The following is a 57671-nucleotide window of genomic DNA, read 5'->3' as shown; positions in this document are numbered from 1 at the left end:
AGTACCGCTAGCAATTACAATTGCATCAGCGACATTGCTAATAGAACTTACATCAAGTTCTAAAATATCTTTGGCTTTTACATCAGTGAGGGCTTCATGTACCACTTTTAAGCAAGCGTGTACATCTTTGTTTGATGTTGTGATTTTTAGGTCGTGAGAATTAGAAGCGCTGGGCGATGGTTCTAAATTCATAGAGGGTATATTTTCCTGACAATTGCTCATCCTCAAATATACCGTTTTTAACAAAAAAACTCAAATTTTAGCCGTAACAGTTTATGTATTCACATCATTGGAAAAATACTTCTGTTTCCATGCAAATGATTGATCTGAATGCTCTTTTGGTCTGTATTCAGCCGCAATTATTCCTTGATAATCACTTTGTAATAACCAGTCAAAGATTTGTTTATAGGGGATATTTCCAGTATCAGGCTCATGACGACTCGGACAATCCGCAAATTGGATGTGTCCAATTTGATGAATATTTTCTTGTAACCCCGCCAACACATCTTCGCCCATCATTGCCATGTGGTAACAATCATATTGCATTTTTAACGCTGGGTGATTCACTGCTTCTAGCATTTCTTGACCTTGAGCAATGTTCTGGATTAAAAAACGTGGCATATCTGTGCCATTAATCATTTCAAAGACAGGCTCAATATGATGTTCAGTCAACATGTGGCAAGCTAGTTTTAAGTTGCTTGCAAGTGTATTTAAGCATGGCAATAAATCTGCATCCAAAGGTTGTTTGCCAGCCAAGATGTTGATACGCGGAACATTTAATGCGGTTGCATAACTGATTGCAAGCTCTAGTGCTTGGTGAAATGTCGTTTCTAAACCAGGCACACCTGCTAAGCCATTACCTCCTTGCATTAGATCACCCGCAGGTGCATTGATCAGGCAAAGTGATAGGTTGTATTGGTTAAGTTGTGCTTGTATATCAAATATTTCAAGCTCATATGGGAATTGGATTTCGACATGTTGAAATCCGTGTGCGTGTGCCAATGCAAAACGTTCGATGAGTGGCACTTCTGTAAAAATCATCGATAAATTGACTGCAAGATGGCTCATATCAAACTCCATGAAGCATTAATTATTATTCTATAAGTTTGATGATAGTGGCTAAATCCTTCTCAGCAAAGCCATTTTGTTGGTGCGCTTGTAACTGTGCTAAGGCTTTTTGTGCAACAGGTATCTTTAGGTTAAAACTTTGCGCGAGTTGTAACGCATTGTTTAAGTCTTTAGATAATGTTTGGACTTTCCATTGCACAGGTTCAAACACATGTGTTGCCATACGCGGTGCAAGAATCTGAAAAGGTTTGGAATCAGCAAACCCCCCTGCAAGCGCAGGGGCGAGCAAACGGGTATCTACACCTGCTTGCTCTGCAAGTGCAACTGCTTCCGCAATCAGCGTACTGTTGGCTGCAACAATCAACTGATTGCAAATCTTCGTGGCTTGCCCTGTACCAGATTCGCCCATTCGGGTAACACGCTGGGAGAGTACTGAGTAGATTGGTTCGAGCTGCTGAATTGTTTTGGCATCGCCACCTGCAAAAATTACTAAAGTACCTTGCTCTGCACCTGTGGTTCCACCAGATACTGGGGAGTCAATCCATATAACGTGTTGTTGTTGTGCTGTAGTTGCAAGGTGGTGTGTTGCTGCAACAGATAAACTCGAAAAGTCGACAATGATTTGTTGAGCTTTTAGGTGAGGCTGGAACTGGTTAAAAACGCTTTGAACGGCTTGATCATCCGCTAAACAGGTCAAAATGACAGGGTAGTTGCCAATTTCTTCTAAAGTTAAGGCGGTTGCACCTTGTTGAATCAATGCTTCACATGCAAGTGGGTTACGATTCCAAACAGCAACTGAGTAGCCTGCTTGAAGCAGTCGGGCTGCCATACGCGTGCCCATTAAACCCATACCTAAGAAAGCGATGGGATTTCTTTGATCAAGTATCATGTTTATAGCCTGTGCTGTTTTTGAGTCTATTTGCGGGAGCGTGCCGAATGCCCCCACTTATAAGCTTCTCAACGTCTATTTATATTGTCTAGGTAAGAACTCAATTTCAGGGTTCTTATCTTTCTTACGCGCAAGCGTACTGTTTTTGCCTAATAGTAGTTTGAGTTGCCAAAGTTTTTCTAAACGTAGAGCCTTTTCTGGTTGATGCTCCATCGCGTCTAAAACACGTTTTGCTGCCATCAATGCATCTGGTGAGCGTTGCAACATCTCTTGAGCGATGACATTGGCTTTGGCGAGAGGATCTGTATCCAAGTGCGTCACTAAGCCGATTTCTTTGGCATATTCAGCATCAAAAATCCGAGCAGTGAGAGTAAGCTCTTTGGCTAAGTCAACCCCAATAAGCCCTTTGAGTGAACGTGTTAAGCCCATGTCGGGCACAAGTCCCCAACGGCTTTCCATAATCGACATTTGTGTTGTTGGTGTTGCGATCCGGATGTCTGCCGCAAGTGCAAGTTGCATGCCTGCACCGAAGCAATATCCTTCAATTGCTGCAATAACAGGGATAGGTAGGTTTTGCCAAATCAGAAAAGCTTTTTGGAATAGGCTTTGTCCAGGTTTGATCAGTTCCCATGCCGCAAATGCGGTGTTTTTAGGGTTGTTTAGGTCTGATAAATCGATACCTGCACTGAAGACCTGTGCTTCACCTGTTAAAATGACGCAGCGAATAGAGCGATCCTTTTCAATTTTTTTAGCTGTTGAGACCAATTCTTTTAGTAATGCAAAACTCATTGCATTGCGTTTGTCTGGACGATTTAACGAAACTGTTGCGATTCCATTGTTTTTTTCAACGCGTAAAAGTGCCATTGGTCATACTCTTATTGTGTTTGATGATTGGCAGCATAGCATGAGTTTTTGTCATGAAACATGACACGACAGTCATCTTAGTTGTCGTGTCCGTTCAAGACGAGATTTGCTGCTTGCCTAACTTGTTCAATAGCGGCATTAAGCTCATTAAAGCGATGATTGGTTTCCCGAATAAACACATCATCTGCCTTGCGTCGTTCTTTGCGTAAGGTAGAAACAAATTGTTCAAACTCACCTGCAATTCTTTGCAAGGTTGGCGTGCCTACATAACGCGTCGCGCCATAGAGACGATGTAAAACATGCTCAAGTTGAGGGAAATCCTCGACCTCAATCAGCTGTTGCATTTCATTTAGCTCGGTATCAAAACTATCCACTAACATACCTAATAAATCTTGCGCTAAATCTTCTTTGTTAGCAGCGAGTTGAATACTTTGTTGCCAATTTAAGATTTGAGGATCAATTGACTCGATTGGGCGTTTTGTTTCGGTGGTGGTTGGCTGTGAACTAAAATTATTCTTGGTCCATTGGGTGAGGATCTGAATGATTTGTTCCATTTGAATTGGTTTGGTCACATAATCATTCATGCCGACTTTAAGCAACTTTTGTTTCTCATCTGCCAAGGCGTGTGCAGTTAAGGCAATGATTGGAAGTTGCATGCCCGTATCCAGCGTTGATTCGAGTGAGCGAATGGCCCGCGTGGTATCAATGCCTGACATCACAGGCATTTGAATATCCATAAATACTAGATCAAATGGGGGAGACTTCTGTTCAATTCGCTCTTGAATCAGATCAATCGCTTTTTGCCCGCTCAATGCTTTGGTGGTGGTTACATTGAGTTCGCCTAGTAATGCTTCTAAGACAATCAAATTTGGTAAATGATCATCGACAGCTAAGACATGCAACCCTTGACCATTGAAGTCTTCAGGCTCTTGTTCGAAAATTGGCTGATTTGCTAAGAGCTGAATAAGCTCGCGACGGCTTAATGGTTGATAGATTGGGCGAGCACGATATTCATTGAGCATGTTTGGATCAAGGCTCATTTGATAACCATAAACCGCTAAATTGCCATGATAACGTTGGCGAATCTCTTTCAATAAAGCTTCTGTATCGCCACTGTGATCTACAATCAACCATGTATTTTCTTGCTGATTCAAATGGTTGAGGCGACTGAATAAATCTAAAATTGACTGTGTCTCAATATGCGCCACATGATAATTTTCAAGATAGAGGCGCAGTACGCTTGCCGTCGCTGGATGCGCTAAATAAGATACCACTTGTAGATGATCAAAACGAGGATGTTCAACGAAAGCATCTTCTTCTTCAACTTTAAATGCTGCGGTGAACCAGAAAGTCGAACCTTTTTCGGTAGGCGCACGTTCTTGGTTGTCTTCAAAGCCGATTTGACCACGCATTAGATGTACTAATTGTTTGGAGATCGCTAAACCAAGTCCAGTGCCACCAAATTGACGCGTAACAGAGGCATCGCCTTGTGAGAAAGATTCAAATAATTTCTTGCGATCGGTACCACTTAAGCCAATTCCACTATCTTGTACGCTGAAATGCAATAAACACTGACCAATGTCATCATCTTCCATACGAACACGCACAATAATCTCACCGTCAGGAGTGAACTTGATTGCGTTGGAAATCAGATTGGTCAGGATTTGTTTAAAGCGTAATGCATCACCCACCACGTGCTGCGGGATATTTTCTGCATAGTAGAATGCCATATTAATGTGTTTTTGTGCTGCCAAAGGTGACAACATATCCATCACATCGAAAATGGCTTCTTCGAGATCAAAGGGTGCGGTCTCGAGCTCAAGTTTACCGGCATCAATTTTAGAAAAATCGAGTACATCATTAATTAACGCCAATAAATGAGCAGAAGATTTCCGAATCGTTTGCAGGTAGAGGTTCTGTTCGTTACTTAAATTTTGTTGGCGTAATAATAAATGGATAAAACCATCGATACTGTTGAGCGGTGTGCGTAATTCATGGCTGATATTTGCCAAGAAAACGGATTTAGATTGGTTAGATGAAATGGCTTGGTCGCGTGCTTGGCGATAAGTAATATTCTGAACTTCTAAAGTATCCAATGTACGACGTAGATCTTCTTCAGTCTGTTCAGTATGTTCTTTAAGCTCTAAAAAACTAAAATGAAGTCGTTTGACGACATTGGCGATATCACGTTGCAGTAAGCGCAATTCACCTGTGCTATTAACCACAATATGTTGATCTAAAGTGTCTGCATTTAGGCGCTGCATTTGCATACGAATTTCGTATAGCGGCGCTAGCCAGCGACGAGAAAAAACATTTAGACAAAATAACAGTATTAATAAGGTGATCAATCCGGTTGCGACGAGTGATAATAAGATTTTATAACGCGCAAGTTCGAGTGGATGATTATTTAATTCAATCATCAACCAAACAGAATTTGGATTTTCACTATCCAGCTTAGAGCCATAAATACTATTGTGATTGTGGGAAATAGGGCCAAAAAAATCACTGTTTTTCGGAAAGTTAGGCCAGTAACGATTATTCTGATAACCAATGGTTAAATAAGTCTGTCCTTTATTGTCAATTAAAACCGCACGTTGTAGGTTTTTTTCATCAAACATTTTTTGAAACAGGTTTTGCGCACGGTCATATTGATCGGGTTGTTCTTCGACCAAGTGAAGTAGTTCATTTGCTGTTTGATGATAACGCGCCAAAATCGCAGATGCTTCTGCATTTTGCTGTTGTTTCGCGGCATTGGTTGTTTCAGATAAAACCCACAAAATGCCTACGCCTGTCAAAATCGCAATCGGAACCAGAATCAGCGCGATCAGCTGTCCATAGGCATGATTGAGCCGTAAACGTTTAGAAAGAGTTTTATTGAAATTTGACATAGTTGGGTCAGACTTATCATTCTGCAAAATATCTTAGCATGCTTTAAACAGGCTAGCATTTATCTCACTATAAAAAGCAGTGGGAAAAGATGCAGTCTTGTGTTTTTTTTCATACAATAGACGCCACCTTGATATCGGTGTCGATCATGACCAATACGCAACCAGATTTTTTAGCAGATGAATTTTTACTAGATGAATATGTGGGTAAAACACCATTGGTGCGTTTACAGCGTTTAGCAAGTCATACTCAAGCCACGGTATTAGCAAAATTAGAAGGCAATAACCCAGCAGGTTCTGTGAAAGATCGACCTGCCTATAACATGATTATTCAGGCAGAAAAACGCGGTCAAATTAAACCGGGTGATACCTTGATTGAAGCAACCAGCGGTAATACAGGAATTGCTTTGGCGATGGTTTCAGCCATGCGTGGTTATAAAATGAAACTGATCATGCCGAATAACATGAGCCAAGAGCGTAAAGATGCTATGTCAGCTTATGGTGCAGAGTTAATCGAAGTTACTCAGCAACAAGGCATGGAAGGAGCTCGAGATTTGGCTTTGCAAATGCAGGCTGACGGTCAGGGTTATGTTTTAAATCAGTTTGGTAATCCAGATAATGTGGAAGCACATTATCTGACTACGGGGCCTGAGATTTGGAAACAAACGGGCGGGAAAATTACCCATTTTGTCAGCTCAATGGGAACCACGGGCACCATCATGGGGGTGTCTAAATATTTAAAAGAACAAAATCCTGAGATTCAAATTGTGGGCTTACAGCCTTCAGATGGTTCAAGTATTGCAGGGATTCGTCGTTGGCCAGAGGCATATTTACCAACGATTTTTGATCGTAGTCGAGTCGATCGTATTATTGATATTCCACAAATTGAAGCAGAGCGTACCATGCGTAAACTGGCTCGTAGCGAAGGGATTAGTGCAGGGACATCGTCTGGTGGTGCGGTCTGGGCATCTATTAAAATTGCTGAAGAAAATCCAGATGCTGTGATTGTCTGCATTATTTGTGATCGTGGAGATCGTTATTTATCAACGGGTTTATTCTCAGTAAAAGATGATGAATAAAATTACGCCCAAGCTCTCTATTAAAAAGAGAGAATTCTTCAGTTCTCTGAGGAAGTTTTGAAAATGAGCTTACGTTTTCCGATTTTAGTGTTTGATATTGAAACGCTCACTGATTTAAAAGCTGGCGCTCATTTATATCATCTTGATTTACCTGAGTCTGATGTCGAGCAGGCCTTGACCAAGATTCGCCGTCAAGAATCAGGGATGGATTTTCAACGGTTACCTTTGCACGAAATTGTATGCATTTCTGGTTTGTGGATCGATGAAAAAGGCTTTCGTTTATTTTCATTTAGCCAAGAGCAAAATACTGAAGCTGAGATGCTGGCAAAATTCTTATCGATTTTTGATAAAAAACAGCCAACTCTTGTGAGTTGGAACGGTTCTCAGTTTGATTTGCCTGTCATTTTATTTCGAGCGATGTATCACGGACTATCTGCCCCAAGTTTGTTTGATCAAGGCGAAATCGACAATCAGAAGCGGTTTAATAACTATCAAAACCGATATCATCATCGACATGTCGACTTGATGGATGTGATGGCCATGTTTAATGGTCGAAATTTCCAGAAATTAGATGATATTGCTTGCTTGCTCGGTTTTCCTGGAAAGCGTGGTGAGTCTGGTTATCGTGTGCCAGAATATGTACGTAACAATAATTGGTTAAAACTAACCAGTTATTGTGAGGGTGATGTACTGAATACTTGGTTGGTTTATTTGCGTTGGCTTTTACTAAAAGGTCAGTTAAATCAACTAGATCATCAGCAGTTTATTCAGTCAACCATTGATTATTTACAAACGCAAACGCAACAATCAGATTTTTTACAAGTATGGCGCCAAACATCGCAATATACTGTATTTACCGCACCGACGTTTGCGCCCAAAAATTAGGTTCATCTTTTGAAACATAAAGCGAAACAGCGCCCGGCACATCAGCCAATTTATACCTTCAAAGTGGAAGCTTTTTCGCATGAAGGTCGTGGTATTGCGCACTATGGAACTCACCCTGACCATCCTAAAGAAAAACAGGGTAAGAAAGTTTTTATTCGCAATGCCTTGGTGGGTGAAACGGTTCAAGCGAAAATTACCCACCAAACCACGCGTCTAGAAGAAGCAGAAATGCTGAAACTAGAAGGTGAGGCCGCTACTGGGCGGGTAGAACCAATTTGCCCGCATTTTGGGATATGTGGTGGCTGTAGCTTGCAACATATTCATCCTGACGAACAAATTTTGTTGAAGCAAAATGTATTGCAATCGCATTTACAGCATTTTGCTGGTCTACAACCTGAACAATGGTTAACACCAATTCGTTCTAGCAAAATAGATTACCGTCGTCGTGCCCGAATTGGTGTGCGGTATATTCCGCGACAAGATCGTTTGGTCATGGGGTTTAGAGAGCATCACAGTAATCATTTAACCACCATTCACCAGTGCAAGGTATTGGATCAGACTTTATCTGATGCGATACCTGAGTTGAGAAAGTGTCTTGAAGGCTTGATGGCCAAAGCACACATTGGTCATGTTGAATTGGCGATGGGGGATCACGAAGTTGCGTTATTAATTCGCCACTTGGAAGAATTAAATGTGTCGGATGTCAACCATTTGCGTCAATTTGCGTTACAAAGACAGTGGCAGTTGTATTTACAACCCAGAGGCGCTGATAGTTTACATCGGGTCGACGATGTGCAAGCACCAATGCGGTTACACTATCATTTAGATGATTTCGATATTCGTTTTGCATTTTCACCATTGGATTTTACCCAAGTGAATAGTGCGGTAAATGCACGAATGATTCAGTTGGCATGTGAATTGCTACAGTTAAAGGAAGGGGAACGTGTGCTTGATCTATTTTGTGGATTAGGCAACTTTTCTCTACCTTTAGCACGATGTGTAGGAGATACTGGTCAGGTGATAGGTGTTGAGGCAAGTGATGAAATGGTATTGCGTGCAACTGAAAATGCGAAAGCAAATTCGTTGAACCAAGCTATCTTTTTTTCACAAGATTTAACAAAAGACTTTTCACATCATCCTTGGGCGAAACAAGGATTTGATGCATTATTAATTGATCCTCCGCGATCGGGTGCTTTTGAGGTGATGCAATATGTACCGAGCTTCGGAGCAAATAGAATCGTTTATGTTTCATGTAATCCTTCAACACTGGCAAGGGATGCAGGTGTACTGGCACAACATGGTTATCAGCTTAAAAAAGCTGCGGTAATGGATATGTTTACCCATACTGAACATGTTGAATCTATTGCCTTATTTGAAAAAAATGAGTCTGATAAAATTTAAGAGATAAACGATTAGAACATGAGTTACATATCCAGAGGAGAATGGTATGGTCACAGTACGTGAACAGTTACCTGGACGACTCCATGAGTTGTCTGAGGAAGCGACTGTAGAACATGCCGCTGAAGCGCAAAGTAGTCTAGTATCTTGGCTAGATCGAGTGCGTGATATCTTGGATGGGGCTGAGCTGAAGCAGCTACAACGGGTTGCAGAGCTTACCTTACAAAAAGAGTTTGAAAGCACGGTTAATCATCATACCAACACCTTCAGTATCGGTATTGGTATGGCGGATATTTTGGCGCATTTACATGTAGATGAAGATACGTTGTCAGCGGCAGTATTATATCGAAGTGTACGTGAAGGACTGATCACCTTAGAGGATATTCAGCGTGAGTTTGGCGAGCAAGTTCTGGGCCTAGTAAAAGGCACGCTTGCAATGGGTAAGCTATCGGAGCTGATTGAAAAAAATAAGCGTCTAGAAGATCATTTTAATAATAATCAACGTGAACATCTAAACGGCATTTATAAAATGCTGATTTCTGTGACAGAAGATGTACGTGTGGTGCTGATTAAACTGGCAGAGCGAACTTATGCTTTACGTGAGTTGGCAACTGCAAGCAAAGAGCGTCAAGAACGTGTTGCACGTGAAATTTTAACGATTTATTCTCCACTTGCACATCGTTTAGGAATCGCCCAACTAAAATGGGAACTAGAAGATCTCGCTTTTCGCTATTTAGCGCCAGAACGATACAAAGAAATTGCTTCTTTGCTCAATGAAAAACGTTTAGAGCGTGAACAGTATATTCAGTTTGTGATTGATAAGCTTAAAACCGAACTGGATGCTTATGATATTCATGCTGAAATCACGGGGCGAGTGAAGCACATTTATTCGATTTATCGAAAAATGAAAAGCAAAAATCTTAGCTTTGACCAGCTTTACGATATTCGTGCAGTGCGGGTGTTATTAAAAACGGTACCAGATTGTTACCATGCTTTAGGGATCGTACATCAGTTATGGCGACACATTCCCAACCAGTTTGATGATTATGTGACTAACCCGAAAGCCAATGGCTATCGGTCTTTGCATACGGCAGTGATTGCTGAAAATAAATCACTCGAAGTTCAAATTCGTACTTTTGAGATGCATGAAGAAGCTGAATTGGGAGTTTGTTCTCATTTCAACTACAAAGAAGGTGCGAAAAATACGGATCATTCTTTTAATGATCGATTGCATTCACTTCGCGCTGTACTTGAGCATTATCAGGAGCGAACGGAAACGACACCGCATGCTGAAGATGATGAGTCGAATGGTATCGATCAAATTCAAGATTTTGAAAATTTTGAAAAGATTTATGTGTTTAGTCGTGATGGGGACATTAAAGAGTTACCGCGCGGCTCGACTGTGCTTGACTTTGCTTATCACGTCCATACTGAAGTTGGAAACAAATGCTATGCAGCACGTGTAAACCAGCGTTATGTGCCACTGACTTATACTTTAAAAACAGGTGAGCAAGTTGAGATCTTAACCAAAAAAGACCGTGAGCCAAATCGAGATTGGTTGGTTAACTCTTTAGGTTATATCAAAACAGCTCGTGCGCGAGATAAATTGCGTCATTGGTTTAGACAGCAAGATCGCAGCAAGAACGTCGAAGTGGGACGTGAGTTGCTCAATAAAGAGCTCGCTCGTCTGGCTATTCATCCAAAAAGTATTGATTTAAACGATTACTCATCTCATTTTAACCTGAAGTCAGGTGATGATATTTTGGTGGCATTGGTGAGTGGTGACATTAGTCTGCATGCATTGATGAACCAAGTAAATCGTCAAATGCATTTAGATCAAGATGAACCAGAGCTGGTGTTAAAACCAGCATTAAATCCACGTGCAAGCCATACATTATCGGCACATGGTATCTTGATTGATGGTTTGGACAATGTGGAATTGCATATAGCACAGTGTTGTCAGCCCGTGCATGGTGAATCGATTGGTGGTTATATCACTTTAAATCGAGGGGTGAGCATCCATAAAGTCGCATGTCCAGATTATGTGCGTATGACGACACATGAACCAGAGCGTGCAGTTGAAGCCGATTGGGAAATGCAACCAACACGCGGACAAAGCGTTCAGATTGTGGTTGAGGCCTATGATCGCCGTGGTTTACTCAAAGATCTCACTCAAGTGATTTTCTCTGATCAAATCAATATTCGTCAGGTCAATACGATTTCTGAGGCGGATGGGATTGCTAATATGAAGTTGCTGATTGAAGTGAAAGGTTTAGCACAGCTCTCTCGTTTGTTGGCTCGTTTAGAGCAACAACCCGGCATCATTAGTGCGAGACGTTTAGTACAAGGTAGTTAATTATATTTAGAATAAAACCCGCTTTTTTGAACTGACTGCTTTCATGGGGGATCGTTCAATAGGCGGGTTTTATTATTTTAAGCACACGGCATCATCATAAAATCAAAATGGGTTTGATTGTGATTTTTAGATTTTGCATTTTTTGCTTTTTTGGAATGTTGCAATATTTTCAATATTTGCTTGGGCTTTCGCTTTAATTGACTCTTGAACAGTCAAATTATTTACGTCAGATGTATCTTCTTCGCCCGCAAGATTATTTGCAATTTGACTGGCTTTGGCAGTTTTTTCAGAGTTGCCACCGAAAGCAGTTAATGCGCCACTTGCAAGACCAGCCCATTTGCTTACTGCCTTGTTTGGTGATTGAGCATTTGCATTAATATTCGCAATATTTTTCTCTGCGCTTGCTAACTCACGTTTTGCATTTGATTGCTCAACAGAAAGTGTTGCGCAATCCATTGCCTTTAATTCAGCAGTTGAAAATGGTTTACCCTCGGTCGCTGCAAAAGTAGAGAAAGAAAACGTTGCAGCAGCAGTTAAAACTAATAATTTTTTCATATTATAAACACTTTAAAAGATTTTAGATTAAGTTGCTATTTTTGTAGCAGGCGGATTCTATTTAAAATAAATTTTAAAGTCACTATTTTTTTTAAATATTTTAAAGACTTGTCTGTCTATTGTTTTTGTGGTATTTGATCAGGTTTTATTTGTAATCTTGTTTTTTATTTAATTTAATGATTTATAATATTTTTTTACTTTCAGTTTTACTGTTTTGTGCGCTATTTTTAATTTTTATTGATTAATGTGATGGTTTTATTTTTAATGATTTTTATATTTGTGTGAAAAGTGAATTAATATGTAGGGTTGTTAGGCTTTATATTGTTTAAAATATAAAGCACTTTTCTTTTTTTATGCTTGCTTGGATAATAATATATTGGTGATTCGGTTTAAAAACTGTGGGCTAATACGTGATAATTGATACATCAGTTTGGTTTTAATGCCAATAGGAGTGTGGGTAGGAATAAGGAAGTGATTTTTTTGTTGTGTTAAAGCGAAAACCTGTTGTGCAACATCTGCTGGAGTTAAATCCACACCAATATTTTGAATACTCCCAGCATCCATATTTTTTACCATACTGGTTTGCACAAATAATGGCATAACATCGAGCACACGAATATTATATTTTTGCCATTCCACATCTAGAGCTTCAGTTAAACCACGCACGGCAAATTTACTGGCAGAGTATGAGGCTAGATCGGCTTGTCCATAAATAGCTGAAGCAGAAGAGAGGTTGATGACCCGAGCAAAACTCGCTTTTTGTAAATAATTTAAAGCTGCATGGCAACCATTAAGAACACCTTTTACATTGATATCAATTGTGCGGTGATGAGAGGGGATGGTTGTATTTTCAAAAGCACCAGAATATAAGATTCCAGCATTGTTAATTAGAATATTGAGTTCGCCTGCCCAGTTTTGAAATTCCTGTAATGCGATTTGCCATTGTGGATAATCGCTAACATCTAAATAACCCGCTTTCGTATTTGCACCCAGTTCCGTAGCTAAAGCTTGCGCTTGTTCTAAGTTGATATCGTAGATGCCTACTTTATAGCCTTTTTGATGAAACAGACGGGCAATTTCGGCACCTATGCCTTGAGCTGCACCACTAATAAAAACACTATGTTGCATTGCTTTTCCTTACTTTATATTGATACTTTTCGGACCAGCGTATATTAGACAGAAGCTGGTTAAAACTGCAACAGCGTAAGGGGTGAGGAGATAATCATGGAAAAGCTATTAGAAATCATGCGTGAGCTAAGACAAAAATGTCCATGGGATCAACAACAAACACCTGAGAGCTTAACGCGTTATGCGATTGAAGAGGCTTATGAAGTCGAAGCTGCGATTCGTGTTGGTGATTTGGATGAAATTCGTCAAGAGCTTGGAGATCTATTGTTGCAAGTGGTTTTTCAATCACAAATGTTCAGTGAGCAAGGGGCTTTTGATTTTCATGATGTGGTTGATGCAATTAGTGAGAAACTGATTCGACGTCATCCGCATGTATTTCAAGCTGAAAAGTTTCAGAACTTGAACCCTGAACAGGTAAGCGAGCTATGGAAACAAATTAAGCAGCAAGAGAAACAGGGTAAGCCAAGATCTCGATTAGATGAGGTGAAGCATGCACCTGCTTTAGTTCAAGCGGATGAAATCCAAAAAAAAGCAGCACAACTTGGTTTTGATTTTGAAACGGTAGAGGATGCTTACGGAAAATTAGACGAAGAGCTAGCAGAATTACAACAAGCGCTTAAAACGGGAAAAACCGATGAAATACAAGAAGAATTTGGAGATTGTCTATTTTCTTTGATCAATGTAGGTCGTAAACTTGGGCTGTCGAGTGAAACGGCATTACTGGCGACAATTCATAAATTTAGAAGTCGCTTTGCCTATATCGAACAACAAGCACATCGACAACAGAAAGACTTGCAAGAAATGAGTTTGGCGGAAATGGACCAGCTATGGGAGCAAGCAAAAAGACATTTAAAATTTGAGGGGAGCTCTGATGAAATTGCCGCAGTTACGCAGCAAAATTAATTTTTTATTATTGATTATTCTAGGGTTCGGGGTTATCTCTCACCTGAATGCAAAACAATTTGATCAGTCTTATATACAGTGGAAAGCACAGCAACAAAAACATGATCAGCAATTGGCTAGACAAGATGACCAATATTATTTATCTAGACCGACCCAGCAACAAAATGTGAAACCTGTTTCATCTTCTGTAAATATTTCAGGCGATAAAATTAGCTTAAATCAAGCGAACTTACAGCAGTTGCAAAGTTTAAGTGGTGTAGGTGAGAAAAAAGCCCAAGCGATTATTGAATATCGACAAAAACATGGTGCATTTAAAGCATTAGATGAACTCATGAATGTCAAAGGAATTGGGCCGAAACTGCTTGAAAAGAATAGGTCGAGACTTATTTTATAGGTTGGTTAAAGTGTTGGTGGTAAAAAAATGCGTACCGATATCTTGAAACTTCAGCAGAATAAATTGCCCTTTGTGTGTGTTAGAGCTATGATTAGCGACAAATTGTTATTTACGTCCTGACGTAGGAGACAGTGTCTTTTGCAAACTTTGCGTGCGTCAAAATGTGGTTTGTCCACAACTCAACTCCCTTCCTCAATATTAGATGTGATCGATAGTCTGACTAAAGCAGGTTATGAGGCATATATTGTAGGTGGTGGTGTTCGCGATATGATGTTAGGTCTTAATCCAAAGGATTTTGACGCGGTAACCAATGCTACTCCAGCCCAAGTAAAAGAAGTGTTTGGGCGGCGTTGTCGTATTATTGGGCGACGTTTTGAGTTAGCTCATGTGTATTCTGGTCGTGAACTGATCGAAGTCGCGACCTTCCGTGCCCCTCCGAAAAAAGCAGTCACCAGTGCTTCTGGTATGATTCTTCGTGATAATAATTGGGGAACAATTGAGCAGGATTTTGCTCGTCGAGATTTTTCGATCAATACGCTTTATTATCAACCTCGTAAGGGAGTTGTGCTGGACTTCTGCCAAGGTGTTGAAGATATCAAAACCCGTACTTTACGGTTTTTGGGTGAGCCAGCTCAGCGTTTTGAGGAAGATCCTGTACGCATGTTGCGTGCATTGCGTTTTGCGGCGAAACTGAACTTTCAAATCGATCAATCCATTCTTGACGTTTTTGATGTTGAGATGACGCAATTATTGCGTGATGTTTCACCACATCGACTTTATGATGAGTCACAAAAGCTCTTTACTATGGGGCATCTCACTCAGGTTTTGCCGATGTTGATTGAGTTTGGTGTTTGGAAACAATTGTTTGCTGAAATTCCGCCAAACATCACCTCATTTATCGAGCGTGCAGCCAAGAATACTGATCAGCGAATTCAAATCGGTAAAACCATCAATCCTGCTTTTTTCTATGCGGTCTTGTTATGGAAACCCTTTTTAGAGCGCTGTGATTTTTATCTCAATAAAGGCGTCGTTCCAGCTGAAGCGCGTGCTCAAGCAGGCCTTGATGTGCTTAAGCGTCAAGCAACTCGTACGATTATTCCTCGTTTTGCTGAAACTTTTATTCGTGAAGTTTGGGAAATGCAAAGTCGATTGCTCAATCCAAAACCTCAACAAATAGAAGCATTAGCTGGGCATGCGCGTTTCCGTGCAGGATTCGATTTCTTGTTGCTACGTGAGAAATCAGGTGATGCCAGCACTGAAGGTATGGGCGTTTGGTGGGAAAATTACCAAGAAATGACCACTGACCAAAAAGAAGCCGCTATTCGTCAGTATAACCGTCAACGTACGAAGACCCGACGTAAAGCTGCTGACACCGAAGAGTTGAAGCATACTGAAATTGAACCATTGGTTGATGTTCCAGAACCAAGAAATCGTCGTGCGAAAAAAGAGCGTGTGCGGGCTGGTGATTCAGCAAATCGTTTTCTTGAAAAGGCGGCAGATACAGGTCAAATCAATTCAGATCATCCAATTTTAAAGCGAAAACGTGTGCAACGTGATTTAAAGCAAGTCGTTTTTGGACCGACTCAATGACGATTCGTACTTATATCGGTTTAGGTAGTAACTTAGGTGATTCGCAACAAATTCTTCGTGAAGCTGTTGCGAAATTATCAATGTTGGGTGAAGTTCAGGTTTCTCGTCTTTACCAAAGTCCACCGATGGGACCTCAAGATCAACCACATTATTTAAATGCTGTTGTTCAACTGGACACGACATTGACACCACTTGACTTGTTAGACCAATTGCAACAGTTAGAACAAGATGCGGGGCGTGTTCGTTTGCGACGTTGGGGAGAGCGAACCCTAGATCTTGATCTGTTAATCTATGGTCAAGAACAAATTCAAAATGAACGTTTAACTGTGCCCCATATTGGTATTTTACAACGTGATTTTGTAATTCTTCCCTTATTAGATTTAGATGCTCATTTACAATTAAATGGTCATTCATTAAAAGACTTAGAACTGGTACAGCAAGCAAACTTGACTGTAATAGCCGATCAATCTTGGGCGGCTGCTTAAGATTGTTTCGTTCTGAAAACGCCTGTAGAGGACATCATCATGATTAGTCTAAGTGACTTAAGAAAGTTTAAAGCTGACGGACGCAAGTTTTCTTGCCTGACTTGCTATGATGCAAGTATGGCGAAAGCAATGGAATTGGCTCAAATTGATACGATTTTAATCGGTGATTCTCTGGGGATGGCGATTCAAGGAAGAGATTCAACGCTTCCTGTTACAGTTGAAGATATGGCTTATCATACTGCGGCAGTCCGCCGTGGAAATACACATGCCTTAATCATGACTGATTTGCCATTTATGAGTTATGCAACACTTGAAGATGGCTTAAAAAGTGCTAAAGCCGTGATGCAAGTTGGTGCTCAAATGGTCAAAATTGAAGGTGGTGCTTGGCTCAGTGAGTTAGTTACAGTGTTGACTCGCAATGGTATTCCCGTCTGTGTCCATTTAGGTTTGACGCCGCAATCAGTACATGTGTTTGGCGGTTATAAATTGCAGGCAAGAACACGCGAAGCGGCCGATCAATTAATTGCAGATTGTCAAGCTGTGGTTGACGCAGGTGCGTCAGTATTACTGCTAGAATGCGTTCCTGCTCAGTTGGGTAAAGAGATCGCTGAGTTATTTCCAAATACGCCTGTGATTGGAATCGGTGCAGGTAATGAAACAGATGGGCAGGTATTGGTTGCACAAGACATGTTGGGGCTTACTTTTGGTCGAGTTGCACGTTTTGTCCGTAATTTTATGAAAGAACAGGCGGGTGAAACAGCAATTTTAGATGCATTTAAAGCCTATCATGCTGCTGTTCAAGACCAATCTTTCCCAGCTAAAGAACATACTTTCCAAGTTGAGCTTTAATTCATGAAAACTGAAACAACGATACAAGGCTTAACTGCGTCACTTGCAACAGCACGCAGCAACAAAAAAATGATTGGTTTTGTCCCGACGATGGGAAATTTGCATGAAGGTCATTTGACCTTGGTTCGTGCTGCTAAAAAGATTTGTGATGTGGTTGTGGTGAGCATCTTTGTCAACCCAATTCAATTCGGTGCGGGTGAAGATTTTGATAACTATCCACGTACTTTAGAGCAAGATAGTCGTTTGTTGGCGGATGTGGGTTGCGATATTATTTTTGCGCCTTCTGTTGAGCAAATGTATGGAACACAACCACGCTTGACCAATATTAGTGTTGGGCAAATTACCGATGATTTGTGTGGAAAGTCTCGCCCTGGTCATTTTGATGGCGTGGCGGTTGTTGTTACCAAATTATTTAATATGGTACAGCCGGACTATGCTTTCTTTGGTCAAAAGGATTATCAGCAACTCGCGGTGATTCGTCAGTTGGTACAAGATTTAAATATGCCTTTGGAAGTGATTGGTGTGCCCATCGTGCGTGCTGAGGATGGCTTGGCTTTAAGTTCTCGCAATGGTTATTTATCTCAAGAGCAACGTGAAATTGCCCCTAAAATTTACCAGTTGTTAAAGAAAGCGGAACAGCAATTGCATGATGGTCAAGTGTTGGAGCAAGTGTTAGCAAATATCTCAACTGAATTGACACAAGCAGGTTTTGTTGTGGATTATGTGGAAGCTCGTCAAACCAATTTACAGCCGATTACGCAATTTGATCAAGATTTGGTTTTATTCGTTGCGGCAAAATTAGGTACGACGCGTTTAATCGATAATTTACAAGTAAATTTTAAAACTTAGAACTTCAGAATAAAAAGGGCAACATGCCATGAAGCGTATTCTTATCGTCACAGGACAATCTGGTTCAGGAAAATCTTCAGCGTTACAAGTGCTTGAAGATTTAGGCTACTATTGTATAGATAACTTACCTTTGGCACTGTTGCCTGAAATAGTGGCGAAACTTGATCATGAAAATAATCTGGAGCAATTGGCGTTAGGTGTTGATATTCGAAGCACACGTGCTGATATGCAAGAGTTTGATCATGTGTTTGAGCAATTAAAAAGACATGGTTCAGTTGATGTCATTTATTTGACTACCCAAGATCAAGATTTGATTGCTCGTTTTAGTGCATCTAGACGCCCGCATCCTTTAGCGAGCCGTTTTAATAGTTTATTGCAGTGTATACAAGAAGAAAAGCAACTGCTGATTCCGATACAATTTCGCTCTACAGTGCATATTGATACGACAGATAAAAGTGTTCATGATTTAAAACATATTTTACTGTCCAAACTAGGGCAGTCTGATAACTTAATTGTTATTTTGCAATCGTTTGGTTATAAGCATGGCATCCCTTTAGATGCTGATTATGTATTTGATGTCCGTCATTTGCCTAACCCACATTGGGATTTAGATTTACGTCGTTTATCTGGTTTAGATGAACCTGTACGTCGATTTTTAGAGAGCAGTCAGCAAACCAATGAAATGTTTGCTGATATTTATGCTTTCTTGGAAAAGTGGCTACCTGCTTTTGCAGAGGGGCATCGCCATTATATGACCATTTCTGTGGGTTGCACGGGTGGACAACATCGTTCAGTTTATATCGTGGATAGACTCAAGCAAGCCCTTGAGGCAAAATGGGCTGTCCAAATCTTACATAGAGAAATGAAGCACTGGTCATGATAGACACAACAATTGATGTAATTAATAAACTTGGCTTACATGCACGCGCATCAGGTAAACTGATTGAGGTGACGACCAAATTTCGCTCTTCTATTCAAATTGGTAAGGGTGATAAGCTGGTAGATGCAAAAAATATTATGTCATTGTTGATGTTGGGTGCGGGTAAGGGCACGACATTAAGGTTAGTGATTGATGGTGCTGATGAAGACAAAGCACTGGAAGAAATTCAAACGCTGTTCGCAGCAAAATTTTATGAGGCAGAGTAATAGTGGCACGTGGTACCCAACGTTATACCGATGAAGATTTTGAGTCATTAGAAGGGCGTGCGAGTAGAACAGAGCAAAAGAAAGCTGTACAACGTATGGCTGCTTTAGGTGAGCAATTGGCTCAATTGAATGTAAAACAAATTCAAAAACTTCCTGTGGATGAACGTCTGATAGATGCGTTGCTTGAAGTTCAAAAAATTAGTTCATTTGAAGCACGTCGTCGTCAGTTTCAGCGAATTGGCAAATTGTTGCGTAATGAAGATGAAAGCATAATTTTGTCTTATCTCACACCGCAACAAGGTGCAAAGAAACAAATGCAATTGATGCGTTGGGTTGATCGTATGATTGAGCAAGGTGATCCGATCATTAATGAATTCAGCAAAGTATTTAATGCATCAGAACGCCATACTTTACGTCAGCATGTTCTTCGTATTCATCGTGACATCAAACAACAGGTGAGTGAGGAAGAGCTCGAAGCTTCTAAACGTAAGTTTGTAAACTACGTACAACAAGTCGCGCTGTTATCTGATCAAGGTTAACTTGAAAAAAAGAAGTTTCTAAGGAAACTTCTTTTGCATTTAGGCAATTAATTTCCAAACTCACTTGTAGCTCGTTCTTTTGCCCATTCTCTTAAAATAAATTTTTGTAATTTCCCAGTTGATGTTTTAGGGATCTCAGTAATTACCACGTCTTTAGGAACTTTAAAGCGTGCAAGTTCTTTTTGACAGTGCAGAATAATTTCTTCTGGTGAAGTTGTGCTACCTTGTTTTAATTCAATAAAAGCACAAGGCACCTCTTGCCAACGTGGATCAGGCTTTGCGACTACGGCTGCAGTCATGACTGCTGGGTGTCGATACAAAACATCTTCGACTTCTAATGAAGAAATATTTTCCCCACCTGAAATAATAATGTCTTTGGAGCGGTCCGTGATTTTGGCATAGCCATCGGGATGGCATACGGCTAAATCCCCGGTATGGAACCAACCCCCTTGAAATGCTTCTTCAGTGGCCTGTGGGTTTTTGAGATAGCCTTTCATGACGATATTGCCACGGAACATGATTTCGCCCATGGTTTCGCCATCATTTGGCACAGGTTGCATGGTTTCAGGATCAAGTACTCGCATACTGTCTTGTAGAGGGTATGGAACGCCTTGACGTGAATGCAATTGAGCTTGTTCTTGGATAGATAACTCACTCCAACCTGCTTGTGAGGCACATAGCGCTGAAGGACCGTAGGTTTCGGTTAAACCATAGACGTGATTGACATTGATGCCGATATTACGCATCCCTTCAATAATCGCAACTGGCGGTGCAGCACCAGCAACCATCACCTCCACATGATGGTCAAATGCGGTTCTTTGTTCCTGAGGCGTATTGATCAGCATCGATAAAACAATCGGTGCGCCACAGAAATAATCTACTTTGTGTTCGGCAATATATTGAAAGATTAGTGTTGGATCGACGCGACGTAAACAAATATTGGTTCCGCCACTGGCGGCAATAGACCATGCAAAACACCAGCCATTGCAATGAAACAGGGGTAAGGTCCAAAGATACACAGCACGAGGTTTCATGCCACATGCCAAAATATTACTTGCTGCATTGAGGTAAGCACCACGATGATGATAAACCACACCTTTTGGATTTCCTGTTGTTCCCGAGGTGTAATTCAGGCTGATCGCATCCCATTCATCTTGTGGAAGTAACCATTCAAACTCAGGATCGCCTTGAGCTATCCAAGACTCATATTCATATTGACCAAGGGGCAGTTGTTCACCTTCATACTCATTATCAAAAACGTCAATTACAATCATATCTTGATGAATATATGTGAGTGCTTCTTCTGCAATCGCTTTAAACTCTGGGTCAACTAAAAGCACTTTTGCTTCAGCATGTTCTAGCATAAAGGCAATGGTTTTGGCATCTAAGCGCGTATTTAGCGTATTTAGAACGGCACCTGCCATGGGAACGGCAAAATGGGCTTCAATCATCGCTGGAACATTTGGTAAAAGTACAGAAACGGTATCGTTCTTTTGGATACCTAAACGTGTCAGTTGGTGTGCAAATTGACGACAGCGTTGATAGCTTTGTTGCCATGTAATCTGACGTTTACCATGAATAATTGCGGCCTGATTCGGGTAAATATAAGCTGCACGCTCTAAATAGCGTAATGGTGATAACGCAACAAAGTTCGCTGGGTTTTTGGGTAATTCGTCGTATGCACTAACCATGTGTATTGCTCCATGTTTATTTTATGAGGAAATTTGCTGGGGTGTTAAAAATGACCGCAGTCCCCATATATCTATATCACCATAGTACGCTGCTGACACGAAATCACTAAGGCTTTAGTCTGAGATATATTTTTGACTTGGGTTTTTCTCCAATCAAAGGTTTCTTCCTTGTCTAAACCTGTGTAAAATCTCGGGTACTTTTTTATCCGCCGTTTTTTATTTTTTGAGGTCCGCCTCAATACATAATCTCGCGGTGATATGCTCCATTGTGCGGGGCATCACTCCTTAAGGATTTTATTATGCCAATCATTACTTTACCAAATGGTGATCAAAAGCAATTTGATCAACCGATTTCCGTGATGGAACTTGCTCAGAGCATTGGTCCGGGCCTAGCGAAAAATACCGTTGCTGGTCGTATCAATGATCGTTTGGTGGATGCTTGTGATTTAATCACAGAAGATGCAACAGTTCAGATTATTACCCCGAAAGATGAAGAAGGTTTAGAAATCATTCGTCACTCATGTGCGCACTTAGTCGGACATGCGGTTAAGCAATTGTTCCCTGAAGCGAAAATGGTAATCGGTCCAGTGATCGAAGAAGGTTTCTATTACGACATCTGGATGCCACGTCCATTTACTTTGGATGATATGGCTGCGATTGAAGAGCGTATGAAAAAGCTCATCGATCAAGATTATGACGTTATTAAAAAGATGACACCGCGTGATGAAGTGATTGCAGAATTCACAGCACGTGGCGAAGAATATAAATTACGCTTGATTGCAGACATGCCAGAAGAAACTCAAATGGGCTTGTACTACCATCAAGATTATTTGGATATGTGCCGTGGTCCGCACGTACCGAATACTAAATTCTTAAAATCATTCAAGCTCACTAAAATCTCTGGTGCTTACTGGCGTGGTGATGCCAAGAATGAGCAGTTACAGCGTATTTATGGTACAGCTTGGGCAGACAAGAAACAGTTGGCTGCGTATATCAAACGTATTGAAGAAGCTGAAAAACGTGACCATCGTAAAATTGGTAAAGCTTTAGACTTATTCCACATGCAAGAAGAAGCGCCAGGTATGGTGTTCTGGCATGCCAATGGTTGGACGATTTACCAAGTGCTTGAACAATACATGCGTAAAGTTCAGCAGGACAATGGTTACCAAGAAATTAAGACACCACAGATCGTAGACTTTACGCTTTGGGAAAAATCAGGACATGCGGCAAACTATGCTGAAAACATGTTTACGACTCACTCAGAAAGTCGTAATTATGCAGTAAAGCCAATGAACTGCCCTTGTCACGTGCAAGTGTTCAACCAAGGATTAAAATCTTACCGTGATTTACCAATCCGTTTAGCGGAGTTCGGTTCTTGTCACCGTAATGAACCATCAGGTTCTTTACACGGTATCATGCGTGTACGTGGCTTTACTCAAGATGATGCGCATATCTTCTGTACCAAAGAACAAATTGGTCAAGAAGTTGCAGACTTTATTAAACTGACTTTAGATGTTTATAAAGACTTCGGCTTTGAAGAAGTACAAATGAAGCTTTCAACACGTCCTGAAAAGCGTGTGGGTGACGATGCACTTTGGGATATTGCTGAAAAATCTTTGGCTGATGCTTTAAATGATGCAGGCTTAGCATGGGATCTACAACCTGGTGAAGGTGCATTCTATGGTCCGAAGATTGAATTTTCATTGAAAGACTGCTTAGGTCGTGTATGGCAGTGCGGTACAATCCAGTGTGACTTCAACTTGCCAATCCGTTTAGATGCTTCGTACGTGACTGAAGACAATGAGCGTGATCAACCAGTTATGTTGCATCGTGCAATTCTTGGCAGTTTTGAGCGTTTTATTGGTATACTAATTGAACATTACGCTGGTTTCATGCCACCTTGGCTTGCACCAATTCAAGCTTGTGTGATGAATATTACCGATTCACAAGCAGATGCGTGTGAGCAAGTGGTTGCAAAACTCAAAGAAAGTGGTCTTCGTGCTATTTCTGACTTGAGAAATGAAAAAATCGGATTTAAGATTCGTGAGCGTACCCTAGAGCGTATTCCTTATCTTTTGGTTCTCGGTGATCGAGAAGTTGAAGAGGGCACCGTAAATGTGCGTACACGCTCAGGAAAAAATTTAGGTACTATGTCAATTGATGCATTCATTGATTTAGTGAAATCTGCCGTTGCCGAACGCGGCCGGTACATTGTGGAGTAATAAAGATTAAACAGCCTGATCGTAACCAACAACAAGGTGCTAAAAGTAACCGTCCAGCCATTAATGATGAGATTCGTGCGAAAGAAGTACGTCTCGTTGCTGCTGATGGGGAACAGAAAGGTGTCGTTTCATTAAATGAAGCATTACGTGCTGCTGAAGAAGCTGATCTTGACCTTGTTGAGATCGTTGCTAATGCAGAACCTCCTGTTTGTAAAATCATGGACTACAACAAGCACTTATTTGACTTAAAGCAAAAGCAAAAAGATGCGAAGAAAAAACAGCATCAAGTGCAAGTGAAAGAAATCAAGTTACGTCCAGCGACGGACGTAGGTGATTACCAAGTAAAATTGCGTGCAATTTTACGTTTCCTTGAAGAAGGAAATAAGGTGAAAATTACTTTACGTTTCCGTGGTCGTGAAATGGCACACCAACAGCTTGGTCTTGCTCAATTACAAAAAATTGAAGCTGATGTGGCTGAGTTTGGCGTTGTTGAGCAACCTCCAAAAATGGAAGGTCGCCAAATGGGTATGCTGCTTGGTCCGAAAAAGAAAAAGTAATTTTTTCTTAATAAAAAAAACACCGCTATTGCGGTGTTTTTTTGTTTATACAAATGTGGAAACAAGGCTTAATTTTTGAGCAGATTTATGTTAATTTTAGTTGAAAAGTAAAGTATATTATCATTGGAGAATCAAAAGATGACTATCGTTAATGGTACACATGAGTTGTCTGAAATAAATCAAAAAGTGGTGCAAGAGGGTGAGGTGTTGCCTCAAGTTCGCTTAAAAGACGGTAGTCAGGTACAAACAGGCACTGTAGCAACCATGTTGCATAATATTAATTTATATAATGCAGGTACAAGAGGTGAGGTGGAGGCTGAATTAGAGTGTGCTATCCCAACCTTAGTCAAAGTAGGTTTATTTGATCTGTTTTCGGTTGATGAGTGGATCAAGGGGGATAACGCTGGTCGTCGATTTGTAGGGGAAAAGGCGAAAGAGTTTTTGGCGAATCGATAAAAATCAAATACACCTTTTAATATGCTCTGTGCAAACATAATTTTATTGTTTCTTTTTCGTGCTGCTGTGCTGATCAAATTCTGAAAAATGTGATATAACGCAACAACAGTCAAGATAAAGATGAATAGGATAACTAAATGATTGACTTATATTATTGGGGTACCCCCAATGGCCATAAAATAACGATTGCTTTAGAAGAAATGGGGCTTGAATATCAAATTTTCCCGATTAATATTTTAGAAAATGATCAGTTTCAGCCAGACTTTTTAAGGATTTCTCCAAACAATAAAATTCCAGCAATCGTTGATCAAAATGGTCCACGTGGTGAACCAATTTCTGTATTTGAATCTGGCGCAATCTTGCAATATTTAGGTCGCAAAACTGGATTGTTCTATCCCCTTGATGAGCAAGAGCGAGTTGAGGTAGAGCAATGGTTGATGTGGCAAATGGGTGGTTTTGGTCCGATGCTTGGGCAAAACCATCATTTCAACAAGTTTGCACCTGAGCGTATTCCTTATGCGACGGAGCGCTATATCAATGAAACCAAACGGCTGTATGGTGTTTTGAATAAACAGCTGGTTGGTCAGAAGTTTGTAGCTGGTGAATACTCGATCGCAGATATGGCGATTTTACCTTGGGCATTACGCTATGAGTGGCAAAGTATTCAACTCGAAGATTATCCTTATGTGAAAGATTATATCGATCGCTTAACTGCACGTCCTGCCATACAAAGAGCTTTATCGATCAAAGTAGGATAATACGTGTTGTGAAACAACAACTTTATCTGAGACATTGGGCGATTGCGATGGGATTGTTGGTACTTACAGCAATCGTCTGCGCTCTGCTACACAATCGCTATTCCGAAGATCATTTGGGGATTTTGGTCTTTGCTTTGATCGGTGTATTGGGGCTTTTATTTTCTACGTTATTTGCTTGGCTGCAGGTGGAAACTAGAAACTCATATGGTAGCACTTGGCTTTTCGTGAGCTTTTTAAGCCTGTCGTTGTTGTTAAGCACTTATCTTTATCATACGGTATCCATGGACTGGGCGGCAGTTTCAGATGATGGTATCCAACTTAGTTTATATCAACGAGTTGTAACGTCAGACCTTACATTTTGGGTCGCATTTGCTTTTCCATTCATTTTTTCCGTCGTGAATTTTTCTGTGCGATCTAAGGTCGCCAAAATGAAGAAATAATCTGTGTTAAAACCATGCATTTAGCCCTATCAGCGTGACTATTTTATAGTTGTGTAATTTTTAGACTTAAAGCTCGATGATCGGTATAGGATAATGTAATTTTAAAACAAGTATAAAGCGTTATGAACTCTACAATCGCGACAGACTATTTAAAAAAACTTGATTTTCAAGGGCACTGTTTACCTACGCTAGAGAACTTAAAGACTCTGCTAAGTTACCATGTTGAGCACATTCCTTTTGGTAATCTATCCTCTTTTCTTGGGGAGGAAGTCTCATTAGTACCTGAACAACTTGCTCAAAAATTATTATATGAAAATCGGGAAGGATATTGCTTGGAGCACAGCACTCTGAGCAGAATTGCATTAACTGAGTTGGGATATGACGCTTATAATGTATTAGGTCGTGTCTATTATCAAAGTGCACATACCACAGCACCTATCCGTACTCATTTAGTCACGTTGGTGCGAATCGATCAGCAATTATTTTTATATGATCCCGGCTTTGGGGGGATGACACCAACAACAATTCTATCTTTAGATTGTATCGGAGAGGCGCAGTCAACACCTTTGGAACAGTTTCGATTTGTGGATGTTGCACAGTGTGGATTGGACATGGCTGTGCTGACAGATGTGAAGTATATGCTTCAGGTTTTTTTACATAATGAATGGGTCAATGTGTATGCAATTAATCCTGATCAACAGATCGCGATGGCGGATGCGGAAATTGCCAATTGGTATATATCAACGTCACCTGAATCATTATTTACTCAACATTTAATGTTATTTACAGCGACCACGGAAGCCAGAATGACATTGAAAGATCAGGTATTGAGAATTCATGGTAAAGAAAAATCTGATAAAAAGGTTTTATCAACCCCGCATGAGTTTGGGGAAATAATACAAGCGGTTTTTAAGATACAAATGAACCCACAGAAACTTAGACAAGCATGGGATAAACTTACTTTGATTGAATCAGTTTAAGTGATATTGTCTGGGCATTGCTTTGATCTCTATGTAAGTGCTTTCACACCCTGATGTCCTATTTTCTATTATTTCTCTCTGCTTTTGGTGCTGCAACATTACTACCTTTACAGTCTGAAGCTGTGCTTATGACTTTATTGGTGCAGGGGATGTCCAATCCATTTTATTTGTTGCTTGTTGCGACAGTTGGAAATGTTTTGGGCTCTTGTGTTAACTGGTGGTTGGGATTGAAAATAGAGCATTATAAAGATAAAAAGTGGTTTCCTGTCTCAGAACCACGTTTGCAGCAAGCACAACAGATCTATCATAAATATGGTTTTTACTCGTTATTGTTGAGTTGGGTGCCGATCATAGGTGATCCGATTACGTTGATTGCTGGATTGATGAAAGAGCATTTTGGGCGGTTCTTATTGATTGTCACAATTGCTAAAGCAGGACGCTATTTGTTTATGTATGGCTTATATCTCGGATTATTTTCTTAATTTACTTTCTGTTTATGTTGTAGATTCTCGTTAGCTCCAGGTAAGTTCGACATTGTTGATGTGGCTCAAATCGATTGTATTTTGTGATCAGAAATTTTGCTTTAAATTTAAACGAAGATGCTATATGATACTGCCTTCCTTACCTGCAGGTCGATTTGCAATAGTGCAAACGAGCCGAACAGGTGACTAAAAGAGGTTACTATGGCTAAGTTAAAAACTCGCCGTGGTGCAGCTAAACGCTTTAAAGCGACTGCAAACGGTTTCAAGCGCAAACAAGCATTCAAGCGCCACATTTTGACCAAAAAATCTGCTAAGCGTATCCGTCAATTGCGCGGTTGTGTAATGGTTCACGTAAGTGACGTTGCATCAGTTCGTGCTATGTGCCCATACATCTAAGGAGATTATAAATGGCTCGTGTAAAACGTGGTGTAGTGGCTCATCGCCGTCACAAAAAAATTCTTGCTCGCGCTAAAGGTTACTATGGTGCTCGTTCACGTGTTTATCGCGTAGCGTTCCAAGCGGTAATCAAAGCTGGTCAATACGCTTACCGTGACCGCCGTCAAAAGAAACGTCAATTCCGTGCTTTATGGATTGCGCGTATCAATGCTGGTGCTCGTCAAAACGGTTTGTCTTACAGCCGCATGATCGATGGCTTGAAAAAAGCTCAAGTGATCATCGACCGTCGCGTATTAGCTGACATCGCTATGCATGATGCAGTAGCATTTGCTGCTTTAGCTGAAAAAGCTAAAGGCGCATTAGCTGCATAAGCTTAGAGATTCAAAGAAGGCCGCTTTTTAGCGGTCTTTTTTATGCTTTATTCTTTACTTTCTGGACCATATCATTAGAAAAATAATCACACCAAAGGTAATCACCATGAATTTGGCGAATTCATAATGGTTAACTAACCAGAACACCCCGTAGAGTAGCCCAATGACAACCGCTAAAAAGAAGATAAGATAAAGTGTCGAAGCTGTAACAGAAGTTGGTTTTTCTTCTGTAGAGCTATCACTGTTCAGTTCATTATTCGTTTCACTATTAATCTGGGATGTATGTTGTAGTGCGTGTGGAGGAATATAGGAAAAATCTTCATTCACATATGCTTTCTCATAGCTATTTGCACTATGTGAAACTAAGCTGATGAATGCATTGTTTAGATCCTCTTGGAAAAGATCTATTTTTATAGAATTCTGATCAATAATATCAGCATGAAATGATCTTGAGGCTAGCGCCATTGCCACTTCAGTTCCAATTTGGTCTTGTAAGTCACCGAGTTTATTTATCCAAGAAAATGCCAGATTGAATTCAGGGCTCGGCTCATCAAGAAGAGGATAATCGCTTATTTCATTTTTTAAAAATAGGTTATTGGTTAATAGTAGACTTTTATCTTGTTTAAAATTAAATGGGCTATCTAAAAATCTACTTTGAAAATCCTCATGTAAGTTTTTCCAATTCAGATTTTTGTTGAACGCATCAATAATCTGGAGTTGTTTTTGATCTAATCTGATGAGAGTAAACAATAGATATTTATTATAGCTTTGAGAGGATGCAAAACCATGAAATTCACGAGGATCTGTAGACGTCGAGAACTTCTTTACTTTTTCTGCATGTACTTTAACTAAAGCAAAATTTTGATCTCTTCCCAAGAAGACGGCTACAGGATAATTGCTTGTATCAAAAATGAATTGTTTAAAATGCCGGGTAAACTCAGGCAATAGTAGGTCTGAGGGAGTGAGCTGGCAATGCTGAATCTGTTGGTCTCTGAGATCGGCAATTAAGTGTGAAATGGAATCATAGAGTAATTCATTTGTTTCTAAATCACGTACCAGAAACAGATCATGAGTTATATCACACCATTTATGTTCGATCTTATATTCAGCAATTTTATGGTCAAAATAGAGTTGAGCATTATGTTGCAAACCTAATATAAACTTCCAGTAATTATCGGTCATCGTTTTATATATGCTGTTATTGGTGGGAAGCTAGGCTCATTATCATATCTGAAATTAATGATGGATTAAAACATGCGCAGACAATATCACTTTAGACAAGTGGGGGACGATACTTGTATTTGGGATGTTCATCGCTTAGTAGAACTGACCCAAAATTTCATTGTCAAAAAAGTTGCACTGAATGATATTCAAGAACTCAACGAGGCCTATTGGTTTACAGATGAATATCCAACAACTCAGCAAATCATTGAGCATATTCAATTGATTCAGGATGCAGACCTCAATTACCCAATTATTCTTTGTGCGCAGGGTCGAGTGATGGACGGTATGCATCGTGTGGCAAAGGCAAGTTTACTCAAGCATTCCGATATTCTTGCAGTGCAATTTGAGCAAACACCTGAGCCTGATTTTATGAATATTGATGAAGATGAGCTTGATTACACGGATATTTATAATCCGAAATAATAAGCCAATCCACAAATGATGATCGTGATGAAGACTAATTTTATCACACTGATATGATTCATTTTATGTTGGGCTGCTGCCTGAGTTGGCGTTTTCGCTACATCCATAGTACGGTCATAGGGTTCCATCGGCATTTCAAAATCAATATTTTTATAGTGGTTAGCAATTCTTGAAATCAGTTTCGCAAATAAGTCATCTGTTTTTTGTCCGAAGTTGCGTAAGACAATTTGTTGTTCAGGACTTAACATTTCTCCATCGGTGTTATAAGGATGGCGACGTTGATTCTCGATAAAATCTGTCAATGCTGACATACGATACATGAGTTGATGAGCTGAATCTGCTTGATAGGTGGTTGGAATAATAGCCAAGTCAGCATGATCTAAATGGCTGTGTTCTAGTTCATAACCATAAAAAGGTAGCTCTACTTGTTCTGGTTCTAAGAAGTTTTCTGCGCATTTATGGCTAAAAAGCTCTTGGTTAATAAACTTTTCAATTTCGTGCCAGTCATTATTTTTTAATTCTTGGGTCACTTTTTTAGCAATTGAGTCTGGAAGTGGGTAACGCCAAAATACATCCTGTCTTAGTGAAATTTGTTGTGAGGTGGGTGCTTCGAAAGGATTGTCATGTTGATACCACTCAGCAAGTTCATGCCCACAAATCCATGCAGTTTTATTTTTACCTTCATGGCTCACGATGAAGTGAGCATAGGGAAGTAATTCAACATTGGCGTTAGGGTTTTGGTGATCTTGTAAGAGCTGTGCATTGTGCAAGCTTAATCGATCAACGCCTTGACGTTTTAAACCTTCCAACCAAACTTGAAAGTGTTGTGCTAAAAGATGTTGTGACTGGAGGTCACGGAACTCGAAATGATGTTGAGCAAAGATGGGGTGATCAACCCAGACACTGAAGGGAAGATTTTGTTGTAAAAACTCATTGCCATAGCTGACAAGCGTCAATTGAACTTTCCAAATTTGATCGAGCGCCATTGTTTTTACTCTTTGACTTTTAGCGATAAGAAAGATTTTAGCAAATTGTTGCGACATATGTTTTTTCAATAGGCTTAATCTTCAAAAAATAGGTAAAAAGCTGATAAACTATAGCGTTTTATTATATTTCTATAATTTGTTGCTTTGAGAGTTACTATGTCACTGGAAGCCCTGACCACTGAAGCGCTTGCTGCCATTGCAGCGGCTCAAGACCTTGCTGCACTCGATCAAGTACGTGTGCAATTTACAGGGAAAAAAAGCCAGCTTGCAGAGCAATCGAAAGCACTTGGAAAAATGGATCCTGAAGAGCGTAAAGTACAAGGTGCTGCTATTCATGCTGTTCGTGAAGCGATCAACGCTGCATTGACTGAGCGTCAACAAACATTACAACAAGCTGAGCTTGCTAAAAAATTAGCGAGTGAGACCATTGATATTACTTTACCTGGCCGCGGTCAACGTATGGGAAGTATCCACCCGGTGACCCAAGTTCAAGAGCGTATTTGTCAGTTCTTTACCAAAGCAGGTTTCCAAGTGGCACATGGTCCAGAAGTTGAAGATGATTATCACAACTTTGAGGCATTGAATATTCCGGGGCATCACCCAGCACGTGCAATGCACGATACTTTCTATTTTGATGCAACTCATTTACTCCGTACTCATACTTCGGGTGTGCAAATCCGTACGATGGAAACCAATCAGCCACCAATCCGTATTGTGTGTCCTGGCCGTGTTTATCGTTGTGACTCAGATCAAACGCATTCACCGATGTTTCATCAGATCGAAGGTTTGTACGTTGCCGAAAACACCAGTTTTGCAGAATTAAAAGGTCTGTTGATTAATTTGCTCACTGAATTTTTTGAAAAAGATTTAAAAGTACGTTTCCGTCCATCCTATTTCCCATTCACTGAGCCAAGTGCTGAAGTGGATATTATGGATGAGCGTGGTCGTTGGTTAGAAGTTTTGGGCTGTGGCATGGTACATCCAAATGTATTACGTGCTGCAGGTATTGATCCTGATAAGTACAAAGGCTTTGCTTTTGGTTTAGGGGTAGAGCGTTTTGCAATGTTACGTTATGGCATTAATGACTTACGTATGTTCTACCAAAATGATGTGCGTTTCTTACGCCAGTTTGCCTAAACAGTTTTTCAGGATTAAATAAGGTTTATACACATGAAAATTAGTGAAAATTGGTTACGCACGTGGGTTAATCCAGCAATTGATAGCAATACATTGTCTGATCAATTGACCATGCTTGGCTTAGAAGTTGATGAGTTAGCGCCTGTGGCAAAGCCATTTACAGGCGTGGTTGTTGGTGAAGTTCTGACGGTTGAGCAGCATCCAGATGCAGATCGTTTGCGTGTCACGACTGTAAATGTTGGTTCGGGTGAGCCATTACAGATTGTTTGTGGGGCGCCAAATGTTCGTGTGGGGATGAAAGCACCTGTTGCCACCATTGGTGCAGTGTTACCAGGCGATTTCAAAATTAAAAAAGGCAAGCTTCGTGGTATTGAATCACAAGGCATGCTATGTGGTGCTTCTGAAATTGATTTAGAAGACAAGATTGATGGCTTGTTAGAGCTTCCTGCTGATGCACCTGTTGGCATGAATATCCGTGAATATTTAAAACTTGATGACAATGTGATTGACATCAGTATCACGCCAAACCGTGGTGACTGTTTTAGTATTCGTGGTATTGCACGAGAAATCGCAGTAATCAATCAGTTGAAGATGAATGAACCTGATATTCAACCTGTTCCTGCAACCATCACTGATGAAAAAGCAGTCATCATCACGACTGAAGGTACGCCGCGTTATTTAGGTCGTATTATCAAAAATGTGAATGTGAAAGCCCCTACACCAGAGTGGATGGAACAAGCTCTAGCTCACTCAGGTATTCGTACCCATAGTATTTTGGTTGATATTACCAACTATGTGTTACTTGAGTTGGGTCAACCAATGCATGCTTTTGATTTGACGAAGATAAAAGGTTCGATTCAAGTCCGTCAAGCTCAGCCAAAAGAAAAATTGATGCTGCTAAATGATCAAGAAGTTGAATTGCAAGATGACATCATGGTCATTGCGGATGATCAAAAAGCATTGGCGATTGCTGGCATCATGGGAGGCTTAGACTCTTCTGTTACGGATGAAACACAAGATATTTTCTTAGAAAGTGCATTTTTTGCACCTTTAGCAATAGCTGGTCGTGCGCGTCGTTTTGGCTTACATACTGATTCATCACAGCGTTATGAACGTGGCGTTGATTTTGAATTGCCAATCATCGCGATGCATCGTGCATGTGAGTTGATTCAGACATTTGCTGGTGGTGAGTTTGGTCCAATTACGGTTGCTGAACAAGTGGCTTTATTGCCAACGCGTGAAGCGATTCAGTTAAAGCAGGCTCAAGTGGATCAACTACTGGGTTATGAGGTCGCGGGTGATTTTATCGCAGATGCGTTGATGCGTTTAGGTTGTGTGGTTGAAACGACAGCACAAGGTGAGTGGAATGTGATTCCTCCATCGCATCGTTATGATATCGCAATCTATCAAGACTTAGTTGAAGAAGTTGCACGTATTCATGGCTATGACAACATCCAAATCAGTTTGCCAAAGATTGATGTGAAGTTAGAGAAGTATCAAGATCGTTTTGAAATTGCACAACTACGTCAAACCGTAGCAACTTTAGGCTATCAAGAAGCGATTAGTTTTAGTTTTGCTGATGCAAAATTGGAAAAACAACTGAATCCAGCTGTACAGCCCTTGATGTTGGCTAATCCGATTTCAAGTGATCTAGCTGCGATGCGTAGTACGTTACTTTCAAGCTTGATTCCTTGTGTGCAATATAACTTGAATCGTCAACAACATCGTGTCCGCTTCTTTGAGTTAGGCTTACGTTTTGACTATCAAGGTGCAAAAGATATCCATGATCTTAAGCAGATTCCAACGTTGGCATTGATTGCTGTGGGTTCACTTGCACCTGAATCATGGCATGTAAAACCTCAAGCAATGGATTTCTTTGATTTTAAAGGTGAAATTGAAGAAATTTTGGCAGCAGGTCGAGTGAAGGCAGAGTTTGCTCGTACGCAGAGAGCATGGCTACACCCAGGACAATCAGCTGAAATTTTGGTAAATGGACAGTCAATTGGTTACTTGGGGCGTTTGCATCCTTCTTTGGAAAATGATTTAGATTTGGGTACAACATGGGTTGCTGAGCTAGATCAGCAAGCAGTTTTGCAATCTTATGTATCTAATTTTACAGAATTATCACGTTTTCCATCGGTTAGACGTGATATTGCGCTTTTAATCTCTGATAATATTGAAGTGAAAGATATTCAGCGCATGATTGAACAAACAGGTGGTGAGTTACTTGACTCCACATGGTTGTTCGATGTGTATACGGGGCAAGGGGTTGAACAAGGCAAGCGCTCTTTAGCTTTTGCATTGTTGTGGCAACATCCGGCTCGTACGCTTGAAGATGCTGAAATCAAATCTGGTATGGATAACATTATTCAAGTGTTGGAAAACACTTATCAAGCGACATTGAGGGCCTCATGACAGCATTAACAAAAGCAGATATGGCGGACCATTTAAGTGAGCTAACGAGTTTAAATCGTCGTGAAGCAAAACAAATGGTCGAGTTGTTTTTTGACGAAATTAGTCAGGCATTAATTTCTGGCGAACAAGTCAAACTTTCTGGATTCGGTAATTTTGAGCTACGTGATAAGCGTGAGCGTCCTGGACGTAATCCTAAAACGGGTGAGGAGATTCCAATTTCTGCGCGCCGTGTAGTAACGTTCAGAGCAGGTCAAAAATTTAGACAGCGTGTGGGGAACGAGCAGGTCGATTGATCTGCTTTTTCATCTTAACTTTTTGAATCTCAGAAAGTATAGGCGTAAAAAAAGAGAACCAAAGGTTCTCTTTTTTTATAATCTATAAATAGATTATTGAGCAGCAGAAGCTGGAGCAGCTTCAGATGCAGCAACAGCAACTTCAGAAGCAGCAGCAGCAACTTCAGAAGCAGCAGCAGCAACTTCAGTTTGAGCTTCAGAAGCAGCAGCTACAGCTTCAGAAGCAGCAGCAGTTGCGTCAGTAGCAGGTGCTTCTTCTTTCTTAGAGCAACCAACGAAAGCTAAAGTAGTTGCAACAGCAGCAATAACAGCAAATTTTTTGAATAACATGGCATCACTCTCATAAAATTGTGAGATTAAAAAGAACCTGAGTTAGTCTGTTTGTGCTTTTATTTTTCCTAAAATTTTTAGGAAATAACGCAGGGAGCAGCCTAACTAGTCAGTTGCTATCCTATCAAAGCGCATCATGAATTACTACTATTCTGTCTGGCAAAACGTCAAAAATGGACAAAAATTGGTTATTTTTTGATAGAAAATAACTATGGATTAGTGTTTATAAATCGGAGATATTGAACAAAATGCTTTTGAGGGTATATTTATTTATATTTAAATCAATTGGATAGTGACTTTTGATAAAAACAAGGTAAATTGTAACCATTATGTAACCATGTCAACCAAATAACAACAGCCACCATAAAGGTGGCTGCTTTGGGTCGCACAGTAGATTAGTTTGCTGCTTTGCGTTTCATCTGATCAAAAAAGTCATCATTGGTTTTGGTTTCTTTCATGCGATCTAGTAAGAACTCCATTGCTGCTAACTCATCCATTGGGTGAAGCAGTTTACGGAGAATCCATACTTTACGAAGGTTATCTTCGTCCATGAGGCGTTCTTCACGACGTGTTCCTGATTTTTTGATATTCATCGCAGGGAAAACGCGTTTTTCAGCAATACGGCGATCAAGTGTGATCTCTTGGTTACCTGTACCTTTGAATTCCTCATAGATCACATCATCCATTTTACTGCCAGTTTCGATCAAAGCAGTAGAGATGATGGTGAGTGAACCACCTTCTTCGATATTACGGGCTGCACCAAAGAAACGTTTTGGTCGTTCTAATGCGTGTGCATCTACACCACCCGTCAAGACTTTACCTGAAGATGGAATCACGGTGTTGTATGCACGAGCTAGACGTGTAATCGAGTCAAGCAGAATCACGACATCTTTTTTATGCTCGACTAAACGTTTTGCTTTTTCGATGACCATTTCTGCAACTTGTACGTGACGAGCAGGTGCTTCATCAAATGTAGATGCAACCACTTCACCACGGACAGTACGTTCCATTTCTGTTACTTCTTCAGGACGTTCGTCGATTAAAAGTACGATAAGAAAAACTTCTGGATTATTACGGACGATCGATTGAGCGATGTTCTGTAATAACATGGTTTTACCCGCTTTAGGCGGTGCAACAATGATTGAACGTTGACCTTTACCAATCGGCGCAACCAAATCGACAACACGTGCTGTTAAATCTTCAGTTGTACCATTCCCCAACTCCATAACAAGTTGTTCGGTTGGGAATAGAGGTGTTAAGTTTTCGAATAAAATTTTATTACGTGAGTTTTCAGGTGTGTCGTAATTAATTTGGTTGACTTTTAATAAGGCAAAGTAACGCTCACCTTCTTTTGGTGGGCGAATCGTACCAGTGATCGTGTCACCTGTACGTAAGTTAAAACGACGAATTTGGGATGGACTGACATAAATGTCATCTGGTCCAGCTAAATATGAACCAGCAGCGGAGCGTAAAAAACCAAAACCATCAGAAAGGATTTCGAGAACGCCATCACCAAAAATTTCTTCGCCATTCATCGCATGGCGTTTTAAAATAGCAAAAATAATATCTTGTTTGCGGTTACGTGCCATGCCTTCAAGGCCCATAAACTCCGCAATTTTAATGAGTTCGCCAATGGGTTTTTTCTTGAGTTCAGTTAAGTTCATAAGTGGTCAGACAGAATGGAATAAGTGGAGGACTACGTTAAGGGAAGAATAAAAAATCGACCGCGTACATACATGCTGAGGTAATTGTATTTAAACAACCACGATTCAGTAGTCTGGTTCATTGTTTCAGAGAGAAATGTGAAAACAATTGTTATTGCCGAGCGGCGATCTTATGTTTTGTGTCTTGTAAGAAGCGCAATGAAGTAGATTCCATTCAAAGCTTCTTGATCGAGAAATATAGACCTAATTGGCTGTGTTGTCAATGTTTACCGCGGACTACGCTGTTCAATAAAAACGTAGTTCCGCAGATAGACATAAAAACATCTATAAATTAGATGTTTTGATCGATAAATGCTGCAAGTTTAGAACGCGGTGCTGCACCAACTTGTTGAGCAACGACTTCACCGTTTTTAAACATAAGTAATGCTGGGATATTACGGATGTTGTATTTCACAGCTGTTTCTTCGCAAGCAGTAACATCAACTTTGACGATTTTGACTTTGCCTTCGTACTCATTTGATAGATCTTCAAGTACAGGTGCGATTGCTTTACAAGGCGCACACCAGCCAGCCCAAAAATCAACAAGAACGGGAGTTTCAGCATCTAAAACATCTGCTTGGAAGTTTTCATCAGATGTATTAACAATAGTCGCAGACATGGGATTGCTCCAAATTTTTTAAAAAAGTATCAATTCAATTTCAGAGTGAATATTACATTGCTACGTGAGGGTCTGTCGATATTTCATGGATGCATGCGACAGTAGATATTTTTTAGCTGATACAAGGCAGGTTTTGCGAAGTTTAGTGATCTAAATAAGCAAGACATAACACAGTAGCAGCAAAAAATATCCTTGTCCCGAAGGGTTATGGCTAAAACTGCCACTAAAATCGTTATGAAAATTGACAAGGGGACGCCATTGTCTGCATTTCATGCCTCATTAGTGTTGTTTTAGCCTATAACGCAAAGCATACCTGAAGTATCAACAGACCCTATTTATGTAAGGGGTGATTACGATTATTCAAGTTTCGAAGTAAAAAGTCTAATGGTTGCTCACGATGCCGATCATCGACTTATACAATGATTTATGCAAGAAAAGTGAAATACCTGGTTTTTATTGATGAAAATGACTTTAAAATTCTAAGCGTGTGAATTACTCTAATGCGTGAATTGAGCATGGGTTTATATTAATAATGTCTGATTTTCTGATTGATGAGGAATTACTTGCTGCGATTGATATGGGATCAAATAGTTTCCATCTCGCAATAGCTCGTGTTGATCACGGTGAAGTGAAAAAAGTTGCTTCAATGTCAGAAAAAGTACAGTTAGCTGCTGGACTCGATGAAAATAAAAATTTAACTGAAGCTGCACAGCAAAGAGGCTTAGCTTGTTTGGCGCGTTTTGTTGGGCGTTTGAGTTCAGTTCAGCCGAATCGTTTGAGGATCGTAGCAACGAATGCACTTAGACAAGCGAAAAATGGACATGAATTTATCCAGAAGGCTGCTGAAATTTTACCTAAACCCATTGAAATCATTGCAGGTCGTGAAGAAGCGCGTCTGATCTATCTTGGGGTTTCCCATACCATGGCCAATGGTGGACGTCGTTTGGTGGTCGATATTGGTGGTGGTTCAACTGAGTTTATCATCGGTGAGAAATTTGAACCGCTACATACTGAGTCCTTGCAAATGGGCTGTGTGGCATATAGCAAAGCCTACTTCGCTGATGGTGAGATTTCAACCAAAGCTTTTGACAAGGCAGTAGTTGCTGCACGCAAAGAAATGTCAGGTATTGCCAATACTTATAAATCCGTCGGTTGGGATACCGTGGTCGGTTCGAGTGGTACCATTAAAGCTTGTCGTCAGATTTTAGTGCACCTTGGATGGAGTGATGAGCAAGAAAATCTCACCCGAGAAGGACTTTATAAATTAAAAGATCGTTTACTCAAATTTAAGCATACATCTGAAATTGACTTTGAAGGTCTACGCGAAGATCGTCGAGCAGTTTTGCCAGCAGGGGTGGCGATTTTGTATGCAATTTTTGATGTATTAGATATTGATAAACTTGCCTATTCGGATGGTGCATTACGCGAAGGTGTCATGTATGACTTACTGGGTCGTTTCCAACATGAAGATATTCGTGATCGTAGTGTTCAAGCATTGATGGGACGTTACAACGCGGATCCTAAACAAGCAGAACGTGTCGTCAAAACTGCGCAACATTTATTTGATCGTGTTGCTGATGCCTTAAATTTAACGACTGAAGACAGTGACTTACTGCGTCGTGCCGCTTATTTACATGAAATTGGTTTAGCAATTAGTCATGGCGGATATCATCGACATGGAGCATATTTATTGCAACATTCGGATATTCCAGGCTTCTCTCAAATTGATCAAAATCATCTTTCACATCTCGTTTCGCATCATCGACGTAAGTTACGTGCTGATGCAAAAAATGATGTTTTTAAGGTGGGAGGAAAGCATTTAGTCTATCTTTGTCTATTACTTCGCCTAGCTGTTTTACTTAACCATAGTCGTAGCGATCAGATGCTTCCTGCCATTGAACTGAGTGTGGTAAATGATCAACAATGGCAATTGAGCGTATCTGGCGATGCTAAACAATGGCCTTTGTTAGTTGCTGACTTGCATGATGAGCAAGTGCAATTTAAAAATTGGGACATTGAGTTAAATATTCAGTCAGACAAATTTGTTGATTAACATAAGGATTGTTGACCTTTGAGTTAATTATACGCGGCTTATAAAGTGTCAATATACCTTATATCCTTGTTAGGGATTTTCTACGACGTATGAAAAATAAAGCGACTCAGTCCAAGGCTTGGACTACGGTTCAAATTGCACGCCATCCTGAGCGTCCGCAATTTCTTGATTATGTAAGTGAAATTTTTACCGAGTTTGATGCACTACATGGTGATCGTTTATTTGGTGATGATGGTGCAATGATTGGTGGCTTGGCTCGTTTTGACGGTCGTCCAGTCATGGTGGTTGGTCAACATCGTGGACGAAGTACTCGTGAAAAGTTACAGCACAACTTCGGTATGTGTAATCCTGAAGGATACCGTAAATCGCAACGTTTACTGGATATGGCTGAACGGTTTAATTTACCAGTATTTACCTTTGTTGATACTATGGGTGCTTATCCTGGCGTAGGTGCTGAGGAGCGTGGTCAAGCAGAAGCGATCGCGACCAGTTTGGCACAACTTTCTAGTTTAAAAGTTCCTGTAATTGCCACTGTATTGGGTGAAGGTGGTTCGGGTGGTGCGCTTGGTATTGGTGTTGCTGATCGTGTGATTATGTTGTCACATAGTATTTATTCAGTGATTTCTCCTGAAGGTTGTGCATCTATTTTATGGAAAACAGCTGAAAAGGCAGCACAAGCTAGTGAAGCATTGGCATTAACTGCTGATAAATTAAAGGCTTTAGGTATTGTTGAATACGTTGTGGATGAAGGTGAAGGTGCACATTTAAATCCTGAAAAAGTCATGCATGACCTAAAAGATGTGTTAAAACAAGCTTTAGATGAATTGCAACCAATGGATGCACAAGCACGATGCGACGCACGTTATCAACGTTTAATGAAGTTTGGCAGCAGCAATTTAGGCATCGCGTCTTAACTCAAGCACAGCATTTTACAGAAAAAACTCAATTCTTAATTGGGTGTAGCGGCGGCATGGATTCCATGCTGTTGCTGTATCTAATGTCTGAAATTTTCCCCAAGCAAATCCGTGCGATTTATATTGATCATCAGCTACAGCAGATGAGTGCTGAATGGGGAATACTTGTACAACAGCAGTCTGAAGCTTTGAATATCCCTTGTATTATTCAAAAAGTATCTGTTGATGCAGGCAATTTAGAACAACAAGCACGGCATGTCCGTTATCAAGCGTATCAACAACATTTAGATTGCCATGAAATTCTTGTGCTGGCACATCATCAACAGGATCAAGCTGAAACTTTATTACTTCGGTTATTTTCTGGGGCTGGTGTCAATGGGTTGGCTGCAATGCAGCAAATTGACAATCGAAAAGATTTTACCATTTGGCGACCTTTCTTAGATTTAAGCCGAGAACAGATTGAACAATGGTCAAATCAACTCGGCTTTGAATATGTGATTGATCCGACCAATTCGGATATTCATTATGATCGAGCGTGGTGTAGAGAGGAGTTATGGGGCGTCTTAGAAAAGCGCTTCCCTAAAATGCAGTTAGCTGTAGCACGAACAAGTTATTTAATGCAGGATGCTGCTGAAATCTTGGATGATGTGTTAAAGGCAGATTATCAGCAATGTGTTGTCGATCATCAGCTTGATTTAGAGCAGTTAGCTCAGCTTTCCACTGCACGGCAACGCCAATTACTTTCAGCTTGGATTAAAGGTGATGGGCAATATCGTCCAAGTTATGAGATGGTCAAGCGTCTACAAAATGAAGTTATTTTTTCTAAGCCAGACGCACAGGCTAGTTTGCATATTCATCCATATTATTACCTGCGCTATCAGAAAAGATTATATCGTCTTACGCATGATGAGCTTTATGCTGAAAAAGTATCGACGATCCCCAATATATCCCCCCTCTGTTTTTTTGCAGGGCAATCTATACAGGTTGCTGCTGGAAAATTTGAAATTATTTCTCAAACAGTTGGGCTTGCGCCAGAATTACTTGGACGAGAATTAAAGTTGCTCAAGCGACAAGGTGGGGAAAAAATTCATCTCTATGGTCGAGTGGGGCATTGGCCGCTAAAAAAAGCGATACAAGAAGCACAGATTTTGCCTTGGTTACGTCATACAATTCAAATATTAGTCGTAGATAATGTTATGCTTGGGGTTTTTAGCCCAAAGGGTTTTTGGTTGGCGCAATCTGAGTATGTGGTACAGGGCGGTTGGCAACCAAGTTTAATTTCTGACTGTAATGATTTTTCTGATCAGTCTTTTTCATATCACGAGTAGGACATGGCGACTTCATTGAATCAAAATATCTGTTTTATTGGCGGCGGTAACATGGCGCAGGCCTTGATTGGTGGGTTACTTTCACGCGGTTTACCCGTAACACGCATTACAGTTTCAGATCCTGTTGAGCAGATTCGTCAAATATTAGAAGAAAAAGGCGTTCAGACCACCACAGATAATCTCGAAGCGATTAAAAATGCGGATGTGGTTGTTCTGGCAGTTAAACCACAAGTGTTGGCAACGGTATTACAACCATTAAAAGGGCTGTTGTCAGATAAACTTGTGATCTCAATTATTGCTGGCGCAGAGATTCAAACCATTTCAGACTTAATTGGTGGAAGTCAACGAGTTGTTCGGGTGATGCCAAATACACCAGCATTGGTTCAAACGGGTGCGCATGGGATCTATGCTCCAGCGGCAGTAGGGACGCAAGACCGTGAATTAACCAGTCAAATTTTAGCGGCGACTGGTTTGACGATTTGGGTGGATAATGAGGCCCAAATAGATGCAGTGACAGCGGTATCCGGTTCTGGCCCAGCTTACTTTTTCTATTTAATGGAAAGTATGATTCGCGCAGGAAAGAATCTTGGTTTGGATGAAAAAGTAGCAACAGCATTGACTTTGCAGACAGCTTTAGGCGCGGCGCAAATGGCAATAACCAGCTCTAATTCTCCAGCAGAGTTACGTAAAAATGTGACTTCTCCAAATGGTACGACGCAGGCAGCATTAGAGGTGTTTGATCGTGCCCAGATTTCACAGAATATTCAAGCAGCACTTGCAGCGGCTCAAAAGCGTAGCCAAGAGCTAGCGCAAGAGTTGAGTGACAAGACTAAATCGGTTTAAGTAGGATAAGACAATTATGGGTGCTAGTTCTGCGCTAATTTTTGGTGTTTTGATCAATGTTGCAATTTTATTGGTCTTTTTCCGTTTTTTAATGCAATTGGCGGCAGTCAGTCCTTATAATCCTGTGGTGCTTTCCACTGCGAAAGCAACCAAGATTGTAGATATATTTGGTCGTATTTTCCCAACCGTTGGCAAAGGGCGAGTAAATTTAGCAGCATTAATTTTGGTGGTTTTGCTTTATTTCTTGAAAATGTGGGGAGAAAAGCATTTATCGGGTATTGGCACAGGAAGCACCATTTACTTTATCGTTTCGACGATCAAAGAAATGTTATTGTCTTTGGTGACCTTACTTAAATATATGATTTTTGCTTTTATTATTTGTAGCTGGATTATGATGCTTTCACAATTCAGATCGCCATATATTGAGGTTATTCAGGAACTGGTTGAGCCAATTCTTGCGCCATTCCGTAAAGTAATGCCGAATATGGGGATGATTGATTTATCACCGATTCTTGCATTTTTGGTATTGTTTGTTGCTGAAACCATGCTCAGAGCGATTATCTAAGCTTGATTTTAGAATATGAGTCAATAAAAAAGAGATGCTGAGCATCTCTTTTTTATTACAAAGGATTAGTGTGCAGCGTCCCAATTTTGACCTTGGCCCACCTCTACCACGAAAGGAACTGAAATATCTAAGACAGATTGCATCACCTCCGCAATTTGTTTAGATAGCTCATCTGCAATCGTTTCATCTGCTTCAAATACCAATTCATCATGTACTTGAAGTAAAAGTTTTGCTTGGTCTTTTGGTAAAATTTTATCGACTGCGATCATGGCAAGTTTAATGATGTCGGCGGCACTACCTTGCAGTGGTGCATTAATCGCAGCACGTTCAGCAGCTTGTTTGATCATTTTATTGTTTGCCAAAATATCAGGTGTATACAGACGACGACCTAGAATGGTTTCTACAAAGCCTTGTTCACGAGCAATTTGACGGGTGCGTTCCATATAATCCAAAACGCCCGGATAACGCTGGAAATAACGTGCAATATAGCTACGAGATTCTTCCCGTGTAAACCCTAATTGGCGGGTTAAACCAAATTCAGACATCCCATAAAGCAAACCGAAATTGACGGCTTTCGCTTGACGGCGTTGGTCATTGGTAACATCTTCAATATCAATACCAAGCACTTCCGCAGCAGTACGACGATGCACATCCTGACCTTGTTGGAACGCATGGACCAGCGCATCATCTTGAGAAAAATGCGCCATGAGACGAAGTTCAATTTGTGAATAATCGGCTGCCAACAAGACACGACCTTCGGGTGCAATAAAAGCTCTGCGGATTTGACGACCAATCGGTGTACGAATTGGGATATTTTGTAGGTTTGGATCGGTTGAAGATAAGCGTCCAGTCGCTGTCAAAGCTTGATGATAGCTTGTGTGTACACGGTGTGTAGAATCATGCGATTGTTCAACCAAGCGATCTGTATAAGTATTTTTAAGTTTAGCTAAACCACGATGCTCTAAAATTACTTCTGCTAAAGGATGCTCGATTTTTTCTAGAATACTTTCACTGGTGCTGTATTGACCAGTAGCTGTTTTTTTACCACCTTTGAGGCCTAAACGATCAAATAGCACCTCACCAACTTGTTTTGGAGAGGCGATGTTAAATGCTTCGCCTGCTAATTCGGTGGCTTGATTCTCTAAAGTTTGCATAGTTTCAGAGAATTCAACGCTGAGTTGATCTAGGAATGCGTGGTCAAGCTTAATCCCATCTTCTTCCATACCTGTTAGTACGCGTGCAACAGGCATTTCGATGTTATGTAGAATATTTACAAGTTCAGGATGATGTTTAAGTTTAGCGGATAACACTTCATATAGACGGTAGGTTACATGAGCATCTTCAGCAGCATAGTGCGCAGCAACTTCGAGTTCAATTTGGTTAAAGGTTTTTTGTTTCGCACCTTTGCCTGCGATTTGTTCAAAAGTGGTTGTTAAATGGCTGAGATAAACGCGTGCTACATCATCCATACCATGTCGTGTCGCTGCTGCATTCAATACATAAGAAGCGAGCATGGTGTCGAAGTACCAACCTTGGATCGTAATACCATGATTGGCAAAGATATGAGCATCATATTTTAAATGGTGTCCGATTTTCTTTACTTGTTCGTTTTCGAGAATCGGTTTGATCTGTTCCAGAACATGTTCACGATTGAGTTGTTCAGGTGCTCCTTCATAATCATGAGCAACAGGAACATAATAGGCATCATGTGCATCAAATGCGACTGAGAAACCAACAAGTTCAGCAATACGATAATCTAAATTGGTTGTTTCTGTATCAATCGCAAAATGATCTGCTTGTTGCATGCGTTGCAACAATGTCGCCCAATCTGCTTGCGTGAGCACCGTATGATAAGTTGCATCACCTAATTGATCATCTTGACTAGAGAGATTGGCATGATCCTCGGCGATGACTTGCTCAGTTTTCTGTTCTGATTTAACAATACTTTGCGAGGTCTGTTGATATGCAGGCGTATTTGGGTTGTTAGGATGATCCAAAGACTGTAATTGATTACGAAATTCTAATTCAGTATAGAGATCACGTAATTGATTAATATTCGGATTGCTGAGTTTAAGATCATGCCAATCTAAGGCTAAATCAAGATCACAGACTATACTCGCAAGCTGATGGTCAATTTTAATATTGTCCAAATTATCTTTGATATTCTGGCTAATTTTGCCTTTGAGTTGATCTACATTGGCAATGATATTGTCGAGTGAGCCATATTCGGTGAGTAGCTTTGCTGCTGTTTTAGCACCTACGCCAGGAACTCCCATGATGCCATCAGAGGCGTCGCCCATCAACGTAAGATAATCAATAATTTGATGTGGATGTACCCCAAACTTTTCTAAAACACCTGCTTCATCAAGAACACGCTCTTTGAAACTATCCTCTAGCTTTACATGTGGATTGACAAGTTGCGCCATATCTTTATCTCCTGTTGAGATAAGAACATGGTGACCTTCTGAAAGCGCACGTTTGGTTAATGTGCCAATAATGTCATCGGCTTCAGCACCAGGAAGGCTGTAAAGGGGAATGCCTAGTGCTTTGATCAGTGCATGTAAATAAGGAATTTGTTGTGATAACTCCTCAGGCATGCTTGGGCGATCACCTTTATAAATTGGTGATAATTTATGCCTAAAGGTGGGCTCTGGTGTATCAAAAATAACCGCCATGTGCGTCGGTTGAGTGCGACGCATGAGTTTTTGAATCGCAGAACTTGCACCACGTATTGCATTGGTATGTAAGCCAGTAGATGTGGTTAATGGTGGTAATGCGTGAAAAGCACGAAATAAAAAATAAGACCCGTCAACCAAGACAAAAGGTGGCATTGTGCAAATCCTTATTATGAACTGACGGGTATTTTACGTGAAAAAGTCTGGGTTGTCCCTGTTGTGGTGTGATCAGGCGGCGGCTGGTGTCGTTTAAAAATTGCAGAATTTTGTATGTAAAAATAGCTGCTTACCCAGTGATCCAGTAAGATAGATTTAATAAATTTGTCATTATTGATCTAAGCCTATGTATAAAAAAGATAAACAGGGAATTATTATTGTTTTAATTGCATTGACTGTTTTGTTGGGTTTTGCTGTTGCTTTCCAGTGGCAAGCAACAATTGTTGCCGCGGCAATTGGTCTAACTGTCGTTATTGTGCACATTCTTTCTGAGATTCATCAGCGTTTACGCCAATTGGAACAGGCTGCACCCAGTTATTTCGCACAAACGGCGAGTATTACTGTTCAACGAATCGTTATATATAGTACTTCACTGATTGCACTTTTTGCTTATGCCAATACGTGGATGTGGTTAGCGGGTGGGGCATTATTGGTGCTTACTTTGTGTCTGATTCAAACCATGAGTGCATTTCAAACGAGACTTTTACATTTAGAGCAATATCATCAGAGTCTGTCTAAAACTGACAATCTTACGAAGGTGTCCCCACAACTCCAAAATCCAGATTCCTTGACTCAAGCCCCATTACCACAATCGTCATTATCCGCTTCCGGTTCACAATCAGAGCAGCCAGCATGGATGCGTGCTGATCAACCACCTGTGCATGATCAAACCACACAATCCTCTATAGATGAGATGAGTTCAAAACAAATCGAACAACCAACATGGTGGCGACCTGCTGTTGATTGGATGATGCATGGTAATCCTATTTTGCGTGTTGCCGTGGCTGTACTTATGGTTGGGGTTGTCTTATTGCTTCGATTTGCAAGCGAACATTGGCAGTTAAGTTTGAGTGCTAAGCTTGGCTTTATTGCCGCTGCTGGAGGTATAACGACATTTGTAGGATATATATTACAAAAGAAAAATCAGTTATTTGCAGTTGCTTTACAAGGTTTGGGATTGGCAGTTGTTTTTCTGACATTGATCTTCTCACATCATTTTAGTGTGATTGCAAGTCTAACGAGTGCAAGCATTTTATTTGTGATTTTGCTCTCGCTGACTGTTTATCTCAGTCTAAAGCAACAAGCCTTGTATTTGGCATTGTTGGCATTGACCATGGCTTATCTTGCGCCGTTGGTGATTCCGCAACACCATCCAGATGTAATTTTTCTGTTTTCTTATTACTTCCTTATTAACCTAGCCGTTGCTGTTGTTAATTTTATTCAGCCTTGGAAAATTCTGCATCAAATTGCTTTTTTTGCCACGATGTTAATCGGCGGTGCTGTGATTGGCATTTATGCTGATCGTCAACAGTTTAATACGCTGGATATCATCCTCTGGTTGCATATTGCACTATTTATTTGGTTGAGTGTTCGCTATAGCCAGTTGATGTTACGTGCTCAAAAGCAGCATGATGATGTAAAACTAGATATGCCTCGTTTACAGCCGATTTTAGATATCGGGTTGATTTTTAGTGTGCCCGTATTGGGTTTTTCTCTGCATGCTTATCTGATGCATAACTCGACTCAAGCATTGACTTGGGGAGCTGTTGCGCTTGCCTTAATTTATTTAGTTTTAAATATCTGGATTAAGCGCCAATATCCACAGCTTTCGATTTTGGCAAAAAGCTTTTTTATTCTTGCAGTCGTATTTTTGGCACTGATTTTTCCATTGGCCAAAGGTGCACATTGGACTTCAACGGGGTGGGTAATTCAAGGAACTGCTTTAATTGTTTGGGGGGTAACGGAACGTTATCGTCTTAGCCGTTATATTGGGGTTGCCTTAGTGTTGTTAAGCTCAGTGGCATTGATTTTTCAGGTTTGGTCAACTGAGCAATTTCCAATTTTGAGTACTATGATTTATGCATTGGCTCAATTCATTTCAGCATTTTATTTACTACATTATCAGGATGTGGAGAAATATTTCAGTGCACGTATGCTAAGTGGCATATTTGTCATTTTGGGTATGTATGCAGGAGCGATTGCAGGTGTGGAATTCATGCAATGGCAACAACATGGTTTGAGTCCATATTTAGCGATTGCAACTGGATTACTCGTAATTTATAGCTTGCTTGTTGATTACAAAGGCCAAGTCCGTTGGGATCGTATTCAGTTGATCTTGTTGGCGGGTCTGTTATTTTTACTTTATGCAGCAAGTTTTGCAGCAAACGTATATGCAGTATGGCATTGGCCAAGTGCTTTAAGTCAGGCCACTTTTGCGCTGGCGGCAGTGCTTCTCAGTCTGATGCTACTTCGTCTCAAATTTTCTAATTCCAAAGTATATACAGATATTTGGTCAACCTTGTTGTGGTTAAGTCTGGCGATTATTGGTTTAGCTCTATTTCCAGCGATGCCGATTGTCGCACTTGCAATTGTTCCACTTCTCTATGGGGTGTGGTCATTTAGCTCAAAACGAATGCAGTTACTTCAACAATTACCTGTTTGGTGCTTAACCTTGTTCTGGTTGTTGTTGATTAGTTTAGATCCTTATTCTGCTGAGCAATATTACTTTTTCCCACTGTTAAATTTTACTGATATTTTCTCATTGTTGATGTTTGCTGGTCTGATTTGGATTATTTATCACCATGACTTCAGTACTGAACGTTCAATTGAATGGAGCTTCAAAGTCTCGACGATTTTGATGGGATTATTGGTTTTGAGTAGTGTGGTGGTGCGAGCAATGCATCATTATTTCAACACACCACTATGGAGTGTGGAAATTTGGTCGAATGGTGATGTGCAATTAAGCTTAACGTTGCTTTGGGTTATTTTGGCATTTATTTTGATGACTTTTTCTAGTCGCCGCCATCTTCGTCAGATTTGGTTTGTTGGGGCGGCATTATTGGCAATCGTAGTTGCTAAGCTGTTATTACTGGACTTATCTCAAAGTGGTACGTTGACGCGTGTTATTTCATTTATTGGTTCAGGGGCAATTATGTTGGTGATTGCCTATTTAGCGCCATTGCCACCTGCACTTGATCAGACTGAGAAAGAGAGCTGATTAACTCTCTTTCGGTTCTTTTTTGAGTGCTTTCTGGTTTGCGTATTGATCGATTTCATCATTTTCTAATGGTAGAGGTCGGTCAATTAAGCCCATTTTAGGCACTGGGATTTCGATTGAGTTTTCCAAGAATCCATTGCGGACACGTTCTTGCATTTCATCGCGTACTTTCAATGCATTTTCTTGACGACACCACACAGAAAATAAAAGTTCAATGGTTGATTCTCTAAACGCTGTAACAGCGACTGCGGGTTTTGGATCATCCATGACTAGTGGATATTTTGTAGCAACTTCCAATAGAACTTGTCTGACTTTAATAATATCTTCATGGAAATTAATCGCCAATGTGATGGGAATCCTTCGTATCGGATACTTTGATAAATTCATTACTGGAGTTCGAATCAGTTGTTCATTGGGGAGGCGAATATAGACATTATCCAAAGTCAGGAGTTTGACTGATAATAGGTCGATTGAGATGACTTCACCTTCAATAGTCTGACCACGAATGAGTGTGATTTGAATGGTATCACCGACTTCAAATGAGCCTTCACCAATCAAGAATAGACCGCTAATCAAGTTGGTGGCAGAAGTCTGTGAAGCAAAACCCAAAGCTACAGTTAAGATACCCGCTGCACCTAAGAAGACACTAAGTTTAAAGCCTGCTTCTCTCAAGCTGGTCATAATGAATAACAAGAAGATAAAGTAAAAAATACCCCGACGCCACAGTAAGCGTTGGTGTGCATTGAAACGGCTGCCAATCGTGCGGATAAAAGCATTGGATACTAATCGAGCGATCACAAACCCGATAAAACACAAAATAATCGCGACTGCGATTTCACTGAGCCGTTCAAAATTAATATTGGTGAAAATACTGGTGAGGTTGCTAGCAACATCTTTTGGAATATTCGTATCTGGCATAGCAACCTCTTAAAAGAATGAATCAAACATATTTAAAAAAGTACTATTGGGTGAGCGTGGAGGATGAATATAAGTGACTTCACCTGCCTGATGTGGTGTTCGATTTTCAATTCGAATACGAACTAACTCTTCACCATCATAATAAACTTTAATTTTCGAGGTCCATAGTCGTCCAGTGCCTTCACTATAGAATAGCGGCAGTGCAGGAACGGGGACATTCATTCGATCAAAACGTAATTGGTGATGACTGGTGTTGTGAAATTCAATCGGTGTAACGGCTCGAAAGGCACGGGGTGGTAATAAGTTGAGATCAGTTCGACCATCAACAGAAGTGGCGTAACAAACTTCACCTTGTTGAGGACTTTTACCAAACCAAGTGTCTTTAGGTTGAATGACAGGAATGTCGAATAACGGTTCGGTTAAGCCATCCACCAAGCCTGCAATCCATAACGGTGTGCTGATATAGAGCGTACCACGTTGACCTGCGGGGATATAAATCGGATCGACGGGTTTAATTACCACAGATCGATCTGCTAAGCGAGGCATTAAATGAAAGCTATCATTGGTTTTGTGAAACATATAGCGTTCAATTTTTGCAGGGTGTGGCATTGCAAACTCTGTATCCAGCAACGCTTGCCATTGCTGCTCATAGTCATGCTGAGATTGAGGGCGATGATATTCTAGACGCCATTCTTTGATTCCACGGGTAAGGCGGAATAGCAATGAACCGAATTGCCAAGCTTTGGCTTGCTGAATATCGAATTTTTGTTCGCCCCACCACTTCAAACTGTTTGAATGTGGAGTTTCGTATTGATTATTTTGAGACAAGATGCAAAATTCCTTTGTGAGTATGCTAAACAGACTTCACGCTGTAATCTGCTTAGAGTACACTCAATACTTTCTCTTATCATTATTTGTGTGATGCAAATACTTAAACAAATACAAATTCCTTATAGTTTTGCCAAACGTCATGGTGTTTTGTTCCGTTACGAAGGCGATCAAGTTTTTATTGTGCGGCGTAAGGATACTGCGCGAATTGCTTTGCAGGAAGCTCGACGAATTTTGGGGAAGTCGGGACATGATCAATTGTGTACCGATCAAGAGTTTCATGCTTTATTAAGTTCGAGCTATGCCGGGGATACAGGTGAGTCGCAGCAAGTTGCGGCAGGCTTGGAAGATCATCCTGATTTATTGAGTCTCGCTGATCAAGTACCTGAGGCTGAAGATTTAATGGATCAAGAAGATGATGCGCCAATCGTCAGGTTGATCAATGCCTTATTGTCCGAAGCGATTCGAGTAAGCGCATCTGATATTCATATCGAAGCTTTCGAGAAAAAACTTTCAGTACGTTTACGAGTGGATGGTCAGCTTCGAGAAATCGTACAACCACGCCGTGAATTAGCACCGTTATTGGTTTCACGTATCAAAGTCATGGCAAAGTTGGATATTGCTGAAAAGCGTATCCCTCAGGATGGTCGTATTTCATTACGTCTTGCTGGGCGTGAAGTCGATGTGCGTGTTTCAACATTGCCATCATCGCATGGTGAACGTGTGGTAATGCGTTTGTTGGATAAGCAAGCTGGGCGTTTAAATATGACCCATTTAGGCTTAATGCAAAATGATTATGATCGTTTGACTCAGTTGGTGCATCGTCCTCATGGCATTATCTTGGTAACTGGACCAACAGGTTCGGGTAAAACCACTACTTTATATGCCGCCCTCTCTGATCTGAATGACAATACGCGCAATATTCTGACGGCTGAAGACCCAATCGAATATCAATTGGAAGGCATTGGGCAAACGCAAGTGAATACCAAAGTGGATATGACCTTTGCACGTGCACTCAAAGCGATGTTACGTCAAGATCCTGATGTGGTGATGGTGGGGGAGATCCGTGATTTAGAAACTGCGGAAATTGCAGTACAAGCCTCTTTAACGGGTCACTTGGTGTTATCAACGCTACATACCAATACTGCAATTGGTGCGGTGACACGCTTAAAAGATATGGGAATTGAACCCTTCTTGCTGGCAAGCTCATTGATTGGTGTGATTGCACAGCGTCTGGTTCGAACCCTATGTCCGCATTGTGTGACTTGGCGTAAAGCTGATGCTTTTGAGCGGCAAGTCTTTCAACATCTAAAAGTAGATGAGCATATGGAGCTGCCAGAACCTCATGGTTGCGATAAATGTTCACATGTAGGTTTTAGTGGGCGAACCGCGATTTATGAAATTGTTCCTGTCGATGAGTCAATGCGCCGTTTGATTCATGGTAATGCTGCTGAATACGAGTTGGAAAATCATGCACGTCGTCAAGCTGCGTCTATTCGTGATGATGGCTTATTAAAGGTATTGGCAGGTAAGACCACTTTAGAGGAAGTCTTACGAGTTACCAATGAAGCTGCTGAAGAGTAAGCTTTAATTAAGATTATAAAAAAACAGCATGCTAATGCATGCTGTTTTTTATTTGGTTAAGCAGTTACGATATTAAAATTTACGTCGATATTATTGCGTGTCGCATTTGAATAAGGGCAGACGATATGCGCTGCTGCTACAAGTTGTTCAGCTTCAGCCTGTTCCAAGCCAATTAGATACACATTCAATGTGACTTCGATCCCAAAACCATTCGGAATGGGGCCAATCCCAACTTCACCTTCGACATAAGCATCTTGGGTAATTTTCAATTTATCTCGGTTTGCGACAAACTTCATAGCACCTAAGAAACATGCTGAATAACCGGCAGCGAAAAGCTGTTCAGGATTGGTCACTTCACCACCAGCACCGCCCATTTCTTTTGGTACACCTAATTTGACATCCAATACACCATCAGAAGAGGTGGCACGACCATCACGACCACCAGTCGCTTTTGCTTTTGCGCGATAAACAACTTGTTCAAGAGACATAATTCTTATTCCTAATAATACTATTCAATGCCATTTGATCGTACTTGATCTAAATTAAAATACAAGTCAGCAAACGTTGCTATACCCTTAAAATAAAAAAGCATAAGTGCTGAGACTTATGCGAATACTGAAAGAAAGATTACAAGAAAAAATTACCATAAGTCTGCAATTTTTTTCATCAGGCGAGCACGATAGCGTGCTGTTGGATTGTTGGCATTATTCTGGACTTCGTTTTCATAATATTGTTGCCATGCACGAATCATTTCCAGTGTTGTGCCTTTTTGTTTAATAATCACCACATCTTCACGTTGAATATAATCTAGACGCTGTCTCGCACCTTCTGGACCTGTACCCCAGCCAATAACCCACTGACCAAATGCATTTAAAGATAAATTTTGTGGTGTCATTGAATGAGTGGATGTCGGTGTTGACTCGTGTGTATTTTCATCTACTGATGTTGCGTATAGCTGTGTAGTAGCCCCAAGAAGTAAAAATGCTGCAATCAATCTAAACATGAATTAAAGCTTAAAATAAAAATGGTCGTGAGTGGTGATTAAATCAAAGCACAATTTTGCTTTGGTTTTAAGTCATTTAATCATTTGTATTAAATCACGATTTAATCCCAGCATATAGCTGAAAATTGACCAGTTCAGTCAGATTTAAATTTTTCAATTATGCGGATCACAAGTATTTGGGATAAAAATTAATAGTTCAATAATCGACGATGTTGCATCAATGGCATTGAGAGACGAATGGTCTTTTGTTCTGTTAGATCAATTGCACTGGTAATTAAAGCATGACCTTCAGTGTTCACCATTTGCAGGAGCTGTCCACGGCTATCTGTTATAGCTGCATGTCCCCATGTTTGGCGTTGTTGCCCATGCCATCCTTGTTGTGCTGCACCAAGAACATAGCATTGGCTGTCCATCGCACGTGCTTGAAGCAGTAGTTGCCAATGCAACTGACCTGTCGTGTAAGTAAATGCTGCAGGTGCTGTTAAAATATTGGCTCCTTGTTGGCGCAGTGTTAGAGCCAGCTCAGGGAAGCGCAGATCATAGCAGACCATAAGACCAATATTGCCAAAAGGCGTTTTGGCAATAATGGTTTCATCGCCAGGTTCAAAAAACTTTGATTCTTGATAACCGCCTACAGCATCACCGACTTGAACATCAAATAAGTGAATTTTGTCATAACGTGCTTCAGTACCTTCAGGACTAATGCATAAACTTACCGTACGAACCCGACCGTCAGAAATGATTGAACCATTAGGGCGGTATGGACAAGGAAGTGTGCCAGCGATAATCCAGATCTGATGACGATGTGCTAAATCTTCTAAACGTTTTTGAATACTTTCAAATTGTTCTGCAGTCTGACGTTGTTTACCTGCGGCAAAACAAACAAAGTTTTCAGGAAAAACGATTAGCTCAGCAGCTTGATCCTTACTTTGTTGAATCAATGATTCGATAATAGAGAAATTTAATTCAATATCATCTTGGGAGTTCATTTGTACAACGGAAAGTAAGGTCATAAGCTAGCCGAAATATATAATTTAATGATTAAGCATTTTGCTTGTGATCATCATTACTCAAGCAGTCTTGTTCTTTTTGCAACTGTTTAACCAGTGGTTCAAACATATTCTGGTTGTTTTCATTTAAGCGCATCAGCGTTTTGTGCGCATCAAGTACAGTATTTAACATAGCACTATGTGTGACATGTTCTTCTGTAAGCTCTAAAGTACATACATTTGGATCGCCACAATAATTTAAAATCACAAATACTTGCCCTAAGCCCATACTATTGGCCAAGGTTGTAATATCTGGATTCGTTGAAAGCATGACAGCTTGTATGTTGTGAGCTTGCTTAAGCTTTAAACCTAATTTTGCCAGTATGCCTAAAACAGTACTGTCAATAAATGTGGTTTGGGTTAAGTCAACGATTGCACCAACAACATTTTGCTGCTGTTCAATTCGGTTGAGTAGTTTGTCTAGACTTATACAAGAGTGAGCACGCACTTCGCCAATAAGCTTGAAAATATGCGTTCCGTTCAAACTTGCATATTCAACATGACCTGTTGACATATAAATGCCATTTTCAGAGAAAGGATATAAAATTATCCCATAGTGATATTCTAGACACAAGTACTTGGATGGTGTGACTTGGTTAAAATATTGATTTTAAAGTTAATTCAATCGACAGAGACTTAGGATTGCTATATCGTCAGCAACATGTTCAGGAGCTTGGAAAGCATTGTTCTGAAGATGTTCAACTAATTGGTTGAACTGATCATTGAGCCTGCCATCAAAAGGTTCTAATGCGCCATCTGAGCATAAAATAAACCGTGCTTGAGGGTTGAGGATGCAATGATGTTCTTCCACGTCTAGTTCTTCTGTAAGACCTAAAGGAAAACTACTTGTGGTTAAAATTTGTGGTGGTTGGTTTGGTTCGAAAATAATTGGAGGGGGGTAGTGCCCCGCACTAGACCAACGTACTTCATTGGTTTCTAAATTTAGAATAGCAGCAACCATTGTAATATGTTTTTCAATATTTTCTTGCATCAACATGGCATTCAGTTTTTTTATCAATTGACTTGGTGTTTTTGAACGACCATGAAAGGCAGCCATCCATGAAGTCAATAAACTACTCGTCACACCATGCCCAGAAACATCCGCAAGATAAAATAATACTTCTTTATCATTCAAACGCCAATAATCATACCAATCACCTGACAAATAGGCAGAGGGTTGGAAAAAAGATTCAAATTGATAATTTGGCAGTGTGATTGGGTTTGGCAATAAGCGTTTTTGTAGTTCAGCTGCTGAAGGCAAATCTCGACTATCTTGATTGCGTTTGTATTGGGCATCAATTTTAAATAAAGCGTGTTTAGGATTTTTAGGCAAATTGTCCCACATCCAACCAGCTAAAGCTCCCATTTCCCAAGCTTGAGCCAAGGCAGCGCCTTCATGCTCGAAAGCGAGCACAATCGTTGGGAGTTTCCACTGATATTTTAAAAAATCTTGTACATCAGCAATCGCAATAATCGTTTGATCGTATAAATCCAAATCATGAACTTGAATGATTTGTAGAGTCGGTAACTCTGTTAAAGCTTGATCTAAGAAAGGTATTGAGCGCGTAGGTTGGATGAAATACATAGACGAATAGTCAATCCTTTGGGTGATCATTTTTTAATTCATCATAGATGAAAGATGACCTAAAACATAGTGTTACTATAGTCGAAATGACATAGTAACACTGAAGTTTGTAAGACAATATTATTAATCAATTATTCAGTATCACTATCGAGTGAAGTATCGTCATCAAAATCATCTTCTCCATTTACAAAGGAAATATCATTCGCATCACCTCGTTTCTCAGCGATTTGGAATGCTTTACGCTGTAAATAAAAATCACGAATCATGGAATATTTATCGCCTCTAAGCGTTTCTTCAATATCTAGAATTTGTGACCGCGTATCAATGGCTTGTAATACATTAGTTGACCAATAAATGCCGTCTTGATCATCAAGTAGATATTTTTGGGGACGACCAAAACTATCAGCTGCTAGGCCAGCGCCATCACGAAAAGTACTTGGACCAAAAAAAGGCAACATGACATAAGGACCAGAAGGGACACCATAATAGCCTAATGTCACACCAAAACTTTCTTCTTCAGTTTGTAAACCTAAGCGGCGTGCCGGATCGGCAAAGCCTAAAGTTGTTAATGTGTTGATGGTAAAGCGACCTAATGTTTTTGCAGCACGACTAGGTTTGCCTTGAATAATTTGGTTTACAGCATTCCAAGGTTCGCCTAAATTCTTTCTAAATTGGCGATAAGGGCTACGAACAGGTTCTGGAACTTTAGCTGCGTATTGTATAGCGACAGGTTTGAGTAAATTACGATCTAGAGCATCGTTAAAAGTAAAAATTTTTCGATTTAATCCCTGTAAAGGATCTTTTACCTCATCTGGTTGGGCTGCATTTGCATTTACTTTTAGATCATCTTTGGTTAAGTGTTTTAAATCTTTGATTGCTTGAATTGTGGTTATTCTTTGAGTTGTTGGGCTTGCAGTTGCTTCTGTAGCTGGGCTCGTTGCGTTTGCTACTTCATTTTGAGCAAATACGGATGAACATGCTCCAGCAGTTAACAACCCAAGCAAGATAAAATTGGAGTAATGCATATAAATCCTTAATCGCTTTGAGCGAAATACTGTCATAAAGTGATTGCGTCACTCAACGCAATAGCTATGTAAAAGGAATACGATTTAATTATTCACTCTTTATTAAAGCAAATTCACTAACAAAATATAAGAAGAAATGTAAATTTGATCTAAAAACGTTCACTTGATAATAAAAAATAGATGAGGGTGTTGCATTGGGTGGGAAATGCTGTAGAATGCACATCCATCGGCGGTGATGCAGATAAAAACTTGTTGATAAACAAGGATTTGGCTTTAGTGGTTAGATTTTTGGGTTGTTTGATAAGTTTTAAAAATATCTAAATTACCTGTTGACTTTTAAGAGATTGAGAGTAATATAGCCGACCTAGCTTGATGATGACGAATCATCGAGAAGATCATTAAGAGAATAGAAGAACAACTTGTGTGGATTTTTACTGGTTAATCGATCGAAAATATTTCATTGATTGAATGGTAGAAATTACTCGAAGTTTATTTGAGAAATTAATGTCAGAAAATTGATGAGCCAAGATTTGTAGCCATAAGCTACTAATGATTTTAAACTGAAGAGTTTGATCATGGCTCAGATTGAACGCTGGCGGCAGGCTTAACACATGCAAGTCGAGCGGGGAAGGGTAGTTCGCTACCTGACCTAGCGGCGGACGGGTGAGTAATGCTTAGGAATCTGCCTATTAGTGGGGGACAACATTCCGAAAGGAATGCTAATACCGCATACGTCCTACGG

Annotated in this window: 55 protein-coding genes and 1 rRNA gene (1 of these 56 running past the window's edge); 34 read left to right on the top strand and 22 right to left on the bottom strand. The window is 40.4% G+C overall.

What is annotated here, in order from left to right; translation table 11 throughout:
- From rsfS to F927_RS12105, 5 genes are all read right to left on the bottom strand, one after another.
- Positions 1-192: the beginning of a ribosome silencing factor gene (rsfS, locus tag F927_RS12125; RefSeq protein WP_004637939.1), read on the bottom strand. Its footprint begins 207 nt before the window's first position; 192 of the gene's 399 nt are visible here — the first part of the coding sequence; its start codon is at positions 190-192; the stop codon falls past the left edge of the window.
- Positions 193-273: 81 nt separating this feature from the next.
- Positions 274-1068, bottom strand: a complete 795-nt coding sequence (locus F927_RS12120) for a hydroxypyruvate isomerase family protein (RefSeq protein ID WP_005085320.1) — start codon at positions 1066-1068, stop codon at positions 274-276.
- A 25-nt stretch (positions 1069-1093) separates the two neighbouring features.
- The gene (locus F927_RS12115; protein ID WP_005085317.1) at positions 1094-1957 is read right to left on the bottom strand and encodes an NAD(P)-dependent oxidoreductase; all 864 of its coding nucleotides are present in this window, start codon (positions 1955-1957) and stop codon (positions 1094-1096) included.
- Positions 1958-2032: 75 nt separating this feature from the next.
- Positions 2033-2821, bottom strand: a complete 789-nt coding sequence (locus F927_RS12110) for a crotonase/enoyl-CoA hydratase family protein (protein ID WP_004637942.1) — start codon at positions 2819-2821, stop codon at positions 2033-2035.
- Positions 2822-2898: 77 nt separating this feature from the next.
- Positions 2899-5709 carry a GacS-like sensor histidine kinase gene (locus F927_RS12105; RefSeq protein ID WP_005085315.1) on the bottom strand — a complete coding sequence of 937 codons (2811 nt, stop codon included), beginning with the start codon at positions 5707-5709 and terminating at the stop codon, positions 2899-2901.
- Positions 5710-5855: 146 nt separating this feature from the next.
- Here F927_RS12105 and cysM point away from each other — a divergent pair, with 146 nt between their 5' ends.
- The 4 genes from cysM to F927_RS12085 all read left to right on the top strand — a co-directional run bounded on the left by cysM (position 5856) and on the right by F927_RS12085 (position 11424).
- Positions 5856-6785: a cysteine synthase CysM gene (cysM, locus tag F927_RS12100; protein ID WP_005085313.1), complete on the top strand. Its 930-nt coding sequence runs from the start codon at positions 5856-5858 to the stop codon at positions 6783-6785.
- A 63-nt stretch (positions 6786-6848) separates the two neighbouring features.
- Positions 6849-7670, top strand: coding sequence for a 3'-5' exonuclease (locus F927_RS12095; RefSeq protein WP_004637945.1), 822 nt, complete (start codon positions 6849-6851; stop codon positions 7668-7670).
- 9 nt (positions 7671-7679) lie between these two features.
- Positions 7680-9071 (top strand): 23S rRNA (uracil(1939)-C(5))-methyltransferase RlmD, encoded by a 1392-nt coding sequence (gene rlmD / locus F927_RS12090; protein ID WP_005085311.1) that lies wholly within the window; start codon positions 7680-7682, stop codon positions 9069-9071.
- 46 nt (positions 9072-9117) lie between these two features.
- Positions 9118-11424: a RelA/SpoT family protein gene (locus F927_RS12085; protein ID WP_004637947.1), complete on the top strand. Its 2307-nt coding sequence runs from the start codon at positions 9118-9120 to the stop codon at positions 11422-11424.
- 126 nt (positions 11425-11550) lie between these two features.
- Here the strand turns inward: F927_RS12085 and F927_RS12080 are convergent, their stop codons facing one another.
- Together F927_RS12080 and F927_RS12075 are read right to left on the bottom strand one after the other, a co-directional pair.
- On the bottom strand, positions 11551-11979 hold the full coding sequence (locus F927_RS12080; RefSeq protein ID WP_005085309.1) for a hypothetical protein: 429 nt from the start codon (positions 11977-11979) through the stop codon (positions 11551-11553).
- Positions 11980-12330: 351 nt separating this feature from the next.
- On the bottom strand, positions 12331-13107 hold the full coding sequence (locus tag F927_RS12075; protein ID WP_005085306.1) for an SDR family oxidoreductase: 777 nt from the start codon (positions 13105-13107) through the stop codon (positions 12331-12333).
- A gap of 96 nt (positions 13108-13203) precedes the next feature.
- Here F927_RS12075 and mazG point away from each other — a divergent pair, with 96 nt between their 5' ends.
- From mazG to yjgA, 9 genes are all read left to right on the top strand, one after another.
- Positions 13204-14010: a nucleoside triphosphate pyrophosphohydrolase gene (mazG, locus tag F927_RS12070; protein WP_004637950.1), complete on the top strand. Its 807-nt coding sequence runs from the start codon at positions 13204-13206 to the stop codon at positions 14008-14010.
- Complete coding sequence (locus F927_RS12065) at positions 13979-14404, top strand: ComEA family DNA-binding protein (RefSeq protein ID WP_004637951.1); 426 nt, start codon at positions 13979-13981, stop codon at positions 14402-14404. The genes mazG and F927_RS12065 overlap by 32 nt, the downstream gene beginning before the upstream one ends.
- Before the next feature lie 138 nt (positions 14405-14542).
- Positions 14543-15994 carry a polynucleotide adenylyltransferase PcnB gene (gene pcnB / locus F927_RS12060; RefSeq protein WP_004637952.1) on the top strand — a complete coding sequence of 484 codons (1452 nt, stop codon included), beginning with the start codon at positions 14543-14545 and terminating at the stop codon, positions 15992-15994.
- Complete coding sequence (gene folK, locus F927_RS12055) at positions 15991-16479, top strand: 2-amino-4-hydroxy-6-hydroxymethyldihydropteridine diphosphokinase (protein ID WP_004637953.1); 489 nt, start codon at positions 15991-15993, stop codon at positions 16477-16479. The genes pcnB and folK overlap by 4 nt, the downstream gene beginning before the upstream one ends.
- Positions 16480-16518: 39 nt before the next feature.
- Positions 16519-17328, top strand: a complete 810-nt coding sequence (gene panB / locus F927_RS12050) for a 3-methyl-2-oxobutanoate hydroxymethyltransferase (RefSeq protein ID WP_004637954.1) — start codon at positions 16519-16521, stop codon at positions 17326-17328.
- A gap of 3 nt (positions 17329-17331) precedes the next feature.
- Entirely contained in the window at positions 17332-18177 is an 846-nt protein-coding gene (gene panC, locus F927_RS12045; protein ID WP_004637955.1) for a pantoate--beta-alanine ligase, read from the top strand.
- Between the two features lie 28 nt (positions 18178-18205).
- Positions 18206-19057 carry an RNase adapter RapZ gene (gene rapZ / locus F927_RS12040; protein WP_004637956.1) on the top strand — a complete coding sequence of 284 codons (852 nt, stop codon included), beginning with the start codon at positions 18206-18208 and terminating at the stop codon, positions 19055-19057.
- Positions 19054-19323 (top strand): HPr family phosphocarrier protein, encoded by a 270-nt coding sequence (locus tag F927_RS12035; protein ID WP_004637957.1) that lies wholly within the window; start codon positions 19054-19056, stop codon positions 19321-19323. Before rapZ ends, F927_RS12035 begins: the two co-directional genes overlap by 4 nt.
- Positions 19324-19325: 2 nt before the next feature.
- On the top strand, positions 19326-19862 hold the full coding sequence (gene yjgA, locus F927_RS12030) for a ribosome biogenesis factor YjgA (RefSeq protein ID WP_004637958.1): 537 nt from the start codon (positions 19326-19328) through the stop codon (positions 19860-19862).
- Positions 19863-19909: 47 nt separating this feature from the next.
- On the opposite strand, the gene F927_RS12025 is transcribed toward yjgA, so the two are convergent.
- Positions 19910-21553: an acyl-CoA synthetase gene (locus tag F927_RS12025; RefSeq protein ID WP_005085303.1), complete on the bottom strand. Its 1644-nt coding sequence runs from the start codon at positions 21551-21553 to the stop codon at positions 19910-19912.
- A gap of 299 nt (positions 21554-21852) precedes the next feature.
- Here F927_RS12025 and thrS point away from each other — a divergent pair, with 299 nt between their 5' ends.
- From thrS to rplT, 9 genes are all read left to right on the top strand, one after another.
- Positions 21853-23775, top strand: coding sequence for a threonine--tRNA ligase (gene thrS / locus F927_RS12020; RefSeq protein ID WP_005085301.1), 1923 nt, complete (start codon positions 21853-21855; stop codon positions 23773-23775).
- 5 nt (positions 23776-23780) lie between these two features.
- Positions 23781-24332, top strand: coding sequence for a translation initiation factor IF-3 (gene infC / locus F927_RS16900; protein ID WP_075316144.1), 552 nt, complete (start codon positions 23781-23783; stop codon positions 24330-24332).
- Between the two features lie 138 nt (positions 24333-24470).
- A complete protein-coding gene (locus tag F927_RS12010; protein WP_005085298.1) occupies positions 24471-24788 on the top strand; it encodes a DUF7709 family protein in 318 nt (105 codons plus the stop codon).
- Positions 24789-24925: 137 nt separating this feature from the next.
- Positions 24926-25546: a glutathione S-transferase N-terminal domain-containing protein gene (locus F927_RS12005; protein ID WP_005085297.1), complete on the top strand. Its 621-nt coding sequence runs from the start codon at positions 24926-24928 to the stop codon at positions 25544-25546.
- A gap of 8 nt (positions 25547-25554) precedes the next feature.
- Entirely contained in the window at positions 25555-25986 is a 432-nt protein-coding gene (locus tag F927_RS12000) for a hypothetical protein (protein WP_017394385.1), read from the top strand.
- A gap of 122 nt (positions 25987-26108) precedes the next feature.
- Positions 26109-26966 (top strand): arylamine N-acetyltransferase family protein, encoded by an 858-nt coding sequence (locus F927_RS11995; protein WP_005085294.1) that lies wholly within the window; start codon positions 26109-26111, stop codon positions 26964-26966.
- Between the two features lie 53 nt (positions 26967-27019).
- Complete coding sequence (locus F927_RS11990) at positions 27020-27448, top strand: YqaA family protein (RefSeq protein WP_004637966.1); 429 nt, start codon at positions 27020-27022, stop codon at positions 27446-27448.
- Positions 27449-27649: 201 nt separating this feature from the next.
- Positions 27650-27844, top strand: a complete 195-nt coding sequence (gene rpmI, locus F927_RS11985; RefSeq protein ID WP_004637967.1) for a 50S ribosomal protein L35 — start codon at positions 27650-27652, stop codon at positions 27842-27844.
- Positions 27845-27855: 11 nt separating this feature from the next.
- Positions 27856-28215: a 50S ribosomal protein L20 gene (gene rplT / locus F927_RS11980; protein ID WP_000124858.1), complete on the top strand. Its 360-nt coding sequence runs from the start codon at positions 27856-27858 to the stop codon at positions 28213-28215.
- Positions 28216-28269: 54 nt separating this feature from the next.
- Here rplT and F927_RS11975 read toward each other — a convergent pair whose 3' ends face one another.
- Positions 28270-29397: a hypothetical protein gene (locus F927_RS11975; RefSeq protein WP_005085291.1), complete on the bottom strand. Its 1128-nt coding sequence runs from the start codon at positions 29395-29397 to the stop codon at positions 28270-28272.
- A 72-nt stretch (positions 29398-29469) separates the two neighbouring features.
- Between F927_RS11975 and F927_RS11970 the strand changes: the two genes are divergently transcribed.
- Entirely contained in the window at positions 29470-29862 is a 393-nt protein-coding gene (locus tag F927_RS11970) for a hypothetical protein (RefSeq protein WP_004637969.1), read from the top strand.
- On the opposite strand, the gene F927_RS11965 is transcribed toward F927_RS11970, so the two are convergent.
- Positions 29847-30848 (bottom strand): hypothetical protein, encoded by a 1002-nt coding sequence (locus F927_RS11965; protein ID WP_005085288.1) that lies wholly within the window; start codon positions 30846-30848, stop codon positions 29847-29849. The two genes, F927_RS11970 and F927_RS11965, sit on opposite strands and share 16 nt — an antisense overlap.
- 156 nt (positions 30849-31004) lie before the next feature.
- Here F927_RS11965 and pheS point away from each other — a divergent pair, with 156 nt between their 5' ends.
- The 3 genes from pheS to F927_RS11950 are packed head-to-tail and all read left to right on the top strand — an operon-like array spanning position 31005 to position 34693.
- Complete coding sequence (pheS, locus tag F927_RS11960) at positions 31005-31985, top strand: phenylalanine--tRNA ligase subunit alpha (protein ID WP_004637971.1); 981 nt, start codon at positions 31005-31007, stop codon at positions 31983-31985.
- Between the two features lie 33 nt (positions 31986-32018).
- A complete protein-coding gene (gene pheT, locus F927_RS11955; protein WP_005085286.1) occupies positions 32019-34400 on the top strand; it encodes a phenylalanine--tRNA ligase subunit beta in 2382 nt (793 codons plus the stop codon).
- Positions 34397-34693 (top strand): integration host factor subunit alpha, encoded by a 297-nt coding sequence (locus F927_RS11950; RefSeq protein WP_004637973.1) that lies wholly within the window; start codon positions 34397-34399, stop codon positions 34691-34693. Before pheT ends, F927_RS11950 begins: the two co-directional genes overlap by 4 nt.
- 93 nt (positions 34694-34786) lie before the next feature.
- Here the strand turns inward: F927_RS11950 and F927_RS11945 are convergent, their stop codons facing one another.
- The 3 genes from F927_RS11945 to trxA all read right to left on the bottom strand — a co-directional run bounded on the left by F927_RS11945 (position 34787) and on the right by trxA (position 37345).
- A complete protein-coding gene (locus tag F927_RS11945; protein WP_005085282.1) occupies positions 34787-35023 on the bottom strand; it encodes a hypothetical protein in 237 nt (78 codons plus the stop codon).
- 395 nt (positions 35024-35418) lie between these two features.
- Positions 35419-36687: a transcription termination factor Rho gene (gene rho / locus F927_RS11940; RefSeq protein WP_005085280.1), complete on the bottom strand. Its 1269-nt coding sequence runs from the start codon at positions 36685-36687 to the stop codon at positions 35419-35421.
- Between the two features lie 331 nt (positions 36688-37018).
- Positions 37019-37345, bottom strand: coding sequence for a thioredoxin (trxA, locus tag F927_RS11935; protein WP_004637976.1), 327 nt, complete (start codon positions 37343-37345; stop codon positions 37019-37021).
- A 532-nt stretch (positions 37346-37877) separates the two neighbouring features.
- Between trxA and ppx the strand changes: the two genes are divergently transcribed.
- The 5 genes from ppx (at position 37878) to F927_RS11910 (ending at position 43048) form a co-directional block, all read left to right on the top strand.
- Entirely contained in the window at positions 37878-39398 is a 1521-nt protein-coding gene (gene ppx, locus F927_RS11930; protein WP_004637977.1) for an exopolyphosphatase, read from the top strand.
- Positions 39399-39487: 89 nt separating this feature from the next.
- A complete protein-coding gene (locus tag F927_RS11925) occupies positions 39488-40312 on the top strand; it encodes an acetyl-CoA carboxylase carboxyltransferase subunit alpha (protein WP_004637978.1) in 825 nt (274 codons plus the stop codon).
- A 56-nt stretch (positions 40313-40368) separates the two neighbouring features.
- Positions 40369-41640 carry a tRNA lysidine(34) synthetase TilS gene (gene tilS, locus F927_RS11920; RefSeq protein WP_020846307.1) on the top strand — a complete coding sequence of 424 codons (1272 nt, stop codon included), beginning with the start codon at positions 40369-40371 and terminating at the stop codon, positions 41638-41640.
- 3 nt (positions 41641-41643) lie between these two features.
- Positions 41644-42483, top strand: a complete 840-nt coding sequence (proC, locus tag F927_RS11915) for a pyrroline-5-carboxylate reductase (RefSeq protein WP_005085274.1) — start codon at positions 41644-41646, stop codon at positions 42481-42483.
- 16 nt (positions 42484-42499) lie between these two features.
- On the top strand, positions 42500-43048 hold the full coding sequence (locus tag F927_RS11910) for a YggT family protein (protein ID WP_004637981.1): 549 nt from the start codon (positions 42500-42502) through the stop codon (positions 43046-43048).
- A gap of 65 nt (positions 43049-43113) precedes the next feature.
- On the opposite strand, the gene polA is transcribed toward F927_RS11910, so the two are convergent.
- Positions 43114-45879: a DNA polymerase I gene (gene polA, locus F927_RS11905; RefSeq protein ID WP_005085272.1), complete on the bottom strand. Its 2766-nt coding sequence runs from the start codon at positions 45877-45879 to the stop codon at positions 43114-43116.
- Between the two features lie 187 nt (positions 45880-46066).
- On the opposite strand from polA, the gene F927_RS11900 reads away from it, so the two are divergent.
- Positions 46067-48937 carry a DUF2339 domain-containing protein gene (locus tag F927_RS11900; RefSeq protein WP_005085269.1) on the top strand — a complete coding sequence of 957 codons (2871 nt, stop codon included), beginning with the start codon at positions 46067-46069 and terminating at the stop codon, positions 48935-48937.
- Here F927_RS11900 and F927_RS11895 read toward each other — a convergent pair whose 3' ends face one another.
- Complete coding sequence (locus F927_RS11895) at positions 48938-49855, bottom strand: mechanosensitive ion channel family protein (RefSeq protein ID WP_005085267.1); 918 nt, start codon at positions 49853-49855, stop codon at positions 48938-48940.
- Between the two features lie 9 nt (positions 49856-49864).
- Positions 49865-50683, bottom strand: coding sequence for a hypothetical protein (locus F927_RS11890; RefSeq protein WP_004637985.1), 819 nt, complete (start codon positions 50681-50683; stop codon positions 49865-49867).
- Positions 50684-50776: 93 nt separating this feature from the next.
- On the opposite strand from F927_RS11890, the gene gspE reads away from it, so the two are divergent.
- Positions 50777-52267 carry a type II secretion system ATPase GspE gene (gspE, locus tag F927_RS11885; RefSeq protein WP_005085264.1) on the top strand — a complete coding sequence of 497 codons (1491 nt, stop codon included), beginning with the start codon at positions 50777-50779 and terminating at the stop codon, positions 52265-52267.
- 56 nt (positions 52268-52323) lie between these two features.
- Here gspE and F927_RS11880 read toward each other — a convergent pair whose 3' ends face one another.
- The 6 genes from F927_RS11880 to F927_RS11855 all read right to left on the bottom strand — a co-directional run bounded on the left by F927_RS11880 (position 52324) and on the right by F927_RS11855 (position 56929).
- Entirely contained in the window at positions 52324-52755 is a 432-nt protein-coding gene (locus F927_RS11880; RefSeq protein ID WP_005085262.1) for an organic hydroperoxide resistance protein, read from the bottom strand.
- A 152-nt stretch (positions 52756-52907) separates the two neighbouring features.
- A complete protein-coding gene (locus F927_RS11875) occupies positions 52908-53270 on the bottom strand; it encodes a DUF4951 domain-containing protein (protein WP_004637988.1) in 363 nt (120 codons plus the stop codon).
- Between the two features lie 188 nt (positions 53271-53458).
- Positions 53459-54283, bottom strand: coding sequence for a carbon-nitrogen hydrolase family protein (locus F927_RS11870; RefSeq protein ID WP_005085259.1), 825 nt, complete (start codon positions 54281-54283; stop codon positions 53459-53461).
- Positions 54284-54311: 28 nt separating this feature from the next.
- On the bottom strand, positions 54312-54833 hold the full coding sequence (gene gigB, locus F927_RS11865; protein WP_004637990.1) for an anti-anti-sigma factor GigB: 522 nt from the start codon (positions 54831-54833) through the stop codon (positions 54312-54314).
- A gap of 102 nt (positions 54834-54935) precedes the next feature.
- Complete coding sequence (gene gigA / locus F927_RS11860) at positions 54936-55904, bottom strand: RsbU family protein phosphatase GigA (RefSeq protein WP_004637991.1); 969 nt, start codon at positions 55902-55904, stop codon at positions 54936-54938.
- A gap of 131 nt (positions 55905-56035) precedes the next feature.
- Positions 56036-56929, bottom strand: coding sequence for an MlaA family lipoprotein (locus tag F927_RS11855; protein ID WP_004637992.1), 894 nt, complete (start codon positions 56927-56929; stop codon positions 56036-56038).
- A 557-nt stretch (positions 56930-57486) separates the two neighbouring features.
- Here F927_RS11855 and F927_RS11850 point away from each other — a divergent pair.
- Positions 57487-57671, top strand: a 16S ribosomal RNA gene (locus tag F927_RS11850); the annotation flags it as partial.

Origin of the sequence: Acinetobacter haemolyticus CIP 64.3 = MTCC 9819 (assembly GCF_000369065.1) — a bacterium.
GTDB lineage: Bacteria > Pseudomonadota > Gammaproteobacteria > Pseudomonadales > Moraxellaceae > Acinetobacter > Acinetobacter haemolyticus.
Note: the sequence above shows the minus strand (reverse complement) of the source record. Positions and strands in the feature narration are given on the sequence as shown.

What these genes read in the sequence shown, in the direction of transcription:
- F927_RS12080 (WP_005085309.1), bottom strand. Translation starts at nt 11,979, where the DNA reads ATGAAAAAATTATTAGTTTTAACTGCTGCTGCAACGTTTTCTTTCTCT.
- F927_RS11965 (WP_005085288.1), bottom strand. Translation starts at nt 30,848, where the DNA reads ATGGCGCTCGATCAAATTTGGAAAGTTCAATTGACGCTTGTCAGCTAT.
- proC (WP_005085274.1), top strand. Translation starts at nt 41,644, where the DNA reads ATGGCGACTTCATTGAATCAAAATATCTGTTTTATTGGCGGCGGTAAC.
- rapZ (WP_004637956.1), top strand. Translation starts at nt 18,206, where the DNA reads ATGAAGCGTATTCTTATCGTCACAGGACAATCTGGTTCAGGAAAATCT.
- F927_RS12110 (WP_004637942.1), bottom strand. Translation starts at nt 2,821, where the DNA reads ATGGCACTTTTACGCGTTGAAAAAAACAATGGAATCGCAACAGTTTCG.
- gigA (WP_004637991.1), bottom strand. Translation starts at nt 55,904, where the DNA reads ATGTATTTCATCCAACCTACGCGCTCAATACCTTTCTTAGATCAAGCT.
- folK (WP_004637953.1), top strand. Translation starts at nt 15,991, where the DNA reads ATGACGATTCGTACTTATATCGGTTTAGGTAGTAACTTAGGTGATTCG.
- rpmI (WP_004637967.1), top strand. Translation starts at nt 27,650, where the DNA reads ATGGCTAAGTTAAAAACTCGCCGTGGTGCAGCTAAACGCTTTAAAGCG.
- F927_RS11910 (WP_004637981.1), top strand. Translation starts at nt 42,500, where the DNA reads ATGGGTGCTAGTTCTGCGCTAATTTTTGGTGTTTTGATCAATGTTGCA.
- F927_RS11990 (WP_004637966.1), top strand. Translation starts at nt 27,020, where the DNA reads ATGTCCTATTTTCTATTATTTCTCTCTGCTTTTGGTGCTGCAACATTA.
- F927_RS12085 (WP_004637947.1), top strand. Translation starts at nt 9,118, where the DNA reads ATGGTCACAGTACGTGAACAGTTACCTGGACGACTCCATGAGTTGTCT.
- F927_RS11875 (WP_004637988.1), bottom strand. Translation starts at nt 53,270, where the DNA reads ATGTTTAGATTGATTGCAGCATTTTTACTTCTTGGGGCTACTACACAG.
- F927_RS11855 (WP_004637992.1), bottom strand. Translation starts at nt 56,929, where the DNA reads ATGCATTACTCCAATTTTATCTTGCTTGGGTTGTTAACTGCTGGAGCA.
- F927_RS12035 (WP_004637957.1), top strand. Translation starts at nt 19,054, where the DNA reads ATGATAGACACAACAATTGATGTAATTAATAAACTTGGCTTACATGCA.
- gspE (WP_005085264.1), top strand. Translation starts at nt 50,777, where the DNA reads ATGCAAATACTTAAACAAATACAAATTCCTTATAGTTTTGCCAAACGT.
- F927_RS12075 (WP_005085306.1), bottom strand. Translation starts at nt 13,107, where the DNA reads ATGCAACATAGTGTTTTTATTAGTGGTGCAGCTCAAGGCATAGGTGCC.
- F927_RS11870 (WP_005085259.1), bottom strand. Translation starts at nt 54,283, where the DNA reads ATGACCTTACTTTCCGTTGTACAAATGAACTCCCAAGATGATATTGAA.
- ppx (WP_004637977.1), top strand. Translation starts at nt 37,878, where the DNA reads ATGTCTGATTTTCTGATTGATGAGGAATTACTTGCTGCGATTGATATG.
- tilS (WP_020846307.1), top strand. Translation starts at nt 40,369, where the DNA reads ATGGATTCCATGCTGTTGCTGTATCTAATGTCTGAAATTTTCCCCAAG.
- panC (WP_004637955.1), top strand. Translation starts at nt 17,332, where the DNA reads ATGAAAACTGAAACAACGATACAAGGCTTAACTGCGTCACTTGCAACA.
- F927_RS11975 (WP_005085291.1), bottom strand. Translation starts at nt 29,397, where the DNA reads ATGACCGATAATTACTGGAAGTTTATATTAGGTTTGCAACATAATGCT.
- F927_RS11895 (WP_005085267.1), bottom strand. Translation starts at nt 49,855, where the DNA reads ATGCCAGATACGAATATTCCAAAAGATGTTGCTAGCAACCTCACCAGT.
- F927_RS11970 (WP_004637969.1), top strand. Translation starts at nt 29,470, where the DNA reads ATGCGCAGACAATATCACTTTAGACAAGTGGGGGACGATACTTGTATT.
- F927_RS11995 (WP_005085294.1), top strand. Translation starts at nt 26,109, where the DNA reads ATGAACTCTACAATCGCGACAGACTATTTAAAAAAACTTGATTTTCAA.
- F927_RS11900 (WP_005085269.1), top strand. Translation starts at nt 46,067, where the DNA reads ATGTATAAAAAAGATAAACAGGGAATTATTATTGTTTTAATTGCATTG.
- rho (WP_005085280.1), bottom strand. Translation starts at nt 36,687, where the DNA reads ATGAACTTAACTGAACTCAAGAAAAAACCCATTGGCGAACTCATTAAA.
- polA (WP_005085272.1), bottom strand. Translation starts at nt 45,879, where the DNA reads ATGCCACCTTTTGTCTTGGTTGACGGGTCTTATTTTTTATTTCGTGCT.
- F927_RS12005 (WP_005085297.1), top strand. Translation starts at nt 24,926, where the DNA reads ATGATTGACTTATATTATTGGGGTACCCCCAATGGCCATAAAATAACG.
- pheS (WP_004637971.1), top strand. Translation starts at nt 31,005, where the DNA reads ATGTCACTGGAAGCCCTGACCACTGAAGCGCTTGCTGCCATTGCAGCG.
- F927_RS11950 (WP_004637973.1), top strand. Translation starts at nt 34,397, where the DNA reads ATGACAGCATTAACAAAAGCAGATATGGCGGACCATTTAAGTGAGCTA.
- F927_RS11925 (WP_004637978.1), top strand. Translation starts at nt 39,488, where the DNA reads ATGAAAAATAAAGCGACTCAGTCCAAGGCTTGGACTACGGTTCAAATT.
- F927_RS11880 (WP_005085262.1), bottom strand. Translation starts at nt 52,755, where the DNA reads ATGTCTCTTGAACAAGTTGTTTATCGCGCAAAAGCAAAAGCGACTGGT.
- F927_RS12115 (WP_005085317.1), bottom strand. Translation starts at nt 1,957, where the DNA reads ATGATACTTGATCAAAGAAATCCCATCGCTTTCTTAGGTATGGGTTTA.
- F927_RS12025 (WP_005085303.1), bottom strand. Translation starts at nt 21,553, where the DNA reads ATGGTTAGTGCATACGACGAATTACCCAAAAACCCAGCGAACTTTGTT.
- rplT (WP_000124858.1), top strand. Translation starts at nt 27,856, where the DNA reads ATGGCTCGTGTAAAACGTGGTGTAGTGGCTCATCGCCGTCACAAAAAA.
- F927_RS12065 (WP_004637951.1), top strand. Translation starts at nt 13,979, where the DNA reads ATGAAATTGCCGCAGTTACGCAGCAAAATTAATTTTTTATTATTGATT.
- mazG (WP_004637950.1), top strand. Translation starts at nt 13,204, where the DNA reads ATGGAAAAGCTATTAGAAATCATGCGTGAGCTAAGACAAAAATGTCCA.
- pheT (WP_005085286.1), top strand. Translation starts at nt 32,019, where the DNA reads ATGAAAATTAGTGAAAATTGGTTACGCACGTGGGTTAATCCAGCAATT.
- F927_RS12120 (WP_005085320.1), bottom strand. Translation starts at nt 1,068, where the DNA reads ATGAGCCATCTTGCAGTCAATTTATCGATGATTTTTACAGAAGTGCCA.
- thrS (WP_005085301.1), top strand. Translation starts at nt 21,853, where the DNA reads ATGCCAATCATTACTTTACCAAATGGTGATCAAAAGCAATTTGATCAA.
- F927_RS12105 (WP_005085315.1), bottom strand. Translation starts at nt 5,709, where the DNA reads ATGTCAAATTTCAATAAAACTCTTTCTAAACGTTTACGGCTCAATCAT.
- cysM (WP_005085313.1), top strand. Translation starts at nt 5,856, where the DNA reads ATGACCAATACGCAACCAGATTTTTTAGCAGATGAATTTTTACTAGAT.
- F927_RS12010 (WP_005085298.1), top strand. Translation starts at nt 24,471, where the DNA reads ATGACTATCGTTAATGGTACACATGAGTTGTCTGAAATAAATCAAAAA.
- panB (WP_004637954.1), top strand. Translation starts at nt 16,519, where the DNA reads ATGATTAGTCTAAGTGACTTAAGAAAGTTTAAAGCTGACGGACGCAAG.
- F927_RS12095 (WP_004637945.1), top strand. Translation starts at nt 6,849, where the DNA reads ATGAGCTTACGTTTTCCGATTTTAGTGTTTGATATTGAAACGCTCACT.
- trxA (WP_004637976.1), bottom strand. Translation starts at nt 37,345, where the DNA reads ATGTCTGCGACTATTGTTAATACATCTGATGAAAACTTCCAAGCAGAT.
- gigB (WP_004637990.1), bottom strand. Translation starts at nt 54,833, where the DNA reads ATGTCAACAGGTCATGTTGAATATGCAAGTTTGAACGGAACGCATATT.
- F927_RS11945 (WP_005085282.1), bottom strand. Translation starts at nt 35,023, where the DNA reads ATGTTATTCAAAAAATTTGCTGTTATTGCTGCTGTTGCAACTACTTTA.